The following is a 57,671-nucleotide window of genomic DNA, read 5'->3' as shown; positions in this document are numbered from 1 at the left end:
TGAACGGCGTAGGCAAAGTCGAGCGGCGTGGAGCCGGCACGAAGCGCCATGACCTCGCCCTTGGGCGTAAAGACAAAAATCTCCTGGTCAAACAGGTCAACCTTCAGCGAGTGCAGGTATTCCTTGGCGTCGGTAATCTCATCAGACGCAGCCCAATCGAGTGAATGCTTGAGCCAGTTAATCTGATCGTCCAGACGCTGCGCGTCGTTGGTCTTGGAGGCAGACGATCCGCCCGACTTCTTATATAGCCAGTGGGCGGCAATGCCGTACTCGGCCTGCTCATGCATCTCGTAGGTTCGAATCTGAATCTCGAGCGGGCGAGCCGTGGGGCCGATGACCGTCGTGTGGAGCGACTGGTAGTTATTGACCTTGGGCATGGCGATATAGTCTTTAAAGCGACCGGGCATGGGGTGCCACAGCGTGTGCACCGCGCCGAGCGTGGAGTAGCAATCGCGCACCGAATGCGTGATGACGCGCAGTGCCACCAGGTCGTAGATCTCGGAGAATTCCTTGCCCTTGCGCTTCATCTTTTGGTAGATGGACCAATAGTGCTTGGAACGGCCGTTGATCTGGAAGTCTTCCAGGCCAATGCGGTTGAGCTCGTCGGTGAGCGTCTTGATGGTCTCGGCCAGATAGCGCTCACGGACCTCGCGCGACTCCGCCACCATGCGTGCGATGCGCTGGTAGGCATCGGGCTCCAGGTAGAAGAAGGACAGGTCCTCGAGCTCCCATTTAATGGAGCTCATGCCCAGGCGGTCGGCCAGGGGCGCGTACACGTCCATAGTCTCGCGAGCCTTAAACAGGCGACGGTCCTCACGCAGGGCGGCAAGGGTGCGCATGTTGTGCAGACGATCGGCAAGCTTAACGATAATGACGCGGATGTCCTTGGACATGGCGAGGAACATCTTGCGCAGCGTGAGCGCCTGCTTCTCGTCCATACTGTCGACTTCGATATTGGTGAGCTTGGTCACGCCGTCGACAAGCTCGGCCACTGTATCGCCAAAAAGGCCGGAGACATCAGCAAGCGAGGTCTCGGTATCCTCGACGGTATCGTGCAGCAGCGCGGCGCACACCACGTCGCAGTCCATCTTGAGGTCGGCCAGAATGATGGCTACCTCGACGGGATGGTTGATGTACATCTCGCCCGAGCGGCGCTTTTGGTTGCAGTGCTTCTCGGCGGCAAAGCAGTAGGCCTGCTCAACCTTAGAAAAGTCGTCCTCATTCATATATTTGAGGCACAGGCGCTCCAGCTTGTCGTAGCTGTCCGCCATAATCTCGGGCGGCAGCTCATCGGCATGCTTATAGTGCTCCATCTCCGAAAACGGCTGGAGGGTGGAATCATGGGCGGTACGGGCTGCGGCATCCATCGAGGTCCCCTTCCCCTAGGCCCGCGGTACGATCGGGCGGTTAACTTTGGCTAGCATATCAGAAGCGCACGAATCGAGCGCCCAGCTCCGGAAAGCCGAAAACTCCATGCGCGAGCGCAAGCCCTCCAAATAGCGAATTGACCTGCTCAATTGCACGCGACCGGGGTTTTCGGCCATCGCGATGCGACGGGAGTCGTCAAACCCCGAAACGCGACAGAAACCAAGCTCTTCGAAGATTCCCAGGCCGCTTTCCACCGAACGCTCGTCGACCGGCGTGCGAGCATCGATGGCAAGGCACATCTGCGCGATGTCGATATCGCTCGCGCAGAATGAATCATCCCCGGTTTTGCCGCGGTTGGAGCGCCACATGGTCTGCAGCGCGCGATAGAGCGTGACGAGTTCGTCGCGCTCGGGCGCATAGCAGTCGAGCAGGCGCTCGTTAATGCGGGCGTCGCGCGACGAATAGAGCAGATGGATCACGGCGGGCTGTCCGTCACGACCGGCACGCCCGCTCATCTGGTTGAACTCAATGGCGCCAAACGGCATGTGGTAGAGCACGACATGGCGGATATCGGGCAGGTTGACGCCCTCGCCAAAGGCGGAGGTCGAAACGATGCAGCTGAGGCTTCCGTCTCGGAATGCTTCCTCCACGCGACGGCGATCGGAACGCGCAAGCCCCGCGTTATAGAACGCGATATGGGTTGCGCAATCGGGCACACGCTTGCGCAACGTCTTGGCGAGCGCCACGGACTGGTCGCGCGAATTGACGTAAATGACGGTCTTCTCCCCCGTCGCCACGATCGACACCAAACGGTTCTCGCGGCTCGCAAGGTCGCGGTCGTCCTCGAGCAGCAGGTTCTCGCGCACCGTCTCGTCGACCACCGTGCGAGTGATCGGCAACATGCGGGCAAGCTCGGCTACGACCGGAGCCGTCGCGGTGGCCGTCGCAGCCATAACGACCGGGTCGCCCAGGGCTTTGAGGATATCGGGCATGTCAAGATAGGCGCTACGGTCGCCGCCCTTGGCAAGGCCGGCGTGGTGCGCCTCATCGATAACGACAAAGCCGATGCGGCCCGAACGCGCGAAACGGTCACGGTGGATAGACAGGAACTCGGGCGTCGTGAGCACGATACCGGTACGGCCCGAAGCTAGACCGGCGAACACGTCATCGCGTGCGGCCTCCACGGTCTCGCCGGTCAGCACGCCAACGCCAATGCCAAGCGCTGCCATCGTCGACGAGAGGTGATAGGCCTGGTCGGCAACGAGCGCGCGCAGCGGATAGACAAAGATGCTCGCACGCCCGCGAAGGACCGCCTCGCGCGCGGCATGCACATGGAAGATGAGCGACTTGCCGCGCCCCGTCCCCATAACGGCCAGAACACTTTGGTGATCGGCCAGGGCATCGAGCGCCTCGACCTGCGCGCGGTGCGGCTGGTTCGAGCCGATAAAGCTATGGATAAGCGAGCGCGTGAGCTCGGTATAGGAAAGCTGGGCGAGCGTCTCGCGTTTACGCGACTCCAGGCGCAGGCCAGAATCCGCCGGTTGCACGCCGCGGCGAAGTTCACATGCCGGATCGTCGACGCTGGGCAGCGTGGTATCGCGGACCAGAACATCCTTGATCATGAGCTTGGGCTTCACACGCCCCTGCCAATGCTCGGCAACGGCCTCGAACACCAAGTCGACAGCGCTATCGCAGTTGATGAGCTTATCGATTTGCGGCACGCGGAACATAATGGCCGGCACACTCGCGGCGCCATCGGTCGCCACAAAGCGCATGTGCTCGCCGGTTTTGCCCACCACGGCGCGGTCGCACATCGTCACGCCCTCGGCAGCCAGCAGCGGCACCTTGTTGCCCTGGCCAAACGGCTCAAGACGGGAGATCTGCTCGATGGTCTCGATATTCAGCTCGGAAAGGTCGACGGTGGCGGCGACCTCGTCGGTGTCTTCAAAGTCCTCGGCGGGAAGCTCGGACAGCACGGCGGAAAGGCGGCGGCGGAACTCGTCGAGCTTGGATGCCTCGATGGTCACACCCACCGCACCGGCATGTCCGCCGCGACGAATCAGCAGGTCGGAACAGCGCTCGACGGCGTCAAACAGGTTAACTTTGCCCACCGAGCGACCAGAACCGCGCGCGATACCGTCCTCGATCGAGAACAGCAGCGCCGGCACGTGATAGCGGTTGGTCAGACGGCTTGCCACGATGCCCTTGACGCCCTCGTGCCAGCCTTCGCCGCCCACAACGATCGCGCGTCCGCCGTCATAGGTCTTCTCGACCTTTGCCATGGCATCGCGCGTGAGCTCCGCCTCGATCTCACGGCGCTGGCGGTTGATTTCCTCGAGCTCAGCCGCCAGCGCACTTGCTTCGATGGGATCGCGGGCAAGCAGCAGGTCGAGCGCCAGCTTGGGATCGGCCATGCGACCGGCAGCGTTTAAGCGGGGAATGAGCGAGAACGATAGGCCATCCGCCGTAATGCTCGAAAGGTCCGCCTTGGCGAGCGCGGCAAGCGCGATATAGCCGGGGCGAGCGGTTACGCGCATCTGCTGGATGCCCTCGGCAACCAGCGCACGGTTCTCGGGCGTGAGCGGCATCATGTCGGACACGGTGCCCAGCGCCGCGACCTCGATTAGCGAACGCCAATACGACGGCTTGCCCAGGCGCTCACCCAGGACTTGCACCAGCTTGAGCGCCACACCAGCACCGGCAAGTTCACGCGAGGGCCCCTCATCCTCGAGCTTGGGGTCGGTCAGGGGCACACCCTGCGGCACCTGGTCGGAGGGCTCGTGATGGTCCGTGACCACCAGATCGATTCCCAGGCTCTCCAAATAGGAAACCTCTTCCTTGGCGGCAATGCCGTTATCGACGGTCACGATCAACTGGGGGCGAGCGAGCTCGTTAACGCGGTCGAGCGCCGCGCGCGAGAGACCGTAGCCCTCGTCAAAGCGATGCGGAATAAACGGCGTGACATCGGCGCCAAACGTGCGCAGTGCCTCGGTTAACAGGCAGGTCGACGTAATACCGTCAACGTCAAAATCGCCAAAGACCGCGATGTGCTCGTGGTTGCGAATAGCACGCTCGACGCGGTCGGCAACGACCGACATGCCCGGGATAATGAGTGGGTCAGCCCAGTCGCGATCGAGCGAAGGCGTCAAAAACAATTGGCCCTCTTTGATGGAGCCGATGCCGTGCGCGACCATAATGCGCGCTACCAGTCCGGGAATGCCCAGACCAGCCGAAAGCTCCTTTTCGAGCCCGGGGTTTTGCTGAGCGACCGCCCAGCGATGCGTCGTCTTAAGCGATGACATAGGCGCCCACCCCCGATAGGGGCAGGTCGCCGCGATACCTCTCACGGTTCATAGCGATGAGTCCTCTGTGTATGCCCGCTTCGGCAGGCAGATCTGTTGAACGGATTTATTATACCGTGCAGCGCGGACGCAAAACGCCGCGGTGCGCCGCGGTTTCGGCAAACGATGGCGGTAATGCCCTCGAAATAATCGAGTGTTTCAGCCGCACGGACGCATACGAGCGTCTAGCATATCCATACAAACGAGTTCGCGGATAAAGGGAGTCACGGGACATATGAAGCAATGGGTTGGACTGGGCAAGTTTCTCGCGGGGCACATGCAGGTCATCGTTCCGATTTGCGTGGCGCTCGGCGTGCTCTTTCCCCAGCAGATCGGCTTACTCAAGCCCATCGTTCCCACCTTGTTTGCCTTTATGACGTTCCAAGGTGCGCTCAGCAACACCTTTCACCAGGTAGCCGAGGTGTTCCGCCGTCCGTTGCACCTAGTCTTGGCGCTGCTCGTCTCGGCGGTGCTTATTCCCATCGCGGCGTATGCCATGGGGTCACTCTTCTTTGGCTCCAACCCCAACCTTGTCTGCGGCATCGTGCTCGAGTACAGCGTGCCCGTGGCCGTCACCGCTTTTATGTGGATCAGCATGTTCGGCGGCAACGGCCCGCTCGCACTCACCATCATCCTGACGTCCTCGGTTATCTCCCCTGTGACGATTCCGCTCACGCTTAAGCTCCTGTTGGGTGCCACCGTCTCGATCGATGTGCCGAGCATGATGCAAGACATGGCCTTTATGATCGCCATCCCCGCCGTGCTCGGCATCGTGATCAACGAGCTCACGCGTGGATGGGGACACGAGAAGCTCTCCCCCGCGCTCTCGCCCGCCTGCAAATTCATGATGATGGGCGTTATCGCCTCCAACTCCACCGCCATGAGCGAGTACGTGCTGCACATGAACGCGGTGCGCCTGGAAGTCGCCCTCTTTATTTTGACCTTCGCCATCAGCGGCTTTGTCGTCGGTTTTCTGGTCGCCCATGCGCTGCATCTGCCATATAGCGAGACGACCACCATGTGCTTTACCTGCGGCATGCGTAACATCTCTTCGGGCGCCGTCATCGCCACGCAGTACTTTCCGGGCGAAGTCGTGTTTCCCGTCATGTGCGGAACGCTGTTTCAGCAGGTACTCGCCTCGCTTATCGGGCATCTCTTTGAGCGTCTGACCGGCGAGGAGCGCGCCGCCCAGCGCAAGCGCGTCGAAGCCGGCCGCGACGCCATGGCACGCTAGACTGTCCGCATTACGCGGGTGTTAGTCTTGCTATACGAGCGTTTCCAGATGCGCACGCAGGCGCTCAGCATCGATATCGAGCGTTGTCTCAGCATTGACCTGGGCCAAATGATAGCCAACAAAGTAGGGCGAAACCACCCAACGCGGCAGCGCCTTGGCAATGGTCCGACCGCCCAGGTGATAGAAGAACAGGTTATACGACTCTGCGCGACCACCGTGGTGCTCGTTCAGGATATAGCGCAGAGCTACCTGGATTGCATCGGCGAAGAGATCCGCCTCGGCTTGATCTCTCGTGTCATCGCTGGCGGCGATTCCCTGCGGGGCTGAAACGTTGATCTCAAAGAACCCCATGATGGGTTCGGTTGAGATGTTGGCCGAGATCCTCCCCTGTTGCCAGACATTGATGCCTTCGAAATTGGCGGAAGCCAGCGAAGCATAGCCGTCTTCCTGCTCCAAACCCACAATCTGCATGTGCGGATGAACGAGGCTACCGCCCGAGAGCGGACCCTTGTTCTTGTACATGAGCACGCTTCGATACTGCTGTGAATCGATCATCTGCTGCCAGCAACCCAGGGCAAACCGCATCACATGGTGGAGTTCATCCGGCTCATAGGTCACCAGGTCGGCATCGTGATCGGCCGACTCGATCAGCACGGTTTGACGGGTGGCGCGCAGGGTCTTGAACTTATTCTCGAGCCAAATGCAATCGCCATCACGGCGAATGATGTCGGTGAGCCCTTCTGTATCGCAAAAGGGGCACGCGGTGCCGGGACGACGGTTGTCGTCGGGCTTACCGTTCGCCTGCTGAACGTCAAATACCAGCGTCACGGGTTATACCTCCAGCGGCACAATCTTGGTGCCATGGAGCTCGGAGACGCCCAGTGCCGCCGCCACGGTATCGCGGTTGACCGTGGAAATGCCGCCGCCGGGAAGGATGGTCAAGCGGTCGCCCGCATACTCGATCAAGCGGGCCAGGTTTTCGAAGTTGTCCTCGATCGGCGTACCGGCAGCGCCACCATGCGTCAGGATGCGTGTGATGCCGCAGTCGGCGAGTATGTCAATCGCGTCGAGCTGAGCCTCGGGCGAGAGCTGATCAAACGCCATGTGGAAGGTGATGTCGATGGGCTCACGCTTGCATTCCTCGGTCGCGCAGCCCGCGGCCATCACGAGAGCGCCCAACGTAAGCTCGTCGAGCGCCCATCCGCCAGCGCAGGGCTTGCAGCTGCCAAAGACCAAGCCGTCAACGCCGGCGCTTACGGCAAGGCCCAGGTCCATCTCCATCATGCGCAGCTCGTCTTGGTTGTAATGAAAGTCACCGCCACGCGGGCGAATCATGCACATCACCCGCGCATCGTGCTCGTGTGCATAGTTGGTCGTAGCGCTGATAACGCCGGCCGAAGGCGTGGTGCCACCAACGGCAAGGTTGTCGCACAGTTCAATACGCCTTGCACCGGCATCGATAGCCGCCGGCACCCGCTCAAAGTTCTCGGCACAAAACTCGTACAGCATAGATAGACCCCCAAAGACAGCAGATGTTTTCCGACGGGCATTGTCACACATCCCCATGAAGTTGCGGTGGAATAGGGACTCATTTGGCCTCTGGAGCCCGTATTCAGTCCCTATTTCACCGCAACTTAAAAGGGGCGCTGACTGGGTTAGTCAGCGCCCCTTTTTTGAATGGATTAACCACCCAGATATGCCTTGCGGACGTTGTCGTCGTGCAGGAGTTCTTGGCCGGTGCCGGTCATGGTGATCTTGCCGGTCTCGAGCACGTAGCCGCGTGTGGCGATGGAAAGAGCCATCTGTGCGTTTTGCTCGACCAGAAGCACCGTGGTGCCGGCCTTATGCAAATCCTCGACAATCTGAAAGATCTGCTCAATCAGAATCGGCGCCAGGCCCATGGAAGGTTCGTCGAGCATGAGCAGCTTGGGGTTGCTCATAAGGGCGCGGCCCATAACGAGCATCTGCTGCTCGCCGCCCGAAAGGGTGCCGGCGACCTGGCGACGACGTTCCTTCAGGCGCGGGAACTGCTCGTAGACGCGCTCAAGACCCGGGGCTACCGTGGACTTGGGCTGTGTATAGGCACCCATCTCCAGGTTCTCCTCGACCGTCATCTGCAAAAAGGCGCGACGACCCTCGGGAACCTGAGCCAGGCCCTTACCAACCAGCTTATCAGCGGGCGTATGGGTAATGTCCTCGCCCATAAACTTGATGGAGCCGGTCTTGGAGCGCAGCAGGCCCGAGACGGTCTTGAGCGTTGTGGACTTGCCAGCGCCGTTCGCGCCGATCAGAGCCACGATCTCGCCCTCGTTAACGTTAAAGGAGATGTCCTTGATGGCGTGGATGGCGCCGTACCAGACGTTGATGTTGTAGACGGAAAGCATCGGCTCTGCCATTTAGTTCTCCCCCTTATCCTGCTTGCCCAGATATGCCTCGATAACGGCATCGTTGTTCTGGATCTCCTCGGCCGTACCCTTGGCGATAACCTTGCCAAAGTTAAGCACGCAGATGCCCTCGCAGATGTTCATAACGAGCGACATATCATGCTCGATAAGCATGATGGCGATGCCGAAGGTGTCGCGGATCTTGACGATGTTCTCCATGAGCTCCGCGGTCTCGGACGGGTTCATGCCGGCGGCAGGCTCGTCGAGCAACAGCAGCTTGGGGTTGGTGGCAAGCGCGCGGACGATCTCCAGACGACGCTGAGCGCCGTAAGGCAGCGAGCCGGCCTGTTCATTTGCCAGGTGCTCCATGTCAAAAATGGACAGCAGCTCCATGGCGCGCTCGTGGGCGGCCTTCTCGTGCTTCCAATACGTCGGCAGGCGCAGCACGCCCTCAAAGCCGGAGTAGCGCTCCTGATTGTGCAGACCGACCTTGACGTTATCCTCCACCGTCATGGTATTGAACAGGCGAATGTTCTGGAAGGTACGGGCAATACCCATGCGGTTGACCTGATAGACCGACTTGCCCGAGGTGTCCTCACCATCGAGCAGGATGGTGCCATGCGTGGGCTGGTACACCTTGGTGAGCAGGTTGAAGACCGTGGTCTTACCGGCACCGTTGGGACCGATCAGACCGGCGATCTCGGTCTTACCGATGGTCAGGCTAAAGTCGTCGACTGCCTTAAGGCCGCCAAATTCAATGCCCAAGTGGATGCACTCGAGCGCCGGGCGCTGGCCCAGGTCGCGGTCGGGAACGATGGCGCCAGAAGGATACGGGACCATCTTGCCCTTGTTGAACTCAAACTTACTGGGCATCGGCTGCCACCTCCTTCTTGGAAGCAAAGCGGTCCTTAATGCGTGCGAAGAACGACTTGAGCTGCGGGTTGTTGGTAAAGATCATGACCAGAATCAGCACGATGGCGTAGATGAGCATGCGGTAGTCCGAGAACTGACGGAGCAGCTCGGGAAGCACCGTGAGCAACGCCGCCGCGATGACGGAGCCGCGCATATTGCCCAGACCGCCCAGGACCACGAACACCAGGATGAGGATGGACGTGTTGAAGTCGAACTTAGTGGCGGAGAGCTGCGAGAAGTTACCGCCGAAGAGGGCTCCGGCAGCACCGGCGAGAGCGGCGGAAACCACGAAGGCGATCATGCGGTACTGGGTGACGGAGATACCCACGGACTCGGCAGCGATCTTGTTGTCGCGCACGGCCATAATGGCACGGCCGGTACGGCTGCGGACCAGGTTGAGTACAATCACGAGCGCGACCATGACCAGGATGGCGCCGGCAAGGAAGGTCGAATAGGTCGACACACCCGAAGCGCCCTGGGCGCCCTTGATGATGGCGGTGCCGTCCTCGAGCAGGTGCAGGTCGTCGATCGTGGAGTTACCTGTGATGTTAAAGATCACATGCAGGCCGCGGGAGTCGACGCCCACGATAAGGCAGGTGACGATCTCTTTGATGATCTCGCCAAAAGCCAGGGTCACGATGGCCAGATAGTCGCCGCTCAGGCGCAGGACCGGGATACCAATCAAGAAGCCCAAGATGGCAGCGGCGATAGCGCCGACCACAATGCTGATGATAAGGCGCACCGGATCGGAGGGAACGGCGCTCTCCAGCGCGACAGCGGTAACGATGCCCGTATAGGCGCCGACGCTCATAAAGCCCGCGTGGCCCAGCGACAAGTCGCCCGCGATGCCGACGACGAGGTTAAGGGAGATGGCCATGACGATATAGGCCGTGATGGGAACCAGCTGACCGGCGATCATGCGCGGAATCATGTGGTTAGACTGCATAAAGAACACGATGGCGAACGCCACAAGGCACATGGCGTACGTAACAAAGTCGTGACGCGTCTGCTTGTCTTTAAGAAACTTCATAACGCTCACCTACACCTTCTCGGGGACGTACTTGCCCAAGAGGCCGGCAGGCTTGACGAGCAGGACGATGATCAGAACACCAAAGACGATGGAGTTGGCAAGGCTCGTGGAAATGTAAGCCTGTGCCATCGCCTCGATGATGCCGATAAGAATGCCACCGACAAAGGCGCCGGGGATGGAGCCGATGCCACCGAAGACGGCGGCGTCGAAGGCTTTGATGCCAGGCATGGCGCCCGTCGTGGGCTGCAGCACCGGCGAGTAGGAGCACAACAGCACGCCGGCGATGGCGGCAAGGGCAGAGCCGATGGCGAACGTCATCGAGATGGTACGGTTGACGTTGATGCCCATGAGCTGAGCGGCGGCCTTGTCCTCGGACACGGCGCGCATGGCTTTGCCCATCTTGGTCTTACCTGTAAAGAACATCAGGCCGGCCATGATAACCAGGCAGGCGACGATGGTGACGAGTGAGACGGCGCTTACGTTGAACTTGGCCAAGAACTCCGGCACCTGGAAGGTGACGAGCGAAGTGAAGTTCTTGGGCGTGGCGCCCCACAGAAGCTGCGCGGCGTTCTGCAGGAAGTAAGACACGCCGATAGCCGTGATTAGAACGGCCAGCGGACCCGCCTGACGCAGCGGCTTATAGGCCAGACCCTCAATGAGAACACCGAGAACCGTGCAGGCCACACAAGAGAGAACTACAGATGCCCAGCCCGGGAGGCCGAGATACGACGTGGCGCAGAACGAGACATAGGCACCGACCATGATGACGTCGCCGTGAGCGAAGTTCAGCATCTTGGCGATACCGTAGACCATGGTGTAGCCCAACGCGATGATGGCGTAGACGCTGCCCATGGACAGGCCGTTGACCAGGTATTGGATAAAGACCGTCATGTTCCACATCCCCCTTTCGAATAGGTTTCCAGTTAATGTATGAAACAGGGACGTTACATCGTCCCTAGATACCAAGCAAGCAGGGAAGGCCAAAACCTCCCCTGCTTGGGATCAAAACCGCTCTATGTAAGGCGGCCAATTAGGCCTGTACGTACTTGCCGTCGGTAATGACGTACGCCGTCGGGTCCTTCTGGACCTGGCCCTTGTCGTTCCAGGAGAGCTTGCCAGTCAGACCGTCAACGGTAATGTTGCGCATAGCCTCGGGAAGCTTCTCGGCAACCTCGGTCGGGTCGGCGTCGGCACCCAGGCCGGCTTCCTTGAGGGCCTCGACCACCGCATGCACGCCGTCGTAGGCGTCGGCGGCAAACTGGTCCGGAGTCTCGCCATACTTATCCTTGTAGGCGTTGACGAAGTCGGCATTCTTCTCGTCATCGGCGGAGAATGGGGTCATGAGCAGCAGACCCTCGGCCAGAGAGGTGTCGAAACCTTCCACGCCCAGGATACCGTCCATACCGTCGCAGCCCATCATCTTGACGTCGTAGCCCATGTCCTTGGCGTTCTTGAGCAGGACGGATGCGGGCGTGTAGTAGATCGGTGCAAAAATCATGGTGGCGCCGGCCTGCTTTGCCTTGGTCAGCTGGTTGGTAAAACTCGTAGCAGAGTCGTCCTTGAAGGTCTCCTCGTCGACAATCTCAAGCTTAGACTTAGCGGCCTGGGCCTTAAAAGAATCTGCGATGCCCGAAGAATAGGCGTCGCCGGAGTTATAGAACAGCACGAACTTCTCGTTCGCATACTTCTGCGCCAGGAACTTGGCAGCGTTGACACCCTGGTTGGGGTCGGTGAAGCAAACCTGGAAGACGCAATCCTTGCCCTTGGTAACGTCCTCGGAGGACGCGGACGGGGTGATCATGAACGTCTCGGGGTCGTTACCACACTCTGCGGCAACGGCAACCGACGCACCCGTGGTGGTCGGGCCGACGAGGGCCTGCATGCCCCAGTCGAGCAGGGTGTTGAAGGCGTTGACGGCCTTCTCGCCGTCAGCCTGGTCGTCCTCGGCCTTGCTGACAAGCGGCAGCTCCTTGGTCGAGAAATCCTTGCAGCCAAGCTCGACAGCCTGGGTAACGGACTTGCCGTAGGACGCGTTGGCGCCGGTCAGCGGGCCGATGGTGCCGATCTTAAACGAAGCGTCGCCCGAAGCGGAACCACTGTCGCCGCCGTTGGAGGAGCAGCCAGCTAGAATGGACATCGCCCCCAGACCTGCTGCGCTCGCGATAACGCTCCTGCGATTCATAACAGGGTTCAATGACTTACCGGTGAGGCTCGACATGCGGCTCTCCTCTCAAATCTCGTCGGGTTTCGGTTACCCGACAGGCCATCCTTCGCCGTGTTCGGCGTTCGCAAAATAGTAGACGCTTTAGTTAAGGAAAGTGGCGATTATTTCAACTTTTCTTTGGATTTGTTCATTTATCCATAATTCTGCGTATTTCTATTTCTTTATGCAGTATTGCCACTTTATTATGTAAAAGTAATGTTTCCATTCTGTTACAGGCGTCCCTGCCCTGAATAAAACAGCCTCACCGGTCGTGCTTTATGCGCACTTAGGCGGCGATGTACTTGCCGTCCTGAATCACATAGGCCGTAGCGGGCTTCTCGACTTGGCCTTCGTCGTTCCACGTGAGCTCGCCCGTCAGGCCCTCGACCTTGATCTTGCGCATGGCCTTGGCAAGGTCGCCGGCAATGTCGGCACCGTCGGCCGTAAGGTCGATGCCCGCTTTATCGATAGCCTCGACGATTGCGTGGACGCAATCGTAGGCGTCGGCGGCAAACTGGTTAGGCGTCTCGTCGTAGGCATCCTTATAGGCCTTGACGAAGTCGGCATTCTTCTCGTCGTCAGCCGAAAACGGGGTCATGAGCAGTACCCCCTCGGCAAGAGAGGTATCGAAGCCCTCGACAGAGAGCAGGCCGTCCATGCCGTCGGTACCCATGAGCGTCATATCGTAGCCCATGTCCTTGGCGTTCTTGAGCAGGACGGACGCCGGCGTGTAGTAGATCGGCGCAAAGATGAGCGTGGCGCCGGCCTCCTTGGCCTTGGTGAGCTGGTTGGTAAAGCTCGTGGAGGAGTCGTCCTTAAAGGTCTCGGTATCGACGATATCGAGCTTGGACGCCTTGGCCTGCTCGGCAAAAGCGTCGGCAACGCCCGAGCTATACGTATCGCCGGAGTTGTAGAACAGGGCGATCTTGGCATCCGCGTACTTCTCGGCCAAGAACTTCGCGGCGCTGGCGCCCATGGTGGGATCGGTGAAGCAAACCTGAAAGACCGTGGTCTTGTCCTTGGTGACGTCGAGCGACGAGGCCGAAGGCGTGACCATGAGCATATCGCCGGCGATCTCGCCCGAGACGGCGACGGCGGCACCAGTCGTGACGGGGCCGACGAGAGCCTGCATGCCCCAGTCGCACAGGGTATTGAAGGCGTTGATGGCCTTTTCGCCGTCGGCGACGTCGTCCTCGGACTTAAGCGAGAATTTGAGGTCCTTGGTCGAGAAATCCTTGGCGGCGAGCTTGGCACCCTTCTCGGCCGAAACGCCATAGGTTGCCGCGGCGCCGGTCAGAGGGCCGATGACACCGATCTTGAAGGTCTTGCCGTCATCGGCGGAGCCGCCGTCCGAGCCACCCGACGAGCAACCAGCGAGTGCGGCGGTGCTGCCGAGTGCCACGGCGCCGGCGAGAAAGTTCCTACGGCTGAGCGTGCTGTTGATGTTGAGCATGGTGTCCCCCTTTTCGCTGGCCGCGATGCGGCCGTCTTGCGGTACAGGGCAAACCTTATGGTGCAAACGTTGACAGTTTGTTACGGAGTTCCGTTTGTAGCGAGCATGTTTCCAATGTTTCCGCAGCGTTTCGGGGGTGCCGTTTTGTGCGACTCCTGTTGCCTGGCGAGCACGCGCCCTCGGTTCACGCTAGAATGCATTCAACCTTTAAGCGGTTAATCCATCCATAAGATGCACGAAGGAGCTATCTATGAGCGAACCCCTGCGCACCGTGAACGTCGGCCTCATCGGTCTGGGAACCGTCGGCGGCGGCGTGGCCCGTCTAATCAAGAGCCACCACGATGAGTACCTGGCAGCCTACGGCATCGACCTTAAGCTGACCCGCGCCTGCGCGCTTGCCTGGGAGCAGGCCGAAGCCGCCGGTATTGAGCGCGAGGCCTTTACGAGCGACTGGCACGACGTCGTCACCGACCCCGCCGTCGACATCGTCGTCGAGCTCATCGGCGGCGAGCATCCCGCAACCGAGATCTTCACCACTGCCTTTGAGCACGGCAAGCACGTCGTCTCTGCCAACAAGGCCCTGCTGGGCCGTCACGTCGAGACGCTTGCCGAGAAGGCGCGCGCGTGCGGCGTGCAGATTAAGTGCGAGGCCAGCTGCGGCGGCGGTATCCCCATCGTGAGCACGCTTGAGCACGACCTGGTGGGCAACAAGATCCTGACCATCGCCGGCATCCTTAACGGCACCACCAACTATATCCTGTCGCGCATGGACGCCGAGGGCGCCGATTACGCCGACGTCCTTGCCGACGCGCAGGCCAAGGGCTATGCCGAGGCCGATCCATCCGCCGACGTCGACGGCTTCGACGCCGCCAGCAAGACGGCGATCCTCGCCTCCATCGGCTTTGGCACCCGCGTGACCACCGACGATGTGTACCAGCAGGGTATCCGCACCATCGGTGCCGAGGACATCGCCCAGGCCCGCGAGCTCGGCTACACCATTAAGCTGCTGGGCATCGCCCGCAACACCGATGCCGGCGTCGACGTCCGCGTGCACCCCACGCTAATCCCTGCCGACCACATGCTCGCCAAGGTCAACGGCGCCATGAACGCCGTCTACGTGGTGGGCGACGCTGTGGGCGAGACCATGTTCTACGGTGCCGGCGCAGGCTCCTTCCCCACCGCGAGCGCCGTCGTGGGCGATATCCTGTCGCTGTCCGAGCAGATCAGCCGCGGCGTGGCGCCGCTGCCCGAGATCGAGCCCTACGGCCACAACCTCGCCTTTAAGCCCATGGACGAGCTTCAGACCAAGTACTATGTGCGCCTGAAGGTTGCCGACCGCGTTGGCGCTCTGTCCGAGACGGTCGACATCTTTGCCAAGCACAACATCTCGATCTCGCTCATCAATCAGGTCGAGGATGGCAAGTCGGGCGTCACCGACACCTGCTCGGTCATCTTCCTGACGCACCGCGCGCTCGAGAAGGACGTTCAGGCTGCCGCCGTCGAGCTTGCAGGCGTCGACTGCGTGGCCGAGGTCGCCAACGTCCTGCGCATCGAGGACGTCGAGGCCTGGACCGAAGGCGTCATGGCCAACTAACCCAACGCTCGCCTAGCAATACGCGCCTTGAGGGCTCCCGTCCGATGTGGGACGGGAGCCCTTTTGTCACCCGCCCTAAGCACAACGGCAGAGCATATTTGCGCGAGCCGCTCATCGGTAACGCGGGCTACCGTTCACCGATATGCAAACGCGACCGATTCCGGCTACCGCTACGCTGTGCTGCGAATGTCCGCCCGCGATGAGAGGAAGCACCATGTTGCTCGAGGGCAAGAAAGCAATCATCACCGGAGGCACGCGCGGTATCGGCTATGCCATCGCCTGCCGTTTTATCGAGGAAGGCGCTGCCGTCACTGTCTTTGGCTCGCGCCAGGAGACTGCCGACGCGGCCGTTGAGAAGCTGGCAGCCGCCTATCCCGACGCCAAGGTCTGGGGCCGCTCCTGCGACATCACCTCGCTCGAAGCCGTGACCGAGGCCTTTACCCAGGCTGCCGCCGACATGGGCGGCTTGGACACAGTCGTCAACAATGCCGGCATCTCCCAGCGCTCGCCGCTCCTTAACTATACGGCCGAGGAGTTCGCAAAGGTCATGGACCTCAACGTCGTCGCCGTCTTTAACGGTCACCAAGCTGCCGCCAAGATCATGACCGAGGCCGGCCACGGCGGCACCATCACTACCACAAGCTCGATGGTCGCCAAGTACGGCCAGCCCTCCGGCGTCGGTTACCCCACGTCCAAGTTTGCCGTCAACGGCATGGTCCAGTCGCTCTCGCGCGAGCTCGCCCCCATGGGCATTCGCGTCAACGCTGTCGCGCCCGGCGTGACCAAGACCGATATGGTCGCCAACCTGCCCGAAGAGGTCATCAAGCCCATCATCGCCACCATTCCGCTCGGCCGCATGGGCGAGCCCGAGGACGTCGCCAACGCCTTCGTCTACCTGGCGAGCGACATGTCCTCCTACGTCACGGGCGCCGTACTCCCCGTCGACGGAGCCGCCCGCTCCTAAGGGTCACAGGCTTTTGCCCCAGCCTTCTACAGAGCCCTACGCAAAAGGCGCGCTGTCTGCATCGATTGCAGGCAGCGCGCCTTCCTTTATTTAGACGGAACCCGTATCCCGGTATTCCTTGCTACTTGCCGTCGTCGTCCTCGGCTTCTTCTCTAGCGTAGAGCTCCAGCATGCGGCGGCGGTATTCGTGCACGGCGAGCTTGGCGCGCTCCAGGCGACGGCGCTCGCGCGGGGTGAGCTTGGACGGGTCGATCTCGTCGCCATAGGTCTTCTCGGCCAGCAAATGGGCGGCGTCGACGATACGGGCATCGATGCGCTCGCTTGCCGCCTCGGCCGAAAGGCGATCGGCAATGGTATCGATCGTAGGCACGCCGTCGAGTGCGCGGCCGTGACCGTGCGAGGTCAACAACTCGTGCTCACGCGCGAGCAAGCTCGCCAGATCGTGATGGGCGCGCAGAATATCGAGCGCGTCGGATGGATGCTCGGCAACCTCCGCCACGGCGGCAACCGGCGCGGCGTCGATCACGCGGTAGAAGAGTTGGGCGAGCAGCGGCATCAAAAACACCGTGATGGCACCGGCGGCAACCATGACCGAGGCAATGTCTTGCGAAAGCGCCCCCGCGTTGACGGCCACACTCGTTACGGCAACGATGATCGGAAGCGCCGTGGTGCAGTACAGGGCCACGGTAATGCGGCCATACGCCGAGACATCGCGCGTCTCGGGACAGATGCTCATAGAGACAAGAATGGGCACGGCGCGGATGATGAGCAGCGCCACGATAAAGCCCACGAGCAGCCCGGGGCGCGATGACACAGCCGTCAGGTCGATCTTTGCGCCCGACACGGTAAAGAACACGGGAATCAAAAAGCCGTAGGCCAGACCATCGAGCTTGGTCTCGAGCGTGTGATTGCCCTCGGGGATGATATAGCGCAGGACAAAGCCGGCGGCAAAGGAGCCCAGCACGATGTCGAGATCGAAGATGGCCGAGAACGCCACGAGCGTGACCAGGATGAGAACCGTCAAGCGCACGAAGGTCTGCGATGTGGTATCGGCGCGCTCCTCGACAAACGCAAAGAAACGGCTGCCGACGCGCTTGGAGCGGCTCGGGACCACGGCAAGCAACACGCAAACCACCGCAAACAAGCCAAAGGTTTGCGTTATTTATGGTCTAATTCTTGCAAACCATTTAGAAACACTTACAGAATTCACGCACGAAGAATTGATTGTCTGTAAAGCTTTGGAAAACGCTACGGATTATGATCTGAAGAATTTCAAAGAAATAATGGAGAACTATCTTAAGCCAACATCAAATGGAAGAAGAATTGTATTTCCAAAAGACTTTGCAGATATTGCTGCTTTCACCACCACATGCGATTGGTGTGTATATAATAGAATCTTTGTTTCTCGCACAGCAGAGTGGGGTGAAATGGAAGAAGGCATTTTGGATATGAGCACGTACTATTACGAGGCAAATCCTGCATCTGTTCTTCTGGATAATATAAATGCTGCAAGACAAACTTGGAATTATGGTTAATTATTCCCGCTGATTACTTAGAAGGGAGGTGCGCTATGCTAAATGATTTTTCGTGGAACATGACCGGATACATACCGAAGCACCAAGTTAATCCACACGGTGACGGCATCATCCCCTATGTGGCAGAGCGCATCTTCCAACTGGAACCGGAACCGCCAGCGGTGGACAGTCTGAATGAATATATCCTGTCTGCTTTGCGGGAAAAGAATTTGCTATATTTTTCGTTCTTTCTGCACCACTACGAAACGCAGCTCAACAAGCGCATCAAAGGCTTTCTCAGTGTGGACGGCGGCAATCTGTACGACACAGACCGATTTATCGATATAAAGATCTCCTGCCGGGAGCAAATGCTCCAAAAGCTGATGGACTATGATCCTGCCAAGGGTGCGGAGTATGCTACATACATCTATCCGTTCATCTGGGATTCTATGCTCCGTTTCCGCATGGGCGAAGAAAAATGGTCGGTATCCTCTCTGACCAATTACAAAATGGTGCGATCAATGGCGTGGCTGTACCATAACACCAAAGATGCGGTCAACCAGTTTTCCAAGAAGTATAACTGCGACCTTGCTCTTGCGGAAGAATATCTGAAAGTTGTCCGTGGAATCCGCAACCAACAGCCGTTCTATATAACGGACGAGGACGGCGAGGAAACAGGCGAGGATATAGCCCTTGACGATAGCTGGAACTATACCGACATCCTCTGGAACGGCATACAAGCAGAAAAGGTACAGCGGGCATTTGAGAAGCTGAATTACCGGGAACAGACCTTGCTCGAAAAACGGTTAGCAATCTGTATGACCTGCGGGCGAGTTGGCTCATGGAAGAACCGCCCCACTTTTGAAGAATTGGCGATTATGTTTGAGGGCAGCACAGCCAGCGGTGCAGAGCGAGCCTACCGGAAAGCGGTGGACAAACTGACAGAACTGCTGGTTGCCGAAGGTGCGCTCCATGCTGTCCGGCTGAAACAGAAAACCAAAACCAAGCGCAAAAAGAAAATCGCCGCCGCAATCTACGAATATCAAGCAGACTGCGACGGCGAATGGGGCGAAATTTCAGTTGATTTTGAGAACGGCACAGCAGAGATTATCCGACTTGCTGATTGGGATACAATTAAAACGAACTGGTTTGCCAAGGAGGCGATCCGGTATATTTTATCATTGTCGCCTGATGCTCTTACAAAATATATGCTCGTCCCCCTTGAGCCGCCACTTATATCTTGAATCCTTACAACCACTGTAAGTGGTATTTGCTGTGTTCCCATGCTATCATTTTATTACAAATGATAGGAGGTATTCACATGAAACCCATTTTGAATATTGAAAATTTAACAAAAATCTATGGCAATGTGCCAAGTCAAACAAAGGCACTGAATGGGATCACCTTCCAGGTGATGCCGGGAGAGTTTCTCGGCATTATGGGAAGCAGCGGTTCCGGTAAATCCACACTGCTCAATTGTATTGCGACTGTGATTCAACCCACAGGTGGAAGCATTCAGGTGGAAGGCGATACTCTGCAATCCCTCAAGGGAAAGGCTCTTGCAGAGTACCGTGGCAAAAAAGTTGGTTATCTATTCCAGAACTTTGAATTGCTGGACAACCTGACTGGCAGGGAAAACATCCTGCTCCCGACTTCCTTGCATGGGGTATCCGAAGCAGAAAGCAGCCAGCGGCTGAAGCAGTTGGCTGACTATCTGGAAATCACTGATGTTCTGGATAAGTTTCCGTCCAAGATGTCCGGCGGCCAGCGTCAGCGTGTTGCGGCAGCAAGGGCTCTGATCTTACATCCCCAAATGATCCTTGCCGATGAACCGACGGGTGCGCTGGATTCTAAGAACGCAAGAAGTCTTATGGAGAAGCTGTCCGGCCTGAATCGTGACGAACAAGCTACGATCCTGATGGTAACCCATGATTCCAATGCCGCCAGCTTTTGCAAGCGCATTCTGTTCATCCAGGACGGCGTGATCTTTCATGAGCTTCGGCGTGGAGACGAAAGCCAGCAGGAGTTCTACGGGCGCATCCTGAAGGTGATGGCGCAACTGGGAGGGGGCAGCGCAAATGTTCTCTAATCTCATTCTTCGGAACAGCCACCGCAGCCGAAAGGAAAACGGTCTGTTTTTCAGCTCCCTGGTGATTTCTATTGTTGCCTTTTACATGATTCTTTCCATCTCCACTCAAGATGTGATGCTCTTTTTGCAGAAAATGGAGAGTGACGCAGTTGACAAACTCCTGCTTCTGATTCCTGCGTTTTATGGGATGACCCTCGGTATTCTGTTCTTTTTGATCTATTTTGCCTGCAAGTATCAGTTCGAGCGCAGACGGCATGAGTTTGGTGTTTATCTAATGTTGGGGATGCGTAGAAGTAAACTGTTTGGTATGCTTCTGGCGGAAGATTTCCTGACCAGTATTCTTGCCATGCTCATAGGCTTACCTGTGGCTGTGGTGCTTTCAGAAATTGTCAGTCTTGTCACCGCCAAGCTGGTAGGCATGGGGATCATCGGTCATCAGTTTTCTTTATCCTGGTCTGCAATTGAATGGACGCTGGCAGGATTTCTGGCAATTAAGCTGACGGCACTTCTGATTTTGAGTGGACGAATCAGCCGCCAGGAGATCGGTACTTTGCTATCCCAGCCAACGAACCGCCCCAAAAAGCAAATGCCATCTGTTATCTATGGACTGGCTGCTATATGCGGAAGTGTGATGTTGGCAGTGGCTTACTACATGGCGATTCAGGGAATTGCATGGACAAAGGTAAGTATGATGGGACTGACTTTGCTGTTGGGCATAGTTGGTACGATGCTGCTTTTCTATGGGATGCGTGCGCTGATTGCTTTGATTGTTAAGAAAGGAAAAGGAAATAAGCAGCTTCATGTATTTACCTTCCGGCAGATTCAGGAGAATGTTATTCATCAGTCAACCTCCATGGCCATCAGCTCCCTGCTGATTCTGGCGGCGCTGTGTTGTTTTGGTGCGGGCGTAGGAATTGCAGGAACGAATAGCCTGTCTTCTGGCCATGTAATCGACTATACTTTTGAAGATCATACTGCAGAAGATTCATCGCAGGTTCTTCCGAATATAAAGGCAGCCCTGAAAGAAAACGGTTTGGAAAATCAATTTTCAGAGCTTTTTGAAATGAGGGTTGGGCGTATTCGCACCACAGAAGATTATGATAATGCCTACAGCATGGACGCTGTTATGGACTCTCTTCGGAGCCTGCCCCAGTCGGAAGACCGGGATGTCCTTCTGAACAATCTTGGTTATGCCACATACCCATATTTGATTTGTTTATCGGACTATAATCGTTTGTTGGAATTGTCCGGCAAACCGGCTCTCCAATTAGGCGAAAAGGAGGCCGCTGTCTATATTGATACAGAGTTTACTACAGCAAGTCGTACCGCAATGCTGAACCAAGTATTGGCCGGACAGCCCAAGGTGGAACTGGATGGTAGTCCGATTCATCTTACAGGAGAGGTTCAGTCTGTGAATTTGGTCACGGACCGTTCTATAACCTTGTCCTTTGCATTGATTCTTCCGGATGAAGCATTCCTATATTATAGCCAGGGAATGTATGATACCTATGTCAATGCGGTGCTCAGTGAGCAGGCTCTGGATGGAAATAGCCTTATGACTGCATATTTGGATTTGAACGAGAAGCTGGACGAAACTGGCATTGAATATGAAAGCTATCTTCAGAATATAGGTCGTCAGCTTTTCTACACCATAGCATCCAGTTATATTACCCTCTATCTTGCGATTGTTTTCCTGGTAGTTGCCAACACCATCGTGGGTGTTCAGTTCCTGATGAGTCAGCAGAAAACCGGGCGCAGATACCAGACCCTGATCCGCCTGGGAGCTACTTACGAAACCCTTTGCCAGTCTGCTGGAAAGCAAATTACCTGGTTTATGGGACTTCCTGTATTGGTTGCGGCTGTCAGCAGTCTGTTTGGAGTCAGGGCGTTGTTTACAGGGATACTCTCGTCCCGAACCCGTGGGACAGTGTCTGAAATGCTGCTTGTATCTGCTGCTATGATTTTACTACTTTGCGTGATAGAATATATTTATATGAGAGTGGTCAAGCGCTCCAGTGATCGGTATTTGTTGACACTGATGCAGCCGCAGAGAGAAGAATAATTTGGAAGGAGGTGCTGTCATGAAAAGAATTGCTGTTGTGGAAGATGAAGTCTATATGCGGGAAGAACTCTGCGATATGCTCCAAAAGGACGGCTATCTTGTGGAGGCAATTACCGAGTTTGAAGATGCCGCTCGGCTCTTGGCAGCCCTCCGCCCTGACCTTGTGATCTTAGACCTGAACTTGCCGGAGATCAGTGGCTTTCAAATCTGCCAGGAGCTAAAGAATAAAACTGCTATCCCCGTCCTGGTGCTGACTTCCAGAGATCAGGTAAAGGATGAACTGCAAGCGTTCCAGTTGGGTGCCGATGAATATTTGACGAAGCCGTGCAGAAAAGATCGACTTCTTGCCAGGGTATCCAATATTCTCAAAAGGTATGAAGGCCGTACCAATCTCATAGAGGGACCAGATTTCCTGTTAGACCAGCAGACCTACACGCTTTATATTCATAATACCTCTGTGGTGCTTCCAAAAAATCAGGGAAAACTGTTGGTCGCTCTTTTGTCCGGCGGCGATGCTCTGGTCACGACGGAGCAGCTTTGCATGGCACTATGGGGAACCACGGAATACATAGATGAAAATGCCTTGCAGGTTAACCTAACCCGGCTGAAAAAAACGATGTCCGCCCTTGAAATGAAGCAGCGAATCGTTGCAGTTCGAGGAATGGGCTACCGTTTGGAAGCGGAGGTGTCTCTATGAAGCAGCTTTGGCACATGATAGAACGGTACTACCCCTGGCTTCTGTTGCTGCTGGGCGTGGATTGCTTTTGCGCTGTCATTCTTTGGATTTCTGACATTCAGGTATTTCAACCCTTGATCGGGTTAGTAGTTCTGACGAGCATCCTTTTGTTTTCAGCGATTCTGTTTGTACTAAACAAGAGGGAGAACACCCACATGGAACTGTTCCGAGATTTCCTCAGTGATCCTACCATCTGCAATGAAGAACGGCTGCTCAGTGCCATTAGTCAGAAAGAAGGAGAATCTGTCCGATTTTTGGCTTCGGTTTTACGGGAATACAAAAACGAGAGTAACAATATGGCGGATGCCCTACGGGACTATGAAGAATACGTGGAGGGCTGGGCACATGAAGCGAAAACGCCCCTATCGTTGCTGACCATGCTCTTGGATAACCGGAACGATGAAATCTCTCCTTCCCTGCAAGCAAAGCTGGATTATGTCCGCAGTCAGCTTCAGGAGGATGTCACGCAGATGCTGTACTATGCCCGGTTGAAGAGCAGTACAAAGGATTACCGATTTGAGGATGTCAATTTGAATGACTGCTTGGGTGAAGTTCTGGAGGACTATGCCCCACTTCTTGAAGAGAAGCATTTTGTCATTCTCAACAAACTGCAATCTGAAACAGTCTATACAGACCGTAGAGGACTTCAGTTTATGTTGGGACAAATCGTTAGCAATGCCATCAAATATAGCAGCGATAGTCCCATGCTTACAATTTCCGTGATACATTCGGAGACTGCAGATATCCTTTCTGTTGAAGATAACGGCATTGGCGTAAAAAAATATAATCTGCCGTACATTTTTCAAAAGGGCTTTACCGGGGATTCTACTGACAGCAGAAAGAAGGCTACCGGTATGGGACTTTACCTGGTTAAGAAGATGGCCGACGATCTAAATCTTCATCTGGAAGCAGCTTCCCAGTGGGGAAAGAGCTTCAAGATTGTCATCTTCTTTCCTAAATTGAGATCCAACGGAGGGAAATAATATAAACAGAAAAACGCCCGCAGGATTTTCTCCTGCGGGCAGCGTGTTGTCAGCTATCCCAAGGCTTGTATTCTGTTACAGTTTTCAAATAGGTTTCGGGATCGCCGTTCAAGATAAGGTCTGCATACTCCAAAGGAGCGTTGTAGATCAAATAATCCAGCTCTGACCGCTGATACATATTGTCAGCAATCTCGTTCTCAACGACGATAGTGTCAATCGCAATCATACTGCCGTCGCTGAATTTCACTTCCACACAGCAATTATCCATATTGTAGGCACAAGATATTAAGGTTTTCATGGTATGTCCTCCATAATTCGTAATATAAAGCGAAAATCCCGTCTGACTTCCTGTTAGAAATCAGACGGGATTTGTCCGTATGCACCCCGGAAACCGTCAGCTAACAGTTGATAAGTAAATTAGTTCCTTATCACTGTTAAGCCAAGGATTACGAGCGTTTGGATGCCAGTGCGGGCAGACAGCAGCACCGACATGGCGAGCACGGGACCGAGCTCTCCCCACGTGCCATAGGCAAGGATGGAGTCGCCCACACGCGTGCCAGTGAGCGAGCGCTCACGCATGATGGGTACGAGCGTGCCGAGCGCCGTGGAAGTGAGGGCAAGCGTCACGGCGATACCGTCGAAATGACTGACCGAGAACCACGGGGTAAAGCGCACAGCAAGCCAGGCGATACCAAACGTGACGACCCACGTCGCCAAGCCGTAGCGGCCCTCGACGCCCGTGATGCTCTTGGGATCGATCTCAAAGCCGGCAAGCAGGAACAAAAAGGCCAGACCGAGCTCGGACACCAGCGAGACCTCGGCATCTACATGGATGACGCCGAGCATATGGGGTCCCAGCACCGCGCCGAGCACGAGCAAAAAGACCGTCTCGGGAATGGGCTTTCTGGGAATCGCCGAGGCGATGAAGGGGCTTGCAAAGGCCACGAGTGCGATGATGGCGAGCGAAACGAATGCCATGTGATGCCTTTCTCTTGTTTGCGCTTCACTGTAGCACCCTCGCCGTCCTCAACGCGCCGCGAGCTGTCGTATCATAGTGAGGTTTACAAACATGTGGCTCAAGGCGACCGCGAGGCTTGCCCCGTAAACCGACCGCTGCCACATACCGTACCGTACGTCCAACCGATCAGGAAGGCAGGAACCAATGGTCTCTCGTATCTACGTGGAGAAGAAACCCGGGTTCGACGTCGAGGCTCAGCAGCTCAAGGGCGAGCTGACCGAGATTCTCGGCATCAAGGGCATCGAGGCCCTGAGGATCATCAACCGCTACGACGTCGAGGGCATCGACGAGGAGCTCTTCCGCTCCTGCGTGCCGACCGTCTTTAGCGAGCCCCAGGTCGATGTGACCTATGACGAGCTCCCCGCAAGCGATGGCGCCGTCTTTGCCGTCGAATTCCTGCCTGGCCAGTTTGACCAGCGCGCCGACTCCGCCAGCGAGTGCGTGCAGCTCATCAGCCAGGGCGAGCGCCCCGCCGTGCGCTCCGCCAAGGTCTACATGATTTCGGGCGACTTGGACGAGGCTGCCATCGAGGCCATCAAGCACTACGTGGTGAACCCCGTCGAGGCCCGTATCGCCTCGCTCGATCTGCCCGAGACGCTGCACATGGAGACCCCCGAGCCCCAGCCCGTCGAGGTGCTCGACGGCTTCCGCGAGCTCGATGAGGCCGGCCTTGCCGCCTTTATCGCCGAGCGCGGCCTTGCCATGGACGAAGCAGACATCGCCTTCTGCCAGCAGTACTTCCGCGATGAGGATCGCGACCCCACCATCACCGAGATCCGCGTGATCGATACCTACTGGTCCGACCACTGCCGCCACACCACCTTCGGCACCGTCCTGGACGACGTGACGATCGACGACGCCGTGGTGCAGCAGGCCTTCGACCGCTACATGGAGATGCGCCACGAGCTCGGTCGCGACGCCAAGCCCGTCTGCCTCATGGACATGGGCACCATCGGCGCCAAGTACCTTAAGAAGACCGGCGTCATGACCGATGTCGACGAGTCCGAAGAGATCAACGCCTGCACCGTCAAGGTGAAGGTCGATGTCGACGGCGAGGAGCAGGACTGGCTGTTCCTGTTTAAGAACGAGACCCACAACCACCCGACCGAGATCGAGCCCTTCGGCGGTGCCGCCACCTGCGTGGGCGGCGCCATCCGCGACCCGCTCTCGGGCCGTAGCTACGTGTACCAGGCCATGCGCGTCACCGGCGCCGGCGACCCCACCGTCCCCGTTTCCGAGACGCTCGAGGGCAAGCTGCCGCAGCGCAAGCTCGTGACCACCGCTGCCGCCGGCTACTCCAGCTACGGCAACCAGATCGGCCTTGCCACTGGCCAGGTCAACGAGCTCTATCACCCCGGCTACGTGGCCAAGCGCATGGAAGTCGGCGCCGTCGTGGGCGCCACCCCGGCCAACCACGTGCGCCGCGAGTGCCCCGCCCCCACCGACAAGATCATCCTGCTGGGCGGCCGTACCGGCCGTGACGGCATCGGCGGTGCCACCGGCTCCTCCAAGACCCAGAACACCGAGTCCATCGAGACCTCGGGCGCCGAGGTTCAGAAGGGCAACGCCCCGGTCGAGCGTAAGCTGCAGCGCCTGTTCCGCCGCGGCGACGCCTGCCGCCTGATCAAGCGCTGCAACGACTTTGGCGCCGGCGGCGTCTCGGTCGCCGTGGGCGAGCTTGCCGACGGCCTGTATGTCGACCTGGACACCGTGACCAAGAAGTACGACGGCCTGGACGGCACCGAGCTCGCCATCTCCGAGTCCCAGGAGCGCATGGCCTGCGCCGTCGCCGACGGTGACGTCGAGGAGTTCATGGGCTACGCCGCCGAGGAGAACCTGGAGGCGACCGTTATCGCCGAGGTTACCGCCGAGCCGCGCATGCGCATGGCATGGAACGGTGTTGCCATCGTCGACCTGTCCCGCGAGTTCCTCAACTCCAACGGTGCGCCCAAGCACCAGGTCGCCCACGTGTGCGCCCGCAGCGTGTGGCAGCCCAGCTGGGCCGGCACCACGCTTGCCGAGCGCATGACCTCGCTCGTCACCGACCTCAACGTCGCCTCCAACAAGGGCCTGTCCGAGCGCTTCGACTCCACCATCGGCGCCGCGACCGTGCTCATGCCCTTTGGCGGCAAGACGCAGCTCACCCCGAGCTCGGCCATGGTCGCCAAGTTCCCCGTGGACGGCGAGACCACCACGGCGAGCGCCATGGCATGGGGCTTCAACCCCTACCTGATGGAAGCCGACCAGTTTGCGGGCGCCTACCTGTCCGTGGTCGAGTCCATCGCCAAGCTCGTGGCCGCAGGCTTTGAGCACAAGCGCGCCTACCTCTCCTTCCAGGAGTACTTCGAGCGCCTGCGCACCGAGGCCGAGCGCTGGGGCAAGCCCATGGCGGCCGTCCTGGGTGCCCTCATGGCTCAGGTCGACCTTGGCGCCGGTGCCATCGGCGGCAAGGATTCCATGAGCGGCTCGTTTGAGGACGAGGCCGGCGAGCTCAACGTTCCGCCGACCCTGATCAGCTTCGCTGTGGCCGTGGGCAAGGCGGCCCGCGCCGTCTCCCCCGAGTTCAAGGGCCTGACGCACCGCGTCGTCCGTATCGCCCCCGCCACCTACGGCGAGGATTACCGTCCCGACGCCCAGCAGCTGCTCGCAGCGTTCGACGCCGTCGAGGCGCTTACCGCTACCGGTGACGCCCTAGCCATCTCCACGCCCGGCTACGGCTGCGGCGCCGAGAGCCTCTTTAAGATGTGCGTCGGCAACCAGATCGGTATCGAGCTTGCCGAGGATGTGGACGTGGAGAGCCTCTTCGCCCCGCTCTACGGCAGCTTTATCGTCGAGCTCGCTGAGGACGCCGAGCTGCCCGAGGTCGCCGACGGCGTTGTCGTCGAGCCCCTGGGTACCACCGTCGAGGGTTATGTCATCGATACCGGCTCCGAGGTCATCGAGCTCTCCGAGCTCCAGGAGGCCTGGGAGAGCGGCATCGAGGGCGTCTTTGCCTACCGCAGCGCCGGCGAGACCGCCGAGGTCGAGACCATCGACTTCCGCACCAAGGATATCCATGTGTACGGTGGCGCCAAGATCGCCCGCCCGCGCGTGGTCATCCCCGTTTTCCCCGGCAACAACTGCGAGTACGACAGCGCCCGCGCCTTCCGCGCTGCCGGCGCCGAGGCCGACACCTTCGTGATCAACAACCTCACGCCCGAGGCCGTCGCCGAGAGCACCCATGAGCTCGCCCGCCGCATCCGTGCAAGCCAGATCGTCATGATCCCCGGCGGCTTCTCGGGCGGTGACGAGCCCGACGGCTCCGCCAAGTTCATCACGGCGTTCTTCCGCGCTCCCGAGGTCACCGAGGCCGTCCGCGACCTGCTCAAGGCCCGCGATGGCCTGATGCTGGGCATATGCAATGGCTTCCAGGCGCTGGTCAAGCTCGGTCTGGTGCCCTACGGTGATATCGTCGACGCCACGCCCGATGCGCCCACGCTGACGTTCAACACCATCGGCCGCCACCAGAGCCGTCTGGTGCGCACCCGCATCTCGTCCAACCTGTCCCCGTGGTTGTCGCAGTGCAGCCTCGACGACCCCTACACCGTCGCCATCAGCCACGGCGAGGGCCGCTTTGTCGCCAACGACGAGGTGCTCGCCCAGCTCATCGCCAACGGCCAGGTCGCCACGCAGTACGTGGGCGAGGACGGCAAGCCGAGCATGGATCTTTCCGTCAACCCCAACGGCTCCGCACTGGCCATCGAGGGCATCACGAGCCCCGACGGCCGCGTCCTGGGCAAGATGGGCCACGCCGAGCGTCGCGGCGACAACCTGTACCGCAACGTGCCCGAGCATGTCCCCGGCGATAAGTTCATGCCGATCTTTGAGAGTGGCGTAGCCTACTTCGCCTAAAACCATCCCATCGGGTACAATCCCATCGGGTAACAACACCCGCCACCGGCACATCCGGTGGCGGGTTCTTTTTTGCTTCGCGCATGTAGGAAGGACATCATGGAAAGCCGCAAGCCGTATCTCGCCACCCTGCCCGGACTCATCCTGGGCTGCCTCGTTTGCTGCGCACTCTGGGGGTCGGCTTTTCCCTGCATCAAGATCGGCTACACGCTCTTCGGCATCCCGGCACACGATAGCGCATCGCAGCTGCTCTTCGCGGGTCTGCGTTTCACCCTTGCCGGCGTCCTGGTTATCGTTGGGATGAGCGCGGCCCAACGCCGCCCCCTCGTACCGCAAGCGCGCGACATCAAGCCCATCTTTGTCTTGTCGCTCTTCCAGACTATCGGGCAGTACTTCTTTTTCTACCTGGGACTCTCGCGCGCCAGTGCCATGTCGAGCTCCATCATCGAGGCCAGCGCCAACTTCCTCGCAATCCTCTTTGCCGCCCTGGCATTTCGCACCGAGAAGCTCAATACGGCCAAGGTGCTTGGCTGCGTGTTGGGCTTTGCCGGCGTCGCGCTTGTCAACCTTTCGGGCGCAGATGGCACCTTTGGCTTCACGCTCGATGGCGAGGGCTTTATCCTAGCCTCCACTGTCGCGGGCGCTCTTTCGACCTGCCTGATCGGCATCTTCTCGCGCAAGCACGACGGTGTTTTGCTTGCCGGCTGGCAGTTTTTAGTCGGCTGCCTGGTCCTCACCGCCATCGGCTTTTTGATGGGCGGCACATTGTCCCCCACCGAAGTCGCCCCCGCCATCGCGCTCATCATCTACATGGCGCTTATCTCCGCCGTCGCGTACTCGCTGTGGTCCCACCTGCTCGCCGTCAACCCCGTCAGCCGCGTGTCGGTCTTTGGCTTTATGAACCCGGTCTTTGGCGTGCTGTTGAGCGCACTGCTGCTCGGCGAGGGCGCTGGCACGAGCCCCGTTACCGTCATCGTTGCCCTGTTGTTGGTCTGCGGCGGCATCATCATCGTCAACAAACCCAAAAAAGCCTAGCGAGCTCACCTTTTTAGGGAGGGCGTTTGCACACTTTAGCTTAATGGAATACATCGATGAGCTGAGGGCCGCCACGCACGCAAGCGTGCGACCCTTTTCCTAGCGTATCTGGATGCCGGCTTTCTTTTTCTCGGCCTTGACGCGGTAGAGCTCCGCATCGGCAGCGCGAAGTAAGTCTTGCCAGGTATCAACACTATCGCCGACCCGCGCGCAACCGATGGACATCCGCAATGCATACGGCACCTCGGCATGCGCGAGCTCGTCGTTGATTGTCGCGCACAGATGCATGATATCCTGTTCCGCCGCTGCCTTTTGGAGCACCACGAACTCATCGCCACCATAACGCGCGATAAAGCCACCAGACGCCGAGCAGACCTCTTTGAGCGCAGCGGATATTACCTGAAGAGCATGGTCGCCCTCCACATGTCCATAGCGATCGTTAATCTGCTTAAAGCCGTCAGCGTCCATCATAAGCAGATATACATCTTCGGCCTGATCCACATTTGAAAAGAGCGACAGCATATAGGTCTCAAAACGGTTGCGGTTGTTGAGTCCAGTCAACGGGTCAGTCGAGATCAGTTGCTCCTGGCAGATGATATAGAGCAGCAACATGCTAATCATTATGCCGACACAAAGGCCAGGCACCGAGTATACGATCTGAAAGGTACCGCCCACCAGAGCGGGAACCGCAAAAAAGGCGAGGGTGCGATAAATGGCCTTCTTTTGCAGGCTTTCGACTTTTCGAGCCTGAATAAAGGCATGCAAGGACGTATATATGACGTAGCAGTAGCTAACGATAGGCTGAATCATATAAAGCGCTCCGCGACGATATACGCCCCGCGCATCGATATAGAACATAGCGTGCGTCCAGTAGCTGGTAAATGCCAGAACGACCACCAATGCGGTTGGCAACGTTAAAAGTACCACCCTATAGGGCGTGGTCAGGAGCCGTGAGCCCTGCATCGTCTCGGAATAGAAAAACCAAATGAGGCACGCGATGGCGAACAGCGAAAACGAAACCGCGTTGGAAATCCAGTTGGCCGTGATGCCTACAGGAGTGCTCACGCCGTCCGAGAGCGTCCAGATCATATCGAAGAAAATGTAGGCAGCAGACGTGTAGCCCAGCATGCTAAACAAAAGCTGCTGGGTGCTCGAGAACAGGGAGCGACGGCTTCGTACGGCAAGTCCGATAAGAATAATCATGCATAGCAGGAATATCTCGATCTTGAGTGCCTTTACCACTAGACGCCCTCCCTTCAATATCCAAGTGGCCAGAATCGCCCAATTCGAATCTGGGCAACAAACACCCCCTACTCCGCAGGGGTAAGGGGAATAATAGCAGAGCGACCGAACGTCACTGCAAGACAGCTCTCGTTCGGGCGCTCAAACGGCGCGAGTTGCACGCCGGAATCATTGATGGGTATCGATTGCTACTCGCCATCGATGTCGGTCGCGACAGCCTCTTCGATGGCCTCGACACCGGCAGGCGACAGGTCTTCCTTGCTCTGGCAGAACTTCTTATCGACCCAGCCGGTCAGAATCGGGGCCATGATTGCCGTGATGATGACGGCAGTGGCGATCTGCGCATACGCGGTGGGCGCAAGCTCGGCATAGCGCGGAGCGACCTCGGCGAGGGCGACCGGCGTGGTCATGGCCGTGCCGGCAATGGTGGAACATGCCACAGCCGCCTTACCATTGCCGCCACACAGGCGCTCGAAGGCAAAGGTAATGGGACCGACGATAAAGAGCGTGATGAGGCCCAGCAGGATGCCCGAAATGCCACCGGCGATGAAGCTCGAAAGGCTCATGGACGCACCGAGCTGAAAACCAATTACAGCGATCGCGGGATTGGCGCCGGGAACCAGCAGGTTCTTGATAAACGGGAACAAGTTGCCCAGGACCATGCCGATAACAAGCGGCAGGATGGATCCGATGATGGTGCCGACGGGGATGTTGGCGAGACCCGAAACACCAAGGATGATCATCGTGACGGCGGGGCCGGCCGTAAAGAACAGGATACCGACAGCGCCCTGCTCGGACTCATCGCCGAACTCGCCCATGATGCCCGTATAGAGCGCCATGTTGCAAAACGTAATGCCGCCGATGATGGAAACCGAGCTCAGGCCTAAAAAGTTATCGTTAAAGAAGTACGCGACGCCCAGACCCAGCGCGGCTGCCACTACAAGCTTAGGAATCAGCACGACGATGCCGGTCTTGATGGCGCCCGGCGTGGACTTAAAGCTGATGCCGGCGCCCACAAACAGCAGGATCGCGGCGACGATGGTATTGGAGCCACCGCGGCAGGCAGCCGTAAAGAAGCCGCCGATCTCAAAAACCTGCGGGCAGAAGGTGTTGAGCAAAAGACCGACGATCATGGGATAGATCATGATGTCGCCCGGGATGCGCGGGACCTTGAATTACTTTTGCTCGTTGGCGGTTGCTTCCTGTGCCATGAAACCCCCATTTCCGCTGACGGGGTACAAAAGCCCACGTCACGCTTTGCTACAGTAAAGTTTGACCATGGTACCAGAAGAAGCAGACCGCCTCGGTGAGAAATTCGATTCGTTAGGCCGGGACGATAACGCGTCCTGCTCCTATACGAGGCTCAAAACGATATAGAACACGATGCCCGAAACGCAGCACCACAACATCGACTTTGTCTTGATTGCCACCGCCACGACGCCGGTGGCCGCAATCCAGGGAACCAAGGCAGGCCAGAGTCCCGCGTCGAACGCGCCGGGGCTCACCAAGTCGTTGGCGACCAGCGCGGCAAAGGCAGCGGGCGGGATATAGCCCAGGGCCTCGGTAATGCGGGGCGACAGGGTCCGCCCGCGCAAGGCGAACGCCGGCGCGATGCGAAAGAACGCGATAGCAGCCCACGACGACAGCCACAGAACCAAGAACTCGTTAACGGGCATCGCGGGCACCTCTTCCGTCAAATACTGCATCGCACGCCAACGCAATGGCAATGCCGGCCACGACGCTTGCCGGCACGGCAATATTCACGAGGCCCAAGAACTTGCATACGGCGACGGACACCGCGCTCGAAACCGCCGCGACGACGTTGCCGCGCGACAGCCGCTGCGAAAAGAGCAGGCAGATAAAGAGCGAGGTGCAGACAAAGGCTGCAACGGCGGTGGGAACATCGACAACGGCGCCGACGATGGCGCCCATCGTACACGAAACGCCCCATGTCGCGATGAGGATCACGTTGAGCACAAAGGACTCGCGCGGGCCCCAATCCTCCCCTTCAACCAACTTGGCAAGCGAGATGCCATATGCCTCCTCGGTAAGTGTCGCGGCAACAGCCAGCGTCTGACGCTTCGAGGCACCCGTCAGATGCGGCGCGATCGATGCCGAGTAAAGCGCAAAACGCGAGGAGATGGCGGCAACGCTCGCGATAATCGAAGGTGCCGGTACGCCCGCCAGCCAAAGATTGCAGATCATAAACTGGCCGCTGCCCGTCACAAACGTACTGCTCAGAGCAAAGACCATCCAGGGCTCCATTCCCGTCTGCCCCATGATCATTCCGCACGGCGCGCCTATCGCAACATAGGTAAGCATCACCGGCCAGACGATTTTAAAGATCCTAAGGACCATGCCACTCCCATTCTGGTAAGTCGTCTGCAGCGCGCCTCGCAACGCAGCAGAAATATCAACCGGTGGCAATAAAGTTCGCCTACAATTGCCACCGGATCGAAAGACACAACTTTTTAGGAAGTCATTATGACAGCTATCGATCGAGACCGGGCGCGCGCGGCCTTCAAAAGCTACACCGATGCCTACGACGCCACCAACCCACGCATCGCGCTCAAAATCGAGCATACGTACCACGTGGCCAAGGCATGCGATGCCGTAGCGCGCGAGCAGGGCTGGTCGTCAGAAGAAATTGACCTGGCATGGCTTTGCGGCCTGCTACACGATATGGGCCGCTTTGAGCAGCTGCGACGCTGGGACACCTTTAAGGACGCCGAGAGCATGAGCCATGCGGCGCTGGGCATCGAGGTCCTCTTTGGCGAGAATCCCGCCGATGCACCCGCCGTAACGAGCATCCGCGACTTTATCGATGACCCGGCAGAAGATGAGCTCATCCGAGCGAGCATTGCCTATCACAGCGATTTCCGTCTACCCGCGCAGCTCGACGAGCGCACGCGGAGCTTCTGCGATATCGTGCGCGATGGCGACAAGATCGACATTATGCGCACCATCGCCGACAGCACTGTCGACACTATCCTCAAGGTGGACGAGAAGACGTTTCTCGGCAGCCGTTTCTCGTCGCCGACACTTGCCGCCTTTGACGAGCACCGCTGCGTCGCACGCGATGAGCGCGATGAGCCCGCCGACTTCTTGGTGGGGCTTATCTGCTTTATGTTTGAGCTCGTCTATCCAGCAAGCCGCGCGCTGGCGCGCGAACAGGGCGATATCCACCGCCTGCTCGACGCGCCCTTTGGCATTACGCGGCCCTTTACCGACCCCGCCACGCAGGCAACTTGGAGCCGCCTAAAGGACGAGATGCGCGACTGGCTGGCGCGCGCCTAGCGCTCAAGCTGGGCCAGCAGCTCCTCGACGACCTCGACGGCGTCCCCAACAACCTTGTACTGGGCAGCACCGAAAATGGGGGCATCCGGGTCCTCGTTGATGGCGATGATGCACTCCGCCCCACCGATGCCGGCAAGATGTTGGATGGCGCCCGAAACACCGATACTCACGAGAAGCCTGGGCGAAACCGATACGCCCGTCTGGCCAATCTGGTGGCGATACTCCAGCCAACCCGCCTCCACGACGGGACGCGTGCAACCAAGCTCGGCACCCAGAGCCTCGGCGAGCCTTCGCATCAACGGCAGGTTTTTCTTGGAACCAATGCCGCGACCCACCACGACCAGGCGCTCGGCATTGGCGATCGAGGGCTGCTGTCCCCACTCCTCGGCGGGAATCGAGATCTCGACACGAGCCTTAGCATCATCCGCAAGCGATATCTGGGTGATCGTGCCAGAGCGGCCGTAGTCGAAGTCGGGAGCCTTAAAGATACCGGGGCGCACCGTTGCCATCTGCGGACGGTGGTTGGGGCAAATGATGGTGGCCATCAGGTTGCCGCCAAACGCCGGACGCGTCTGTTGCAGCAGTCCCGTCTCTGTATCCATCGAAAGTACGGTGCAGTCAGCCGTAAGGCCCGTCTGCAAACGCACGGCAACGCCGGGTGCCAGTTCGCGACCAAAAGCGGTCGCACCGTATAGGATGGCCTCGGGTTTGCGTTCGGCTACCAAATCGCAGATCAAGCGGGCGTAGACCTCCGCATCGTTTTGGCGCAGGCGCTCGTCGCGACAGGCCAGGACTTCGTCGGCGCCCGCGCAAACCAGATGCTCCAGGTCCCCGAGCGAGCCCTCGGGGCTCATGCCGACCAGTGCCACCAGACGGCAGCCGCGAGCATCGGCAAGCTCGCGCCCCTTGCCCATAAGCTCATAGGCAACGGGAGTCACCGTATCGTGCTCGTCGGTCTGCACGAAGACCCAAATGTCTCGATATGCATCAAGGTCCACCGCACCAGCGGCCTCGTCACACTCGATCGAGATAGCGTTGACAGGGCAGGCGTCGACGCACCCACCGCATAGGATACAGCCGTCGGTTACGCGGGCGCATCGGTTGGGACGCTCGCCCTCCACCACAATGCCGCCCGAGGCGCAGGCGCGAACGCAGCGACCGCAGCCGATACAGGCTTTGCTATCGATAATCAGTCCGCTCATCTATGCCATCCCCTCGATGATCTTGGCAAGTTTTGCCGCCTGCTCGGACGCCGTTCCGTCAACGGCCTCGCACGTTTGGTCACGGTCGGGCACAAACGAGCGCACGACCTGTGTCGGCGACCCGGCAAGACCGCAACGCGCGGGGTCGGCGTTCACGTCGGCGGCACTGACCACGCGCACGTCCGCCTCCTCCGCCGCGCGGATACCGGCAATACTCGGCATGCGCAACTGGCCAATCTCCTTGGCAGTCGTCATCGCGCACGGCATCTCAAGGTACACCGTCTCCTCGCCGGCATCGCATCCGTGAACGAGCGCCAGCGAGCCACAGGTCGTAAAGCCCGCGCTCCGCACGCAGCTCACGTCGGTCACGCAGGGAATCTCAAAGGCACCGGCAAGCTCGGGACCAATCTGGGCCGTATCGCCATCCACCGCCATCTTGCCGCAGATGAGCAGGTCGAAGTCCTCGTCGAGCGCCTCGATGCCGCACTTGAGGGCATAGGTGGTTGCCAGGGTATCGGCACCTGCAAAGGCGCGATCGGTCAGCAGCAGCGCGTCGTCGGCGCCTCGAGCGATGCAGTCGCGCAGCAGCGACTCGGTCGCGGGGATGCCCATCGACACCACCGTCACGCGCACATCCATGCCAAAGCCGATAAAGTCGTCCTTCAGCGCCAGCGCGCATTCCAAAGCGCTCGCGTCAAAGGGATTAATGACCGCCTGCTTACCATCGCGCACGATGGTATTGGTCTTGGGGTCCATCTTGACCTCGGTGCTTCCCGGCACGGCCTTGACGCACACCACCATATGGAAATCGCTCATCTTCACGCGCCCCCTTTCTGGACGAGCTCATCCAAGAGCTTCTCCGAAAACAGGTTACCGCGGCCCAGCTGCCCGGCAGGATCGAGCTGGAGCTTAAGCCGTGCCGACTCGACCATGGCCTCGTGACCGTACATCGTCTCCAAGAAGCCCGCCTTGATCTTGCCGACACCGTGTTCGGCGGAGACGGCGCCGCCCATGACCGTGACCTCGGAAGCCCACCGGGCAAAGAGTTCTCCGCCGCGGCGGTATTCCTGCGCATCGCGCGGCAGAATGTTCACATGCAGATGGTTGTTACCGATGTGCCCCCAGGCGGCAGATTCAAGCCCACTTTCGGCCAACGTGCGGCGATAAAGGGCGATGACATCGGCCAAGCGTGCATTGGGCACCGACATGTCCGAGCCCAGTTTGGTGATGGCGGGATCCGTGCGGCGACGCTCGTCGATGAGCATGTTGACGCTCTCGGGCACCGCATGGCGGAAGAACCGCTGGCATTCGCGATCGACCTCGGTGCGCGCAACCCAGGTCGCGTCGTCGCGGCCACCCGCAAGCTCCAGTACCCACCCCAAGTGATACAGCTCCTCAGTCGCCTGAACTTCGTCGTCGCAGTCGAGCTCCACGTAGACACAGACCTTGGCCTCTTTGTCGAGCGCCGGCAGCGAGGCAAACGCCGTCGACTGCTCGCGCTGGCGACGTAGAATATCCAGGGCGCCAGCGTCGAAGTACTCGATGGCAGCCGCATGGGACAGGACGGGACGCACGGAATCGGTGAAGGACACGGCCTTGTCTTCGCTGTCAAAGAAACAGCTCACGCCCCAAACGACCGCAGGCGCCGCCTGCAGGGCAATCTCGAGCTCGGTGATGACGCCGATTGTGCCACACGCACCGATAAACAATTCGATGGCATCCATATCGTCAGCAACGAAATAGCCCGAAGCATTTTTGGTCTTGGGCATGGTGTAGTCGGGAAGGTCAAGCTCGAGTGCACGGCCCACTGCCGTCACGAGCGACAGGTGGCGGCCCTGGGCAAAAGCCTCGCCGCGCTGAAGCTCAAGCAAATCGCCATCAGCCAGCGCGACGTGGAGCCCCGTGATATGCGGGCGCATGGGGCCGTAGGCGTAGCTGCGGGCACCGGAGGCGTTACATGCCGCCATGCCGCCCAGACAGGCAGACGCCTCGGTGGGATCGGTGGGAAAGAACTGCTCGGGGGCCTCTTGAAACTCATCGTAGGCCTTAAGCGATGCCTGGTCCCAACCAGCGGTCGGCAGCACCTTCTTGCTCAGCTGCTTGCGCAGCTCCGAGAGCACAACGCCCGGCTCCACGCGCAGCAAAAATTGGCCTTGTTCATCGCGGCGAAGGCCCAAGTAGCGATTCATACGGGAAGTATTGAGGATATGCCCGCCGTGGGGCACGGCACCGGCGGCAAGGCCGGTTCGGGCGCCCTGAACCGTTACCGGGACACGCTCGGCATGGAGCTTTTCCAAAATGGCACGGACCTCGTCTTCCGTTGTCGGAAACGAGATGCTCGATGCTTCGCCCGATGCGCGAGATTCATCGCGGCCATACTCTTCGAACTCGTCGGTGAAGGGTTTGATGGTTACAGACACGCGAACTCCCCCTTTAGCTAACTACAGTGTTTGCAGGGAGATGTTACCGCATCGTTTCGTCGACGTGTTCGAGACCGTCTCCATAATTGGCGATTTTTACGTTCGTGCAATTCGGCGAGCGGCTGGATTTCCTCGGCAGACGATGCTTTTAACACATATGGCCCCGCCGTCACTGACCGCGCGATTGCCGCTCGAAAAAAGTTGGAGTATTTTTTGCCGCCTTTTACCTGCGGAGACGCCAATCCGTCAAGCATTTGGTCAGCAATTGGTCAAGTAACGGCTGATACGGTCGGCATCGACAGCCAAAACCGACAGAAGTTTTGGCCCCAGAAGCAGGGAGGTTCCCATGGCATATTACTGGCCCCAGTACGGCATCGCCATCGAAGTCGACGACGATCCCCATCTCCTGCCTTTCGACGAAGAGGCATTCCCCGATACGACGGTCTACCACGTTACCACCGATGTGATCTGCGACCCCGAGTCGTTCTCGGCGCTCGCCCACCGCATCGCGCATATCCACGACATCGAGCTCCCTCCCGACTTCGACGAGCTTGTCTACTCACGCCGCCTGATGCTTCACATGCTCTTTGGAGCGAACCCGTCCACCTTTGCGCGCATCTATACCGCCAAGGATGCCGCATGAGCGCGAAGAAGCCACCCCACTTTGCAGGCCTGGGTCGTCGCAAGAAGCTCATCGTTGCCTGTTTGGCCATCGTCTGCGCCCTTGTCGCCGTAGGACTATACGCTTGGCAGTCGCAGCCCGTACCCGAGGCGGGCGCTTCGGTTACGACGGCCGAGGGCAAAACGCGTCAGGAAATCCAAGATGAGCTCGACGCCATAGTCCGCGACAACATGATGACGATTTCGGTCGCACCGGTCGCTCAGCTGCAGGAGGACGGCAAGCTGCGCGTCAACGTGCAAAACGTCCAAGACAATAAATTTCCCCAGCGATTCCGCGTCATCCAAAACGACGAGACCATGTACGAATCCGGTGTGGTCGAGACCGGCAAGACAATCGAAACGTGCCCCGCCGGCGACATCAAAGAAGGCGAGGCGTACATCGAGATCCAGGCACTCGATGCCAAGACCCTCGACAGCCACGGCAATCCGACACGTGTCAAGGTGCGGGTTGAGCAAGCCGAGAACTAGCTTTTCCGGCCGACGCGGCACCGCACGCAATTCACCAGCATTCGTCCAATCATCGCGGGGACGGCCCGCGGCGAATAGAAAGGAACGACCATGGACATCACCAGGAACATGAACGGAGCCAGAGCGCTCGTCGTGGGCGCGGGGCTCGCGCTCGCGCTCGCAATGGGCGCCGCCCCGACGCCAGCTATGGCGGCCGGGCGCGTTGGAACCACGAAAGTAATGGTCAGGACCGAGATCGACAACGTTGAGTTCAAAGTTCCGACGGTTATTCCCTTCGTCGCCAAGGCCGACGGCACGCTTCAGGGCCCCTCAGAAGACGCGACCACCATCGACAATCATTCGGCCTACGGCATCCATGTCACCAACATGAAGATCGACGCCATGAACACCTGGACCATTGCTGCCGACGCCAAGGCCGGAACCGCGCAGAACTCCATCGACTTTAAGGTCGGCCCCGACGGCGCGCTCCAGAACGCCAGCGCCGCAATGCAGGGAACGGGCCTCGATCTTTCCAAGAATGCAGCCTTCGACATGGGCTACCAGGGCATTGCCGGTGGCACGGACAAAATTAAGCTCAAGACAAGCGGAAACGTCGCCCGCGTCACGCGCGACATCTTCCGCGTAACCGGCGAAGGCGATCAGGTTGCAACGATCACCTGGACGGTCGAGCCCGGTGCGCACACGGCATAAGGCCGTCGCCCTGGCCGCCGCCGTCAGCATCCTAGCGTTTGGGCCAGCCATGGCCTTTGCCCAGCAAGAACAGGCGCAGGCCGCCACGCAAGTGACGGTCGACCTCTCGGAGCTCGACCGCAGCGACCGCGAGGAACCGTTGGCGCAGACAGGCGACAAACGATGGCTCTTGGCAGCAGGCGCCGCAGCAGCAGGCGCGGGAACCGCCGGCCTCGGTCTGCACATCAAACACAGCCAGAAACAAAACATGAACAGGCCGCACTAAATTAGCTAAGGAGACCCCATGGCATCGAAGAACCTTTTGCCCGTCGTCGCACTCTGCGGCGCGCTCGCAACCGGAACGCCTGTCGCCGCTTGGGCGACTCCTGTCATGGCAGACTCCTTACCAGCGGCCCTAAGCTCCGCACCAAATCCGTCGAGCGCCATTGCGTGCAAGCGTTTTTCGATCGCACAGGCCGCAATCTCAACCTCGGGATGCCTTCGTCGTAATACGGACGGCTCGATAGTCGTGGATATCAATCGTTCGAACAAGGCAAACGGCTCCCAGGCGGGGTGCGCCGTCTGCACGTGGCGCTCGGTTGTGCTCGATGCAGATGGCGATCCATGCAATTTAGAGCTGCGCATCGACATCGCTTCGGTCGATGACTCGGCGAACGGAGCGAAGGTCGCCTTCGACGGTACGTTTTTTGAGAAAGGAGGCGGTATATGTCTGGGCTGCGCCGCCGCGAATGCAGACGACACGCAGCCCACCCTCTCATTCACGGCATCGTTGCGGCTGACCAAAGCCGGTACCGATGCCATCGCGGCGGGAGAAGCGTCCCTGCTGTTCTACGCCGTCAGTACCAAAGACACAGACGCTCATTTCGAGAAGCCATCCGGATCACTCAGCCTTACACGAGGGATAGAGGCAGGCCCTATTGAAATCGATGCCCGCGCGCAAAGCAGGCAACGCATTCTTGCCGACCCGGCGCTTCTCGAAATGGAGTGGAACGGATCCGGAGCCATCGGAATTCTCCCCTCCGCGTTTGACGCCAAGACGCTCCCCCCAAACGACGAACCCATCAACGCAACCATACAAGAAGAGAGCGCGGACAAAGAAGCAGGTGCGGGCGACACGCCGTCGCCGACAAACAGCGTCCCAGCTTCTTTCGAAGCGCCGAATGAGCCCGCTGCCGATCCAAACGATCCCGAGTTCGCGGACAGTCTGGGGCTTGCTGATCCTCAAGAGATCGATGAAGGTAACTGTTGCGTGCTTGCCGCACTCGACCACACAGAGGTCATCGACGCTGCGAACATCGAAGTTGCCGCCGCCAATCAGCCCGTCCGCAAGTCGGCTATCATCGCATTTCCCGAATCCATCGAAGTCGTCTTTTTGCCATCGGGCGAGGTCGTGGCCCCAACACTGCTCACCTTGTTGGGCGCCAAGAATACTCGAAACGAAATTAAAAAGGTCACGGTTGTCGACCCTGCAACCACCGCCAAGCTGCGTCTATATGCCGTTGCTCCAGATGGAGGCAAGACCTTGGAATTCGATGGCGACACACTCCTAGCCTGGCGGCGTCTGGACATTATGCAAGACGTCTCGTATCAGATCGAACTCGAAGGGTTTGATCGTGCCCGCGATGCCAATATCATCGCCGCGGCTATTGAATTCCCGCAGCGGCTTATGACACTGCGCTTTGAATACTATCCCTATGTCCCGACAACCACCTGAGGCTTAAATGCTGCGCATCATTCCTAACACCACTTATATAACGTATTAGATGAGTCGCGATGTGCCTCGCATTTCGTTCTGCTACGATTGCCACGTTGGCATCAATACAGGAGGGCTCATGCCGGGCTTGGGAACAATCATCAACGTTGTGCTTTTAGTTGCGGGCGGTCTTTTGGGATTAGCGGGCGGCCGCTTCATTACACCGCGCATCCAAGACACGCTCATGAAAGCATCGGGGCTGTGCGTCCTGTTTATCGGCCTGGGCGGCACCATGCAAAAGACGCTCATCATCGATGGAAAGGCGCTAGCGACCACCGGTACCACCATGCTCATCGTCTCATTTGCGCTCGGTTCGCTCATCGGCGAGGCCGTCAACTTGGAGTCCGCCATTGAAAACCTTGGCGAATGGCTCAAGCGCAAGACTGGCAGTGAGGGCGATAACGAGTTCACCAACGCTTTTGTCTCGACTTCACTCACCGTGTGTATCGGCGCCATGGCAATTGTGGGATCGATCCAGGACGGCCTGCTCGGCGACTGGTCAACGCTTGCCCTCAAGGGCGCACTGGACTGCATCATCGTCTGCACCATGACGGCGTCGCTTGGCCGCGGCTGCATTTTCTCCGCCCTGCCCGTCGCCGTGTTCCAGGGGACGATCACGCTGTTTGCCGGCGCACTCTCCCCCATCATGACTACGGCAGCCCTCGACAGCCTTTCGCTCGTAGGCTCCATGCTCATCTTCTGCGTCGGCGTCAACCTCATCCGTCCTCAGACCTTCCGCACGGCCAATATGCTCCCCTCCGTCGTCATCGCCGTCATCTACGCCCTCCTGTTCTAAATCTATCTACGCAGCAGTATCTCGAACACCTGTTTGATGCTGTGCTATGATATGAGGTCACCGAAGCTGCGTTAGGAGAGGAGAAGCGGTGGCCGACCAGGACATCAAGATGCTCATCGAGCGCATTATGGCCGAGGCCCGGACCCATCAGTCCGCCCGCTTCTCAAACGAAATCTACGCAGACGAGCCGATTCTCAAAACCGGCCGACAGATGCAGAATTTCCTCCCCGACCAATACCGCAAGATGCGCGAGATATCGCGCTGGCAGGATGACCCCAAGGGCGGCGCGGGCCGCTGGCTATCGGAGGCCGAGCTTTTCTACCGCCAAGGCTTGCTGATGGCCGACTTTGAGGACGACTGTCCCTACAACGGCACCTTTAAGTCGTACTTTCCCACCTACAATGCCATGAGCGACCGGCAGTTGCGCGGCTACTTTACCTGGCGTGCCCAAGTGCGCCGCGGAACCGTCGAGGAAACGTCTACATCCTTTGCCTTTCTGTATCTCTATGAGCTGATTTGCGGCATTGGCATAGATGATCCGCTCGAAGGTTTTAACAAGATCAAGGCCTTTTGGGATGTCTATCGCGCCTTCGAGCCCGGCATCGACCGGTTTGCGCGCGTGTGGCTGCAGGATTACGCCGTTTTCCACGGACTCGACCCCAAGCTACTTCGCGACTCTAAAACCGTCATGTTCGATAACGCCCTTATCGAGCTACGCCGCGCAGCGCGAGACCTTGTACCAGCACCGGCACCGTCCGGCCAGACCCCTAAGCGTCGCAAAACCTCCGAGCCCACGCTCCCCCTTCCGCCCGATGAGGTGCGCGAGGAGCGACTCATGGCCGCCATCAACGCCCTCTCCACGTACAACCTAAGTAACTCGCGGCTCGACCGCAGCCACCACCGCGATCTGCGCCACGTGGCGTGCGCCGTGTATGTCCGTATGGCGCGCTACTATGACACGCACCGAAAGACCGGTATCGTGGCGAGCTTGTTTGGGGAGGAGACGGCCATGCCCTATACCATGTTTGCCTCGGCTGTGTTCTTTGCGCCTAATCGCCACGAGGACTGCGAATACCGTCTGGACCCCATCCATATTTACCGTTGTCAAAACGGCTTTTGGGAATGCATGCGAATTCACGGCAGCAGGCAAAAGAGCAGCAAGCTTGGTGAAATGATGCGCGCCTGTGACCAACGCCTGCGCCTGGCCCTAGACCCCACCCACCCCCTGAAGGAGGAGAAAGTCCCCAAATATCTGGCCAAGATCATCGATGACGAGATCGTGGCATGGCTTTCATGGGATGCCACGCACCAGCCCGTCAAGATCGATATCGACCTGAGCCAGCTGGGGCATATCCGGAGTGCCGCCGCACAAACGCGTGAGGCGCTTTTGATCGATGAAGAGCGTGAGGACGATGTGCCTATGGAAGTCGAGGCGACGCTTATCGAGCAACCGAACACTGAGTCTGCGCCCGGCATGACCGTCGGACCTGGCGAGATGGCCACACGGCAAGACGAACCCGACGAGCCGACTGTCTCCACCGAAGAGTTTGGCGTCGTGGCACCGCTCCTCGCGTCTGTGCCCGCGCCCGTAACGCCCGCGTCTGCCGAAGCTGCGAACAAACTCGCGCCTGCCGCAGATGCCTTCCTTCGCGCGCTCCTCGAGCAGAACACGGCGCAGGCCACATTGGCGGTGGAAAGGTCGGGGCAAAGTGAGGACATGCTCGTCGATGACATCAACGAGGCGCTCTTTGACCTGGTGGGTGACACCGTAATTGAATTTGGCGCGGCAGGACCGCACATTATCGAGGACTACAAAGCAGACGTGAGAGGATACCTAGACCATGAGTGATACCGCATCCGCAGCACCCCGCGTGCCCAAGCGCGTCGCCGCCGTCATTCTCAACTCGCTCAAGGGCGGCGTGGTCCCGCGCATCGGCCTTCCCTACATCACCGTAGGGCGCGAGGTCGAGATCCGCGCCCTGCTCACCGACCTGAGTCTCATCGCCGACGGCGGTGCGAGCTTCCGCTTTCTGGTCGGTCGCTACGGAGCCGGCAAGAGCTTTTTGCTCCAGACCATCCGCACGCACGCCATGGGCGAGGGCTTCGTCGTGGCCGATGCCGACCTATCCCCCGAGCGCCGCCTGCAGGGCGGCCAGGGACAGGGCCTTGCCACCTACCGTGAGCTCATCCGCAACATATCGACTAAAACGCGCCCCGAGGGCGGTGCGCTCAACCTTATCCTGGATCGCTGGGTCGCCTCGTGTGCCGATGCCGACGAGTCTGCCGTCAATGCCCAACTGGCCCCGCTCGAGGAAATGGTCCACGGCTTCGACTTCGCCCGCATACTCCGCCGCTACCGCGCGGCAGTATCCGAGAGCGACGAAGAAGCTATGAGCCGCGTGACCAAATGGATTCGCGGCGAGTACCGCACCAAGAGTGAGGCACGCGCCGAGCTGGGCTCCTCGACCATTATCAGCGATGACGACTGGTACGACTACGTTAAGCTCATTGCGCGCTTTTTGGTCTGCAGCGGCTACAAGGGCATGCTGGTGCTCATCGACGAACTCGTGAATCTGTACAAGATTCCCAACGCGATCACGCGCCAATACAACTACGAGAAGATTCTGACCATGTACAACGACACGCTCCAGGGCAAGGCGCAGTACCTGGGCGTGATCATGGGCGGCACGCCAACCTCCATCGAAGACCGCCGCCGCGGCGTGTTCTCCTACGAGGCTCTGCGCAGCCGACTCGCTCAAGGCCGCTTTGCACGCGAGGACCTTAAGGACATGCTCGCGCCCATCATCCGTCTGCAGCCACTCACCTATGAGGAGCTGCTGGTGCTCATCGAAAAACTCATGCAGATCCATGCTGGCTACTTTGGCTGGACGCCCACGCTTACCGAAAACGACTTGGTGGACTTTCTCAAGATCGAGTTCGGTCGCGTGGGAGCCGATACGCACTTAACGCCGCGTGAGGTCATCCGTGACTTTATCGAGCTGCTCGATATCCTGTGTCAGAACCCCGATGCAAATGTGGCGGAGCTGCTGCAAAGCGTCGGCGGCGACGCGTTGGCACCGGCAGCCGCAACAGGTGACACCGGCACCGCAGGCGGCGACCGTAACTTCGCCGAATTCACCATCTAACCTGCCAAAAAGGGACAGGTTTATTTTGGCAGGTTTTATCTGGGCAAACGCTGAGACAGCAATGCAGCAAACCATTGCCAGCCGCGTTGAGAGGTTCGTATTTGAGGGGAGGCCCCGTGAACGCCTTTGACCGATATGCTCCGTTTATCCAAGACTTCATCTACTCCCACGATTGGGAGAGCCTACGCTCTATCCAGGTTGCAGCAGCTGATGCCATCTTTAACACGCAAGATAATGTGCTCCTGACGGCATCCACGGCTTCCGGCAAAACCGAGGCAGCCTTCTTTCCCATCCTGACCGAGTTTTGGGAGAACCCGCCCGCGAGCGTGGGTGCCCTCTACATCGCCCCCCTCAAAGCGCTCATCAACGACCAATTCGTCCGCCTCAACGACCTCTGCGAAGAAGCCGATATCCCCGTCTGGCACTGGCATGGCGATGTCTCACAATCACACAAGGCCAAGCTCATCAAAAAACCGAGCGGCATCTTGCAGATTACACCCGAGTCACTCGAAGCGCTCCTGATCCATAAGCATATGGCGATCCCGCGCATGTTTTGCGACCTGCGCTATGTGGTCATCGATGAGGTCCACTCGCTCATGCGCGGCGACCGTGGCGGGCAGACGCTCTGCCTTATCGAGCGACTCTCGCGCATGGCCGGCGTGCAGCCTCGCCGCATTGGCCTTTCGGCCACCATCGGCGACCCCGAGCGCACGGGTACCTTCCTCTCACAGGGAACGGGGCGCGACTGCGTTATCCCCCGCTTTGAAGAACCGCGCCACGTGTGGCGCATCTCCATGGAGCACTTCTACAACTCGGGTCCCCAGGCACAGCAGCGGGGATTCATGGGCACAGGCCCTCAAGAGGCCGAAGTGCTTGCGTGCGAGCGCATCGAGGCAGCGGCGTCCGCGGCACTGCCCGCCGGCGCCCAAGACATGCGTCACAGCGGACAGCTCACACAAGAGGAGCGCCGTCAACGTCGCGAGCGGGCACGTGGCAAGGCCGCTCCCAAGGACCGCCAAGCTTCCTCGGCCCCCGAGGGCGAAGTCGACATCCCCCAAGCACCCGAACAGGCATTACTCAACCCCACCGACACGGCACCAGACAACGCCGACCCCGGCATGGGCTATATCTTCGAACACACCCGCGGGCGCAAGTGCCTGGTCTTTGCCAACTCGCGCGAGGAGGCAGAGGCCGTATGCTCCATGCTGCGTAGCTACTGCGAGAGCCGGCACGAGCCCGACCGCTTCCTCATCCACCACGGTAATCTTTCGGCATCGCTGCGCGAGACGGCAGAAGAGCTCATGCGCGATGAGGAGCAGGCACAGACAACCGTCACCACCTCTACGCTGGAGCTCGGTATCGATATCGGCCGCTTGGAGCGTGCCTTCCAGATCGACGCGCCGTTTACCGTCAGCTCCTTTTTGCAGCGAATGGGCCGCACGGGACGCCGCGATCTTCCGCCCGAGATGTGGTTTGTCATGCGCGAGGAAGAGCCCGAGCCGCGCACGATGATGCCCGAGACCATTCCGTGGAAGCTCTTGCAGGGCATCGCGCTCGTACAACTCTATCGCGAGGAAAAGTGGGTCGAGCCGCCCGAGCTCGATCGACTCCCCTACAGCCTGCTCTACCACCAGACTATGTCGACGCTTGCCAGCACCGGAGAGCTCACGCCGGCAGAGCTTGCCCAACGCGTGCTCACACTCAGCTATTTCCATCGCATCTCGGCCGATGACTATCGCATACTGCTGCGTCACCTCATTAAGATCGACCATATCCAGGTCACCGAGGGCGGTGGGCTCATTGTGGGTCTCGCGGGCGAGCGCATCATTAACAACTTTAAGTTCTACGCCGTATTCCAGGAAAACGAGGAGTTCACTGTTCGCAGCGAGTCGGCCGAGTTGGGCACAATCGTCAATCCCCCACCGCCCGGCGAGCGCATCGCCATCGCCGGACACTGCTGGATTGTCGAGGAAGTGGACTGGAAGCGTCATACCGTCTTTGCCACTCAGGTCAAGGGCCGTGTGCCGGCTTACTTTGGCGATTGCCCCGGCGACATCAACACGCATGTGCTCGAGCGCATGCGTAAAGCGCTCAACGAACATGCCGCGTATCCGTACCTTATGGGTAACGCGCGGGCCCGCTTGGCGCAGGCTCGCCATACGGCCGAGATTTCGGGCGCGGGAACCAAGCCGCTCATTAACCTGGGCGGCGACACCTGGGTGCTCTTCCCCTGGTTGGGAAGCTACGCCTTTTTGGCGCTCGAGCGCATGCTCAAGATTAAATGTGCCGCGGAGCTGGGCCTTCGCGGACTCGACCCTTCACGCCCGTACTTTATGCAGTTTAAGATGAAGGCCGACGAAGAGACGTTCTTTGAGGTGCTCGCCGCCGAGGCCGAGAAGGACTTCGATCCCATCGAGCTCGTCTATCCCGGCGAGGTGCCTTATTTTGATCGCTACGACGAGTTTGTTCCCGAAGAGCTCGTGCGCAAGGGCTTCGCCGAAGGCGTGCTCGACATAGAGGGCATGAAGCAGCGTGTCCGCAGCTGGCGCGACCACGCCTAAGACCAGTCTTTTTGGGACGGGGAGACTTACTTGTCGTGAAGGACGGTGCCGAGGAAGTCGGTGTCGAAGGGCACGGCTTCGGCAAAGACATAGTCGCCGTCGCTGGCGATGAGCAGGTAGTTTTCCTCGCCGCCGAACTCCGCATCGCCACATGGGACCACCCAGGCGTGGGCGAATACCTCGAGTGCCGTGGCAGCGCAATCGCGCAGGAACGTCACATCGCTCCCCTCGTTTGCGCTCACGATATTGGCCACGTAGATACCCCCGGGGTTCAGGCTGCCTCGCACCAAACGCAACGCCTCAACCGTCGCCAGCTCGCGTACGGGCTCGGCACCGCCAAAGCAATCGCTCACGACCACGTCGTAGCGACGATGACCCACGCTTGTCACGCCCAGATACGAGCGAGCCTCAGCGGTAATCACCCGCAAGCGGTCGCCCACCGTGCGCTCCAGCTCGTCCAGGTAGAACCAACGGCGCGCCAGGCGCGTAATCTCGGCATCGTACTCAATGACGTCCATGCGCAAGCCCTCGTGCGACATCAGCGCAAACTTGGGATAGGCAAACCCACCGCCGCCCAGCATAAGCATACGGTCGATGCCGTGATCATAAGCGTCGCGCATCGCATCCTCGGACTCAAACACGTCGTCAAACGCACGATAGTACGCAAAGACGGGCTCCTCCCAACGCTCGCCAATGTAGCTTGCGCTTTGGTAGACGCCGCCTTGCACCAACACGCGAATCTCATCGCCGCACTCATCGTGCACGCGCTTCACACGCGCCAGCCCATTACGGGTTCGTGCAACCTGCAGACAGGCAGCACGAACAGCGACAGCAGCCGCACCAAGCGCCGCGGCTCCCAGAGCAACGCCGGCAACGACGCCAGCAGAAACACTCGGCTTGTTCATCTAGAGCTCCTTTTGCAGATAAAGGCCATGGTCATAAAATCCAAGATGGCGATAGTACTCGCGTGTGCCAATCGCGCTAATCACGTTGATGCGCGCATAGCCCGCATCCCGGGCGATCTCGCATGCATGCTCTACGAGCAAACGCCCCAACCCGTGATGCTGCGCCGCCTGGCCTTGATCCCCCACGCGCGCCGCCATGCCGTACACGTGCACCTCGCGAATCATCGCCTCCTCCGGCCCCGTTGGCAGCTCGTCCGCGTGCGTGGCAGCAAACGAACGGTCGGGCAGCGACAGGCGCAAAAAGCCAGCGATCTTGCCTTCGGGAGTCACCCACTGCAAAAAGCGCTCGTGCGTCACCGGCGTCTCGTACGTCACTTCCTCGTCAAGGGTCAACTCATCCAGGTCGGCACCCGCCGTGCTAATCTCGCGATAGCGGATCTCACGCACTGTCGCACCGTCACCCCGAGCAGCCAGGCGGTTCTCAACGAGCTGACGCAGGTTGGGCTTCTTGTTGCCCACCATGATGTCGTCGGAGCTAAAGTCGCGAATCATGCGGCTGATACGGCAGAACGCCGGCGTCACCACGATGTCATCGGCCAACACATCGAGCAGCTCGTCCTCGGTATAGGGGCGCCACTCGCCGCGCTCATAGCAACCCGCAAGACGCGAGCCCTCGATGAGCGCACACGGGTAGACCTTGACCTCGTCGGGCATAAAGGCCCCTTCGGTCATAAAGCGCTCGTAGTCGCGCTTGTCCCCCTCGGGCGTGGCGCCCAGCAGGTTAAGCATAAAATGCGCGTGGATCTTAAAGCCAAACAGGCGCGCAAGCGAAAACGCCCGCTCGACCTGAGCCACCGAAATGCGGCGCTCGTTGATATCGAGCAGGTGCTGGTCGAGACTCTGGATACCCATCTGAATCTTGGTGCAGCCCAGGCGGCGAATGAGCGTGAGAGCCTGCGGCGTTACGGCATCGGGGCGCGTCTCGATAACGAGCCCCACCACACGATGCTTCGCCGTCTCGTTGATGCGCTGCTGGCGCTCGAGCTCTTCCATCGTTGCCGTTTGCCACTCGGCAACCTCGCCCCACGGCGTACCGGGGCCGTACAGACGACGCACCGCGCGGTTATAGCCGCCCACGGCAGCATCCACACACCCCTGCTCGTCGGCAACGCCGGCAGCAAGCTCGACCTCGTCTGTCGCAATGCCGGCGGCCCGATAGCGCTCACGGCGCTCTGCTACCACAGGCGGCAGGGCATCGGCGGGAGCGTCATCGAGCAGACGCCCCGCCTCGGCACGACTGATGCCCGGACGCGCCAACATGGGGTTAGCCGCCACACCAGCCACGGCATCGTCATTGAGCGCGCGGAAGAGCTCCGACATAAACCACGTCTGATACCCTTGCGGATAGTCGCTCCAGGTACCGCCGAGCACAATGAGCTCAATCTTATCGGTCGCATGCCCCATCTGCGAAAGCGCGGTCAGACGAGCGCTTACCTGCAGATACGGGTCAAAGCAATTTTGCTCCGCACGGGCGCACGCCGGCTCGGCGTGCAGATAGCTTTTGGGCATGCGCAGATCGTTGGGGCAAAATAGGCAATCGCCCGAGCATGGCCAGGGCTTGGTGATGACGGTAATGGTCGCCACGCCCGAAGCCGTGCGACGAGGCTTCATACGCAGGACCTGCAGCAGTTGACGCTCCAGATCGGCATCGACATTCCACGCAGCCCACCGAACCGGGTCCTCACGTTTAACCCGCTGGTAGAACGGCAGCAGACGGCGCTTGGCCAAATCGCGTTTGTCGGCACCCTCACGGCGCGCCTCGGCATGTATCAGTTTGACGAGCGCTTTGTCATCCACGGTCTCGCCGCGACGCAGAGCCTCGAGTATGTTCAAGATAATCTGTTCCATGCCCCCATTGTAAAGGCAAAGGCGCCGGAGCCGATCTCGGCTTCGGCGCCTTCATCAAACAGCGCGTCTATATCTTCGCCTAGGCTTTCGTCTGCCTCAATACTCCGAATCAAACGACATGTCGCCCGAACCGACCTCAAAACGATACGTGGCAGACTTGTCACCGTTATCGAATTCAAGATTCAAAATGGTCTCGCCGTCGTAGCCAAGCGGAAGGAAATCGCTCTCGAAGTCGCCGCTGCCCAAGGTGAGGCTCGCCTTAAAGCCCGTCGAGTTCGGAACCGTCATCTCCACATCGCCCGAGCCCACACTCACGTCCATCGACTTCGTGGGGGCCGGGTAAAGCTCGAACGTCACATCGCCCGAACCGACCTCGGCATTCAGGGTATCGGTCACGGTGCCCGTAAACTCAACGTCTCCCGAGTCCAGAGTCAGGTTGAGGTCATGACACGCAATGCCCGCGACCGTCAGATCACCCGATCCTACATTCGCTGTAATGCCCACCATGTTATCGGCAACTTTGCGCGGCAGTTCGACGGTAACCGTGCGGTCAATGGCGCGCTCGTCATCGCAATCGAACTGGCGAATCTTGAGCGTAGAACCCTTGATTTCGGCCAGGTTCTGGGTTGCCGCATCGAAGGCAACGGTCCCCGTTGCCACGCGACCGCTTTCAATTACGCGCACTGGCCCGCCGGAGACGTGTTTGACCTCGACCGTGCCCGACGTCACGTCCAAGTCAAGCGATGTGAACGCATCGGCATCAAAGGTTTCGCTCGAAAGCTGCTGAGGCTGAGCGGAATAGTTACCGTCATCCAAAAGATCGCCCTCGTCCACCACATCGTCCATACCAGACAGGCCGGATACAACATCGTCGAGATCCCACGGGCCATCAAAATGAATCAATGTCCGCGAAACGCCAAAGACAAGCCCAACAATGAGCACAAACGCTCCGATGCCAACACCCAGGCGTACCTTGGATTCATGCGAAAGCTTCATCATTCGTCACCCTCTTTGGCACATGGCTCAGCGGTGGTCGTGGTAGCCACGTCAGCATCAGGTTCCGCAGAAGCATCCTTCCCCTGGGCCTTGATCGCCACCGACGCCGGACCAACCTGAATATCCCCGCGCGCCCAATCGCCATCGAGCGCACGTGCCACCCAGTGATAGATGGGAATCGTAAAGAAGATCAGTGCGGCAAAGGGGCCGGCACCAAACAGGAACATCAGCAAAAAGAACAGCAGCCAGCACACGGCCCAATACGGGAACGACTGGAACGGCCCCTTCGCCGGAGTCGAGCCAACCGCGGTGCCACTCGTCGCCTGCGCCGTAGCGGCATTGGCGGCCTGTGCACTCCAGCTTGCCGCTTGCGCCGCCTTGGCCGCAGCATCACTCGCCTGTGTTGCCGCCTCGGTAGCGCGCGCCGCCGCCTCATGGGTGCGAGCACGCTCTGCCGCCTCGGCCTCGCGCTGACGGGCGCGGTCCTCGTTCTCAAACTCGATATCGTCCTCAATCTCGTCGCTCGGATTGAGCAACTCGTCCAAGCTCACGCCATAGAGTTTGGCGAGCGAGATCAGGTTCTCGGTATCGGGTGAGCTCTCCGCGCGCTCCCATTTACTGACCGCCTGGCGCGACAGCCCCAGCTTTCGCGCCAGCCCTTCTTGGCTAAAGCCTTTGCTGCGGCGAAGGTCGGCGAGCCGCTGCGCAGTTTCTACATTCATGGTTCCTCCTATGTGATGCCAGCCGTGCCGCCGGACCGTTTTTGTTCTTAAGGCGCCTTGCACAGTTAAAAATCTATCCGCCACCGCCAAAAGCATGCCACCTATTCTAGTGAGATTTTTGACAACCGGCGGTTGCGGGCACATATGAGCTGCGGAAATGTGTCTAAACAAAGCAATGACCCGCAGCTCGGTTGTCCCCGTTGCGGCGTTAACGGTAGTATGGTCGTACTGTTTATTTCGCACCGCCAACGGAGGGAGTTCCGCGCCGTGAACCGCGATTTCGCCTCATCGCTCATCCAGCTCAACAACACGTTCTATCGCGAGCACTCCGCCTCCTTCTCCGATACGCGCCAGGCCCCGTGGCCCGGCTGGGTGCGCACCATGGACATCGCGCTCGAACAGCTCGATGTCGCCACGATTGAGCATCCCGTCCGCGTCTTCGATCTCGCCTGCGGCAATATGCGATTCGAGAACTTTGCCGCCGGCGGCGCACTTGCCGCCAAGGGCGTCGACGGCGCAAACCCCTCGGCAGATGCCAGCTGCCCGTTTGAGTTTTACGGCGTCGACTCGTGCCAAGACCTGGCCATCGATGTACATGGCCACGCGCTGCGCATTCCCAACCTGCACTTCCAGGAGCTCGACGTGCTCGATGCCCTCATGAAACTCAATCCCGCCGAGGCGCCTGACGCGCTTTTCGACGCCCCGCTCGCCGACATCTCAGTCTGCTTTGGCTTTATGCACCACGTGCCGTCGTGCGAGTACCGCGTACGCGTGCTCGACGCCCTGGTGCGCCAGACGCGCCCAGGCGGCATCATCGCCATCAGCTTTTGGGAGTTTATGAACGACGAGCGCATGGCGCGCAAGGCCGTTCGAGCCGAGGCCCGCGCCGAGCTCACCCCGCCGTTTGAGGGTTACGATTCAGCGCAGTTTGAAGCCGGCGACCACCTCATTGGCTGGCAAAACGACCGCCACGCCTACCGCTATTGCCATCACTTTGACGATCAGCAGATTACCGACCTGGTGCGCGGCGTCCGCACGTTCTACAAGAGCGGCGAGGTCCCCGTACGCGAGCTTGAGCGCTTCCATGCCGACGGTCGCAGCGGAGAGCTCAACCGCTATGTAATCCTCAAACGCCTGTAGGCACCGACGACTCGCCACCGAGCCACACCGCATCTTTCGGGCAAACTATGCCCACCCTTTTTCAACCCATTGACGGAACGCGCGGCTATGCGTTCCATACTTATGACCAAGGAGCCTCATGGGGGCCGTCCACGTTCGCACGCCTAAGAACTTTGTGCTCGAGGAGCGCCTGGAGCGCTACGCCGATGCGATTGAGACGAACCCCGAGGCTTATGCCGGAGATTGGCGCGAGGCTTGCGCGCCAGCTGGCAGCAAGCCCTTCGAACACCTTCACCTGGATCTTGGCTGTGGCAAGGGAACCTATCTGGTCGAGCGCGCCCACCGCGAGCCCGACACCCTCTTTATCGGCATGGACCAGGAGCCCATCTGCATCGCCTATGCCGCGCAGAAAATCTGCGAACAGGGGCTATCCAACGCACTCGTCCTGCCCCGAGGCGCCGCATCGCTGCCACAGCTGTTTGCCGCAGGCGAGCTCGATGCCATCACCATTAACTTTCCCACGCCGCAGCCCAAGGCCAAGTACGCTAAAAAACGACTCGTCCATGTCGACCATCTGATGCTCTACCGCCCGCTCTTTTCAGCCGGCGCTACCGTCACGCTGCGCACCGATAGCAAGCCGTTGCGCGATTACGCCCTGGGACAGTTTGCCGCGGCCGGCTACGATACGCTTTGGGTAAGCGACGACGTCCGCCGCAACCATCCCGAGCATCCCGAGACCGAGTACGAGCGCCGCACGCGCGAGATGGGTGCCGTCGTCTACGGCATTTGCGCCACTCCCGACACGCTGCCCAGCGATGAACAGCTCCAAGCGGGCCGCGTGCAGGAGCAAAGTCTTGCCTGCTACCTGCCCGAAAACCTCGATGAGCTCACCTATGTACCTCTGGGCATGGAAGAGGCCGTCGAGAACTTTAGAAACCGTGCCCGCAAAGGCAAGAAGCGCCTGCCGCAAGAGTCCTAGGGGCTTCTGATGGTCGCGGCGTCGGCAAACAAGCGCAAATAGGCGTCAGCGAACGGCCCTCACACCTAAGTGAGTAGACTTTTTTGCAATAACCAAGCACAACCCGCATAGCAAATAATAAAACCGCAGGTAGAGCCCTTGCACAAAAGCCACGTGCTCGCGATATCGCAAAAAGTCTACTCACTTAGCCAGCGACTACACTAAACGGCTGGGCAGAACGCCCATTTCCTGCATTTTCTTGCCTGCGAACGCATCGATGCGACGCTACGCCATAATAGTTGGCGGACAATCGCGAGAGAAAGCAAACACATGGCACAGACCACGACAGATACCGCCGCCAGCACCGTCTCCGGCGCCGGCGCTGCCAGCTCATTTTCGGGCGGCACGGGAACCGAGGCAGAGTTCGGTTCGCTCGGTGCGCTCTCCCCCACCTGGTGGGAGCCCGAGGACGGCAGTGAGCCCGAACCGTGGCTCACGCCCGACCAGGCCTTCGAACGCTTCTTTGAATGGACGAGCGACCGCGGCATTGAGCTATGGGATCACCAAGAAGAGGCCCTCATGGACCTGGCAGCCGGCAATCACGTCATTTTGGGCACACCGACCGGATCGGGTAAATCGCTCGTCGCGCTGGGCATGCTCTTTATGGGCATGGCGCAGGGCAAGCGCTGCTATTACACGGCCCCCATCAAGGCCCTGGTCAGCGAAAAGTTCTTCGACCTGGTGCAGGTCCTCGGCCGCGATAACGTCGGTATGATCACCGGCGATACGCATATCAACACCAAGGCGCCCGTCATCTGCTGCACGGCCGAAATCCTTGCCAACGATGCGCTGCGCGAGGGCGAGGACGCCGATGTGGGCTGCGTGGCCATGGACGAGTTCCATTACTTTGCCGACCCCGACCGCGGCTGGGCCTGGCAGGTGCCGCTGCTCACCCTGCCCCACACGCAGTTTATGCTCATGAGCGCCACGCTCGGCGATGTCACCGCGATCGCCGCCTCGCTCGAGGAACACACCGGCGCTACCTGCGACTTGGTCGTCGATGCCCCGCGCCCCGTGCCGCTGAGCTACGACTACGTGACGACCTCGCTCGAAGGCACAGTCGAGCTCGCCATGCGCCGCGGCGAGGCCCCGCTCTATATCGTGCACTTTAGCCAGGACGCCGCCCTTGCGACGGCACAGTCGCTCGCCAATTTTGGCATCGCCAGCAAAGAGCAACGCGAGGCCATCAAAGAAGCGGCAAAGGGAACGAGCTTCTCGACGGCCTTTGGCAAGATTCTCAAGCGCCTGCTTGGATGCGGCGTCGGCGTGCACCATGCTGGCATGTTGCCGCGCTATCGCCTGCTGGTCGAGCGCTTGGCGCAGCAGGGTCTGCTGCCCGTCATCTGCGGTACCGATACACTCGGCGTCGGCATCAACGTACCCATCCACACCGTGGTGCTCACCGCGCTCACCAAGTTCGACGGCTACAAGATGCGTCGTCTGCGCGCCCGCGAGTTCCATCAGATTGCCGGTCGCGCCGGCCGCTCGGGCTTCGATACCGAGGGCATGGTGATTGCCGAGGCACCCGAGCACGAGATCGAGAATGCCAAGCTTATGGCCAAGGCGGGCGACGACCCCAAAAAACTCCGTAAGATTAAAAAGAAAAAGGCCCCCGAGGGCTTTGTCACCTGGAACAAGCAGACCTTCGAGCGTCTGATCGAGACGCAACCCGAGACGCTCAAGCCGCGCCTGCGCATCACGCACTCCATGGTGATCAGCGTGGTCGAGCAGGGCGGCGATGCCCGAGCCCGCGTACACGACCTCATCGAGACGAGCCTGCAGACTCCCGAGGAAAAGGCTAAGCTCGAGGTTCGCGCCGACGAGATCTTCGCCACGCTCATCGATTCCGGCGTCGTCGTTCGCACCGAGGTGCCGCCCGCGCCCGACGCCCCGACTGATGCCGCACCAGACATCGACTATGCGCTGACGGTCGATCTGCCCGAGGACTTCGCACTCGATCAGCCGCTCTCGCCGTTCTTGCTTGCTGCGCTGGAGCTGCTCGATCCCGAGAGCGAGACCTATACCATGGACCTGATCTCAATGGTCGAGGCAACGCTCGAGGATCCCAAACAGGTGCTGCGCGCACAGGAGCGAGCCGCACGCGATCGCGCTATGGCCGAGATGAAGGCCGACGGCATCGAGTATGAGGAGCGCTTGGAGCGCATTCAGGACGTCACGTACGAAAAGCCGCTCGAGGATTTGCTCGATGCCGCTTTTGACAAGTACTGCCAGGAAGTACCGTGGGCAAACGACTACCAGCTCTCTCCCAAGAGCGTCCTGCGCGATATGCTGGAGAGCGCGAGCGATTTTAAGGGCTACATTCAAAAGCTCGGCATCGCCCGCTCCGAGGGCATTTTACTGCGCTACCTGGCAGAGGCCTACCGTTCACTCGACCGTACCGTGCCCATCGAGAAGCGCGACGAGCGCCTGCGCGACATTATCTCGTGGCTGGGCTTTGTGGTGCGCTCGGTGGACTCGAGCCTGGTGGACGAGTGGGAGAACGCCGGCAACCCGGCAGCCCTCGATGCTGCGCCGCCGCAGGGCATCGACGAGGTCGTGGCGGACCGTCGCGGCTGCACGCTGTTGGTGCGCAACGCGCTCTTCCGTCGCGTGACCCTTGCCGCCCGCGAGCACGTTCGCGACCTGGGCGAACTCGACGACGACTGGGGCATGAGCGAGATCCGCTGGCAAAAAGCACTCGACGCTTACCACGAGCAGCACGAGGAAATCCTCACCGACGGAGATGCTCGCAGCGCCGCGATGTTTTCCATCGACGAGTCCGACGAGAAGACCGCGCACGTATGGCACGTGCACCAGATCTTTGCCGACGAGGATGGCGACCACGACTTTGGCATTATGGGCGATGTCGATCTGGACGCCACACAAGACGGTGGCGAGGTCATTTTCAAAAACTACCGCGTGGGCTTTATCGAGAA

48 protein-coding genes (1 of these 48 cut by a window edge) are annotated in these 57,671 nt (G+C 59.4%); 24 read left to right on the top strand and 24 right to left on the bottom strand.

Annotation, left to right across the window (positions count from 1 at the left end):
• On the bottom strand, window positions 1–1,367 hold the 5' portion of the coding sequence (locus tag DXC52_RS04285) for a bifunctional (p)ppGpp synthetase/guanosine-3',5'-bis(diphosphate) 3'-pyrophosphohydrolase (RefSeq protein ID WP_117746274.1). 994 nt of this gene lie to the left of the window's left edge; only the first 1,367 of its 2,361 coding nucleotides appear in the window; the start codon lies at window positions 1,365–1,367; its stop codon lies off the left edge, out of view.
• A 15-nt stretch (window positions 1,368–1,382) separates the two neighbouring features.
• Window positions 1,383–4,670, bottom strand: a complete 3,288-nt coding sequence (gene recJ / locus DXC52_RS04280) for a single-stranded-DNA-specific exonuclease RecJ (RefSeq protein ID WP_117746273.1) — start codon at window positions 4,668–4,670, stop codon at window positions 1,383–1,385.
• Window positions 4,671–4,944: 274 nt separating this feature from the next.
• On the opposite strand from recJ, the gene DXC52_RS04275 reads away from it, so the two are divergent.
• Complete coding sequence (locus tag DXC52_RS04275) at window positions 4,945–5,943, top strand: bile acid:sodium symporter family protein (protein ID WP_117746272.1); 999 nt, start codon at window positions 4,945–4,947, stop codon at window positions 5,941–5,943.
• A 30-nt stretch (window positions 5,944–5,973) separates the two neighbouring features.
• Here DXC52_RS04275 and DXC52_RS04270 read toward each other — a convergent pair whose 3' ends face one another.
• From DXC52_RS04270 to DXC52_RS04235, 8 genes are all read right to left on the bottom strand, one after another.
• Window positions 5,974–6,771, bottom strand: coding sequence for a DUF4931 domain-containing protein (locus tag DXC52_RS04270; RefSeq protein ID WP_117746271.1), 798 nt, complete (start codon window positions 6,769–6,771; stop codon window positions 5,974–5,976).
• A 3-nt stretch (window positions 6,772–6,774) separates the two neighbouring features.
• Window positions 6,775–7,452: a copper homeostasis protein CutC gene (locus DXC52_RS04265; RefSeq protein ID WP_117746270.1), complete on the bottom strand. Its 678-nt coding sequence runs from the start codon at window positions 7,450–7,452 to the stop codon at window positions 6,775–6,777.
• A 173-nt stretch (window positions 7,453–7,625) separates the two neighbouring features.
• Window positions 7,626–8,327: an ABC transporter ATP-binding protein gene (locus tag DXC52_RS04260; protein WP_035137222.1), complete on the bottom strand. Its 702-nt coding sequence runs from the start codon at window positions 8,325–8,327 to the stop codon at window positions 7,626–7,628.
• Between the two features lie 12 nt (window positions 8,328–8,339).
• A complete protein-coding gene (locus DXC52_RS04255) occupies window positions 8,340–9,200 on the bottom strand; it encodes an ABC transporter ATP-binding protein (protein ID WP_089573307.1) in 861 nt (286 codons plus the stop codon).
• Window positions 9,190–10,269 (bottom strand): branched-chain amino acid ABC transporter permease, encoded by a 1,080-nt coding sequence (locus tag DXC52_RS04250; RefSeq protein ID WP_117746269.1) that lies wholly within the window; start codon window positions 10,267–10,269, stop codon window positions 9,190–9,192. The genes DXC52_RS04255 and DXC52_RS04250 overlap by 11 nt, the downstream gene beginning before the upstream one ends.
• Window positions 10,270–10,278: 9 nt before the next feature.
• Window positions 10,279–11,160 (bottom strand): branched-chain amino acid ABC transporter permease, encoded by an 882-nt coding sequence (locus DXC52_RS04245; protein ID WP_022095035.1) that lies wholly within the window; start codon window positions 11,158–11,160, stop codon window positions 10,279–10,281.
• 139 nt (window positions 11,161–11,299) lie between these two features.
• Window positions 11,300–12,487: an ABC transporter substrate-binding protein gene (locus DXC52_RS04240; RefSeq protein ID WP_117746268.1), complete on the bottom strand. Its 1,188-nt coding sequence runs from the start codon at window positions 12,485–12,487 to the stop codon at window positions 11,300–11,302.
• Between the two features lie 271 nt (window positions 12,488–12,758).
• Complete coding sequence (locus DXC52_RS04235) at window positions 12,759–13,925, bottom strand: ABC transporter substrate-binding protein (protein WP_117746267.1); 1,167 nt, start codon at window positions 13,923–13,925, stop codon at window positions 12,759–12,761.
• 250 nt (window positions 13,926–14,175) lie between these two features.
• Here DXC52_RS04235 and DXC52_RS04230 point away from each other — a divergent pair, with 250 nt between their 5' ends.
• Both DXC52_RS04230 and DXC52_RS04225 read left to right on the top strand, forming a co-directional pair.
• Window positions 14,176–15,519, top strand: coding sequence for a homoserine dehydrogenase (locus DXC52_RS04230; RefSeq protein WP_117746266.1), 1,344 nt, complete (start codon window positions 14,176–14,178; stop codon window positions 15,517–15,519).
• Window positions 15,520–15,733: 214 nt separating this feature from the next.
• Window positions 15,734–16,483: an SDR family NAD(P)-dependent oxidoreductase gene (locus DXC52_RS04225; RefSeq protein ID WP_117746265.1), complete on the top strand. Its 750-nt coding sequence runs from the start codon at window positions 15,734–15,736 to the stop codon at window positions 16,481–16,483.
• 121 nt (window positions 16,484–16,604) lie between these two features.
• On the opposite strand, the gene DXC52_RS04220 is transcribed toward DXC52_RS04225, so the two are convergent.
• The gene (locus DXC52_RS04220; protein WP_255413394.1) at window positions 16,605–17,627 is read right to left on the bottom strand and encodes a cation:proton antiporter; all 1,023 of its coding nucleotides are present in this window, start codon (window positions 17,625–17,627) and stop codon (window positions 16,605–16,607) included.
• A gap of 139 nt (window positions 17,628–17,766) precedes the next feature.
• On the opposite strand from DXC52_RS04220, the gene DXC52_RS10090 reads away from it, so the two are divergent.
• The 6 genes from DXC52_RS10090 (at window position 17,767) to DXC52_RS04190 (ending at window position 23,867) form a co-directional block, all read left to right on the top strand.
• Entirely contained in the window at window positions 17,767–18,018 is a 252-nt protein-coding gene (locus DXC52_RS10090) for a hypothetical protein (RefSeq protein ID WP_199409450.1), read from the top strand.
• Window positions 18,019–18,053: 35 nt separating this feature from the next.
• On the top strand, window positions 18,054–19,241 hold the full coding sequence (locus DXC52_RS04210) for a hypothetical protein (protein ID WP_033121506.1): 1,188 nt from the start codon (window positions 18,054–18,056) through the stop codon (window positions 19,239–19,241).
• A gap of 77 nt (window positions 19,242–19,318) precedes the next feature.
• Window positions 19,319–20,086, top strand: coding sequence for an ABC transporter ATP-binding protein (locus DXC52_RS04205; protein ID WP_033121505.1), 768 nt, complete (start codon window positions 19,319–19,321; stop codon window positions 20,084–20,086).
• Window positions 20,076–22,148, top strand: a complete 2,073-nt coding sequence (locus DXC52_RS04200; RefSeq protein WP_117746264.1) for an ABC transporter permease — start codon at window positions 20,076–20,078, stop codon at window positions 22,146–22,148. Before DXC52_RS04205 ends, DXC52_RS04200 begins: the two co-directional genes overlap by 11 nt.
• 19 nt (window positions 22,149–22,167) lie before the next feature.
• Window positions 22,168–22,845 (top strand): response regulator transcription factor, encoded by a 678-nt coding sequence (locus DXC52_RS04195; RefSeq protein ID WP_055228678.1) that lies wholly within the window; start codon window positions 22,168–22,170, stop codon window positions 22,843–22,845.
• Entirely contained in the window at window positions 22,842–23,867 is a 1,026-nt protein-coding gene (locus DXC52_RS04190; protein ID WP_117746263.1) for a HAMP domain-containing sensor histidine kinase, read from the top strand. The genes DXC52_RS04195 and DXC52_RS04190 overlap by 4 nt, the downstream gene beginning before the upstream one ends.
• A gap of 49 nt (window positions 23,868–23,916) precedes the next feature.
• Here DXC52_RS04190 and DXC52_RS04185 read toward each other — a convergent pair whose 3' ends face one another.
• Together DXC52_RS04185 and DXC52_RS04180 are read right to left on the bottom strand one after the other, a co-directional pair.
• Window positions 23,917–24,165, bottom strand: coding sequence for a DUF6061 family protein (locus DXC52_RS04185; RefSeq protein ID WP_033121501.1), 249 nt, complete (start codon window positions 24,163–24,165; stop codon window positions 23,917–23,919).
• A 119-nt stretch (window positions 24,166–24,284) separates the two neighbouring features.
• Window positions 24,285–24,845, bottom strand: a complete 561-nt coding sequence (locus DXC52_RS04180; RefSeq protein ID WP_233504807.1) for a cation:proton antiporter — start codon at window positions 24,843–24,845, stop codon at window positions 24,285–24,287.
• Window positions 24,846–25,029: 184 nt separating this feature from the next.
• Here DXC52_RS04180 and DXC52_RS04175 point away from each other — a divergent pair, with 184 nt between their 5' ends.
• A complete protein-coding gene (locus DXC52_RS04175; protein ID WP_117746262.1) occupies window positions 25,030–28,776 on the top strand; it encodes a phosphoribosylformylglycinamidine synthase in 3,747 nt (1,248 codons plus the stop codon).
• Window positions 28,777–28,875: 99 nt separating this feature from the next.
• A complete protein-coding gene (locus DXC52_RS04170; RefSeq protein WP_117746261.1) occupies window positions 28,876–29,811 on the top strand; it encodes a DMT family transporter in 936 nt (311 codons plus the stop codon).
• Window positions 29,812–29,910: 99 nt separating this feature from the next.
• On the opposite strand, the gene DXC52_RS04165 is transcribed toward DXC52_RS04170, so the two are convergent.
• From DXC52_RS04165 to DXC52_RS04150, 4 genes are all read right to left on the bottom strand, one after another.
• Window positions 29,911–31,053, bottom strand: a complete 1,143-nt coding sequence (locus tag DXC52_RS04165) for a diguanylate cyclase (RefSeq protein ID WP_117746260.1) — start codon at window positions 31,051–31,053, stop codon at window positions 29,911–29,913.
• 188 nt (window positions 31,054–31,241) lie between these two features.
• Window positions 31,242–32,213 carry a 2-keto-3-deoxygluconate permease gene (locus DXC52_RS04160; protein ID WP_255413395.1) on the bottom strand — a complete coding sequence of 324 codons (972 nt, stop codon included), beginning with the start codon at window positions 32,211–32,213 and terminating at the stop codon, window positions 31,242–31,244.
• 192 nt (window positions 32,214–32,405) lie between these two features.
• Window positions 32,406–32,729 (bottom strand): AzlD domain-containing protein, encoded by a 324-nt coding sequence (locus DXC52_RS04155; protein ID WP_117746259.1) that lies wholly within the window; start codon window positions 32,727–32,729, stop codon window positions 32,406–32,408.
• A complete protein-coding gene (locus tag DXC52_RS04150; RefSeq protein WP_158554587.1) occupies window positions 32,719–33,411 on the bottom strand; it encodes an AzlC family ABC transporter permease in 693 nt (230 codons plus the stop codon). Before DXC52_RS04150 ends, DXC52_RS04155 begins: the two co-directional genes overlap by 11 nt.
• A 126-nt stretch (window positions 33,412–33,537) precedes the next feature.
• Here DXC52_RS04150 and DXC52_RS04145 point away from each other — a divergent pair, with 126 nt between their 5' ends.
• Window positions 33,538–34,350 carry an HD domain-containing protein gene (locus tag DXC52_RS04145; RefSeq protein ID WP_117746258.1) on the top strand — a complete coding sequence of 271 codons (813 nt, stop codon included), beginning with the start codon at window positions 33,538–33,540 and terminating at the stop codon, window positions 34,348–34,350.
• Here DXC52_RS04145 and DXC52_RS04140 read toward each other — a convergent pair.
• The 3 genes from DXC52_RS04140 to DXC52_RS04130 are packed head-to-tail and all read right to left on the bottom strand — an operon-like array spanning window position 34,347 to window position 37,972.
• Window positions 34,347–35,552 carry an electron transfer flavoprotein subunit alpha gene (locus DXC52_RS04140; RefSeq protein WP_117746257.1) on the bottom strand — a complete coding sequence of 402 codons (1,206 nt, stop codon included), beginning with the start codon at window positions 35,550–35,552 and terminating at the stop codon, window positions 34,347–34,349. The genes DXC52_RS04145 and DXC52_RS04140 overlap by 4 nt on opposite strands.
• Entirely contained in the window at window positions 35,553–36,368 is an 816-nt protein-coding gene (locus tag DXC52_RS04135) for an electron transfer flavoprotein subunit beta/FixA family protein (RefSeq protein WP_117746256.1), read from the bottom strand.
• Window positions 36,369–36,370: 2 nt separating this feature from the next.
• Window positions 36,371–37,972 carry an FAD-binding oxidoreductase gene (locus DXC52_RS04130; protein WP_233504803.1) on the bottom strand — a complete coding sequence of 534 codons (1,602 nt, stop codon included), beginning with the start codon at window positions 37,970–37,972 and terminating at the stop codon, window positions 36,371–36,373.
• A 346-nt stretch (window positions 37,973–38,318) separates the two neighbouring features.
• Between DXC52_RS04130 and DXC52_RS04125 the strand changes: the two genes are divergently transcribed.
• The 9 genes from DXC52_RS04125 to DXC52_RS04085 all read left to right on the top strand — a co-directional run bounded on the left by DXC52_RS04125 (window position 38,319) and on the right by DXC52_RS04085 (window position 48,067).
• Window positions 38,319–38,615 carry a hypothetical protein gene (locus DXC52_RS04125; protein ID WP_117746255.1) on the top strand — a complete coding sequence of 99 codons (297 nt, stop codon included), beginning with the start codon at window positions 38,319–38,321 and terminating at the stop codon, window positions 38,613–38,615.
• Entirely contained in the window at window positions 38,612–39,121 is a 510-nt protein-coding gene (locus tag DXC52_RS04120; protein WP_117746254.1) for a hypothetical protein, read from the top strand. The genes DXC52_RS04125 and DXC52_RS04120 overlap by 4 nt, the downstream gene beginning before the upstream one ends.
• Before the next feature lie 90 nt (window positions 39,122–39,211).
• On the top strand, window positions 39,212–39,811 hold the full coding sequence (locus DXC52_RS04115) for a hypothetical protein (protein ID WP_022095047.1): 600 nt from the start codon (window positions 39,212–39,214) through the stop codon (window positions 39,809–39,811).
• Window positions 39,812–39,860: 49 nt separating this feature from the next.
• Complete coding sequence (locus DXC52_RS04110; protein ID WP_138111941.1) at window positions 39,861–40,076, top strand: hypothetical protein; 216 nt, start codon at window positions 39,861–39,863, stop codon at window positions 40,074–40,076.
• A gap of 18 nt (window positions 40,077–40,094) precedes the next feature.
• The gene (locus tag DXC52_RS04105) at window positions 40,095–41,525 is read left to right on the top strand and encodes a hypothetical protein (RefSeq protein ID WP_117746253.1); all 1,431 of its coding nucleotides are present in this window, start codon (window positions 40,095–40,097) and stop codon (window positions 41,523–41,525) included.
• A gap of 118 nt (window positions 41,526–41,643) precedes the next feature.
• Window positions 41,644–42,360 carry a DUF554 domain-containing protein gene (locus tag DXC52_RS04100; protein WP_199409449.1) on the top strand — a complete coding sequence of 239 codons (717 nt, stop codon included), beginning with the start codon at window positions 41,644–41,646 and terminating at the stop codon, window positions 42,358–42,360.
• A gap of 88 nt (window positions 42,361–42,448) precedes the next feature.
• The gene (locus tag DXC52_RS04095) at window positions 42,449–44,209 is read left to right on the top strand and encodes a TerB N-terminal domain-containing protein (RefSeq protein WP_233504802.1); all 1,761 of its coding nucleotides are present in this window, start codon (window positions 42,449–42,451) and stop codon (window positions 44,207–44,209) included.
• Window positions 44,202–45,506 (top strand): ATP-binding protein, encoded by a 1,305-nt coding sequence (locus tag DXC52_RS04090; RefSeq protein ID WP_117746252.1) that lies wholly within the window; start codon window positions 44,202–44,204, stop codon window positions 45,504–45,506. The genes DXC52_RS04095 and DXC52_RS04090 overlap by 8 nt, the downstream gene beginning before the upstream one ends.
• A gap of 116 nt (window positions 45,507–45,622) precedes the next feature.
• Complete coding sequence (locus DXC52_RS04085) at window positions 45,623–48,067, top strand: DEAD/DEAH box helicase (protein WP_117746251.1); 2,445 nt, start codon at window positions 45,623–45,625, stop codon at window positions 48,065–48,067.
• A 26-nt stretch (window positions 48,068–48,093) separates the two neighbouring features.
• Here the strand turns inward: DXC52_RS04085 and DXC52_RS04080 are convergent, their stop codons facing one another.
• From DXC52_RS04080 to DXC52_RS04065, 4 genes are all read right to left on the bottom strand, one after another.
• Entirely contained in the window at window positions 48,094–48,972 is an 879-nt protein-coding gene (locus DXC52_RS04080; protein WP_117746250.1) for a spermidine synthase, read from the bottom strand.
• Entirely contained in the window at window positions 48,973–50,880 is a 1,908-nt protein-coding gene (locus tag DXC52_RS04075) for an elongator complex protein 3 (protein WP_117746249.1), read from the bottom strand.
• A 96-nt stretch (window positions 50,881–50,976) separates the two neighbouring features.
• Window positions 50,977–51,876, bottom strand: coding sequence for a DUF4097 family beta strand repeat-containing protein (locus tag DXC52_RS04070; RefSeq protein ID WP_158554586.1), 900 nt, complete (start codon window positions 51,874–51,876; stop codon window positions 50,977–50,979).
• Complete coding sequence (locus DXC52_RS04065; protein WP_117746247.1) at window positions 51,876–52,598, bottom strand: helix-turn-helix domain-containing protein; 723 nt, start codon at window positions 52,596–52,598, stop codon at window positions 51,876–51,878. The genes DXC52_RS04070 and DXC52_RS04065 overlap by 1 nt, the downstream gene beginning before the upstream one ends.
• Before the next feature lie 267 nt (window positions 52,599–52,865).
• Between DXC52_RS04065 and DXC52_RS04060 the strand changes: the two genes are divergently transcribed.
• The 3 genes from DXC52_RS04060 to DXC52_RS04050 all read left to right on the top strand — a co-directional run.
• Window positions 52,866–53,738, top strand: a complete 873-nt coding sequence (locus DXC52_RS04060) for a class I SAM-dependent methyltransferase (RefSeq protein WP_117746246.1) — start codon at window positions 52,866–52,868, stop codon at window positions 53,736–53,738.
• Between the two features lie 118 nt (window positions 53,739–53,856).
• The gene (locus tag DXC52_RS04055; protein ID WP_117746245.1) at window positions 53,857–54,696 is read left to right on the top strand and encodes a tRNA (guanosine(46)-N(7))-methyltransferase TrmB; all 840 of its coding nucleotides are present in this window, start codon (window positions 53,857–53,859) and stop codon (window positions 54,694–54,696) included.
• 309 nt (window positions 54,697–55,005) lie between these two features.
• Window positions 55,006–57,671 (top strand): RNA helicase (locus DXC52_RS04050; protein ID WP_117746276.1); only part of this gene is annotated, 2,666 nt, incomplete at its 3' end.

Source organism: Collinsella sp. TF05-9AC, assembly GCF_003438495.1.
In the GTDB taxonomy this organism is placed as follows: domain Bacteria; phylum Actinomycetota; class Coriobacteriia; order Coriobacteriales; family Coriobacteriaceae; genus Collinsella.
The sequence above is the reverse complement of the archived record's forward strand: the minus strand, read 5'-3'. Positions and strand labels throughout refer to the sequence as shown.

Bases quoted from the DNA above. Each gene is read 5' to 3' on its own strand.
- recJ (WP_117746273.1), bottom strand. From the start codon at position 4,670: ATGTCATCGCTTAAGACGACGCATCGCTGGGCGGTCGCTCAGCAAAAC.
- DXC52_RS04275 (WP_117746272.1), top strand. From the start codon at position 4,945: ATGAAGCAATGGGTTGGACTGGGCAAGTTTCTCGCGGGGCACATGCAG.
- DXC52_RS04265 (WP_117746270.1), bottom strand. From the start codon at position 7,452: ATGCTGTACGAGTTTTGTGCCGAGAACTTTGAGCGGGTGCCGGCGGCT.
- DXC52_RS04260 (WP_035137222.1), bottom strand. From the start codon at position 8,327: ATGCTTTCCGTCTACAACATCAACGTCTGGTACGGCGCCATCCACGCC.
- DXC52_RS04255 (WP_089573307.1), bottom strand. From the start codon at position 9,200: ATGCCCAGTAAGTTTGAGTTCAACAAGGGCAAGATGGTCCCGTATCCT.
- DXC52_RS04250 (WP_117746269.1), bottom strand. From the start codon at position 10,269: ATGAAGTTTCTTAAAGACAAGCAGACGCGTCACGACTTTGTTACGTAC.
- DXC52_RS04245 (WP_022095035.1), bottom strand. From the start codon at position 11,160: ATGACGGTCTTTATCCAATACCTGGTCAACGGCCTGTCCATGGGCAGC.
- DXC52_RS04240 (WP_117746268.1), bottom strand. From the start codon at position 12,487: ATGTCGAGCCTCACCGGTAAGTCATTGAACCCTGTTATGAATCGCAGG.
- DXC52_RS04235 (WP_117746267.1), bottom strand. From the start codon at position 13,925: ATGCTCAACATCAACAGCACGCTCAGCCGTAGGAACTTTCTCGCCGGC.
- DXC52_RS04230 (WP_117746266.1), top strand. From the start codon at position 14,176: ATGAGCGAACCCCTGCGCACCGTGAACGTCGGCCTCATCGGTCTGGGA.
- DXC52_RS04225 (WP_117746265.1), top strand. From the start codon at position 15,734: ATGTTGCTCGAGGGCAAGAAAGCAATCATCACCGGAGGCACGCGCGGT.
- DXC52_RS10090 (WP_199409450.1), top strand. From the start codon at position 17,767: ATGGAGAACTATCTTAAGCCAACATCAAATGGAAGAAGAATTGTATTT.
- DXC52_RS04210 (WP_033121506.1), top strand. From the start codon at position 18,054: ATGCTAAATGATTTTTCGTGGAACATGACCGGATACATACCGAAGCAC.
- DXC52_RS04205 (WP_033121505.1), top strand. From the start codon at position 19,319: ATGAAACCCATTTTGAATATTGAAAATTTAACAAAAATCTATGGCAAT.
- DXC52_RS04200 (WP_117746264.1), top strand. From the start codon at position 20,076: ATGTTCTCTAATCTCATTCTTCGGAACAGCCACCGCAGCCGAAAGGAA.
- DXC52_RS04195 (WP_055228678.1), top strand. From the start codon at position 22,168: ATGAAAAGAATTGCTGTTGTGGAAGATGAAGTCTATATGCGGGAAGAA.
- DXC52_RS04190 (WP_117746263.1), top strand. From the start codon at position 22,842: ATGAAGCAGCTTTGGCACATGATAGAACGGTACTACCCCTGGCTTCTG.
- DXC52_RS04185 (WP_033121501.1), bottom strand. From the start codon at position 24,165: ATGAAAACCTTAATATCTTGTGCCTACAATATGGATAATTGCTGTGTG.
- DXC52_RS04180 (WP_233504807.1), bottom strand. From the start codon at position 24,845: ATGGCATTCGTTTCGCTCGCCATCATCGCACTCGTGGCCTTTGCAAGC.
- DXC52_RS04175 (WP_117746262.1), top strand. From the start codon at position 25,030: ATGGTCTCTCGTATCTACGTGGAGAAGAAACCCGGGTTCGACGTCGAG.
- DXC52_RS04170 (WP_117746261.1), top strand. From the start codon at position 28,876: ATGGAAAGCCGCAAGCCGTATCTCGCCACCCTGCCCGGACTCATCCTG.
- DXC52_RS04155 (WP_117746259.1), bottom strand. From the start codon at position 32,729: ATGCCCGTTAACGAGTTCTTGGTTCTGTGGCTGTCGTCGTGGGCTGCT.
- DXC52_RS04150 (WP_158554587.1), bottom strand. From the start codon at position 33,411: ATGGTCCTTAGGATCTTTAAAATCGTCTGGCCGGTGATGCTTACCTAT.
- DXC52_RS04145 (WP_117746258.1), top strand. From the start codon at position 33,538: ATGACAGCTATCGATCGAGACCGGGCGCGCGCGGCCTTCAAAAGCTAC.
- DXC52_RS04140 (WP_117746257.1), bottom strand. From the start codon at position 35,552: ATGAGCGGACTGATTATCGATAGCAAAGCCTGTATCGGCTGCGGTCGC.
- DXC52_RS04135 (WP_117746256.1), bottom strand. From the start codon at position 36,368: ATGAGCGATTTCCATATGGTGGTGTGCGTCAAGGCCGTGCCGGGAAGC.
- DXC52_RS04125 (WP_117746255.1), top strand. From the start codon at position 38,319: ATGGCATATTACTGGCCCCAGTACGGCATCGCCATCGAAGTCGACGAC.
- DXC52_RS04120 (WP_117746254.1), top strand. From the start codon at position 38,612: ATGAGCGCGAAGAAGCCACCCCACTTTGCAGGCCTGGGTCGTCGCAAG.
- DXC52_RS04115 (WP_022095047.1), top strand. From the start codon at position 39,212: ATGGACATCACCAGGAACATGAACGGAGCCAGAGCGCTCGTCGTGGGC.
- DXC52_RS04110 (WP_138111941.1), top strand. From the start codon at position 39,861: ATGGCCTTTGCCCAGCAAGAACAGGCGCAGGCCGCCACGCAAGTGACG.
- DXC52_RS04105 (WP_117746253.1), top strand. From the start codon at position 40,095: ATGGCATCGAAGAACCTTTTGCCCGTCGTCGCACTCTGCGGCGCGCTC.
- DXC52_RS04100 (WP_199409449.1), top strand. From the start codon at position 41,644: ATGCCGGGCTTGGGAACAATCATCAACGTTGTGCTTTTAGTTGCGGGC.
- DXC52_RS04090 (WP_117746252.1), top strand. From the start codon at position 44,202: ATGAGTGATACCGCATCCGCAGCACCCCGCGTGCCCAAGCGCGTCGCC.
- DXC52_RS04080 (WP_117746250.1), bottom strand. From the start codon at position 48,972: ATGAACAAGCCGAGTGTTTCTGCTGGCGTCGTTGCCGGCGTTGCTCTG.
- DXC52_RS04075 (WP_117746249.1), bottom strand. From the start codon at position 50,880: ATGGAACAGATTATCTTGAACATACTCGAGGCTCTGCGTCGCGGCGAG.
- DXC52_RS04070 (WP_158554586.1), bottom strand. From the start codon at position 51,876: ATGAAGCTTTCGCATGAATCCAAGGTACGCCTGGGTGTTGGCATCGGA.
- DXC52_RS04065 (WP_117746247.1), bottom strand. From the start codon at position 52,598: ATGAATGTAGAAACTGCGCAGCGGCTCGCCGACCTTCGCCGCAGCAAA.
- DXC52_RS04055 (WP_117746245.1), top strand. From the start codon at position 53,857: ATGGGGGCCGTCCACGTTCGCACGCCTAAGAACTTTGTGCTCGAGGAG.